This is a genomic window from Arthrobacter echini (genome assembly GCF_008107445.1).
Taxonomy (GTDB): Bacteria; Actinomycetota; Actinomycetes; order Actinomycetales; family Micrococcaceae; genus Arthrobacter_D; species Arthrobacter_D echini_A.
In genome coordinates, this window is sequence record NZ_VSLD01000002.1 from 286958 (window position 1) to 344628 (window position 57671).

At 69.1% G+C, this 57671-nt stretch carries 53 protein-coding genes, 1 pseudogene and 1 riboswitch (1 of these 55 cut by a window edge); of the genes and pseudogenes, 18 read left to right on the plus strand and 36 right to left on the minus strand.

Annotation, left to right across the window (positions count from 1 at the left end; translation table 11 throughout):
• Positions 1-16: 16 nt before the first annotated feature.
• From lepB to ffh, 7 genes are all read right to left on the minus strand, one after another.
• Positions 17-700, minus strand: coding sequence for a signal peptidase I (lepB, locus tag FQ377_RS05985; protein ID WP_262364304.1), 684 nt, complete (start codon positions 698-700; stop codon positions 17-19).
• A gap of 9 nt (positions 701-709) precedes the next feature.
• The gene (gene rplS, locus FQ377_RS05990; RefSeq protein WP_148600326.1) at positions 710-1069 is read right to left on the minus strand and encodes a 50S ribosomal protein L19; all 360 of its coding nucleotides are present in this window, start codon (positions 1067-1069) and stop codon (positions 710-712) included.
• Between the two features lie 211 nt (positions 1070-1280).
• Positions 1281-2066 carry a tRNA (guanosine(37)-N1)-methyltransferase TrmD gene (gene trmD / locus FQ377_RS05995; protein ID WP_148600327.1) on the minus strand — a complete coding sequence of 262 codons (786 nt, stop codon included), beginning with the start codon at positions 2064-2066 and terminating at the stop codon, positions 1281-1283.
• Complete coding sequence (rimM, locus tag FQ377_RS06000; protein ID WP_148600328.1) at positions 2066-2659, minus strand: ribosome maturation factor RimM; 594 nt, start codon at positions 2657-2659, stop codon at positions 2066-2068. Before rimM ends, trmD begins: the two co-directional genes overlap by 1 nt.
• Positions 2660-2757: 98 nt before the next feature.
• Complete coding sequence (locus FQ377_RS06005; protein ID WP_148600329.1) at positions 2758-3003, minus strand: RNA-binding protein; 246 nt, start codon at positions 3001-3003, stop codon at positions 2758-2760.
• A gap of 1 nt (position 3004) precedes the next feature.
• Complete coding sequence (gene rpsP / locus FQ377_RS06010) at positions 3005-3409, minus strand: 30S ribosomal protein S16 (RefSeq protein ID WP_148600330.1); 405 nt, start codon at positions 3407-3409, stop codon at positions 3005-3007.
• A gap of 201 nt (positions 3410-3610) precedes the next feature.
• On the minus strand, positions 3611-5194 hold the full coding sequence (ffh, locus tag FQ377_RS06015; protein WP_148600331.1) for a signal recognition particle protein: 1584 nt from the start codon (positions 5192-5194) through the stop codon (positions 3611-3613).
• 158 nt (positions 5195-5352) lie between these two features.
• Between ffh and FQ377_RS06020 the strand changes: the two genes are divergently transcribed.
• Entirely contained in the window at positions 5353-6789 is a 1437-nt protein-coding gene (locus FQ377_RS06020; protein WP_262364305.1) for a glucose-6-phosphate dehydrogenase, read from the plus strand.
• A 21-nt stretch (positions 6790-6810) separates the two neighbouring features.
• Here the strand turns inward: FQ377_RS06020 and FQ377_RS06025 are convergent, their stop codons facing one another.
• The gene (locus tag FQ377_RS06025) at positions 6811-8148 is read right to left on the minus strand and encodes an ammonium transporter (protein ID WP_148600332.1); all 1338 of its coding nucleotides are present in this window, start codon (positions 8146-8148) and stop codon (positions 6811-6813) included.
• Between the two features lie 166 nt (positions 8149-8314).
• Here FQ377_RS06025 and FQ377_RS06030 point away from each other — a divergent pair, with 166 nt between their 5' ends.
• Complete coding sequence (locus FQ377_RS06030) at positions 8315-8665, plus strand: ArsR/SmtB family transcription factor (RefSeq protein WP_148600333.1); 351 nt, start codon at positions 8315-8317, stop codon at positions 8663-8665.
• A 2-nt stretch (positions 8666-8667) separates the two neighbouring features.
• The gene (locus tag FQ377_RS06035; protein ID WP_148600334.1) at positions 8668-9648 is read left to right on the plus strand and encodes an SRPBCC family protein; all 981 of its coding nucleotides are present in this window, start codon (positions 8668-8670) and stop codon (positions 9646-9648) included.
• Between the two features lie 14 nt (positions 9649-9662).
• On the opposite strand, the gene ftsY is transcribed toward FQ377_RS06035, so the two are convergent.
• Positions 9663-10856, minus strand: coding sequence for a signal recognition particle-docking protein FtsY (gene ftsY / locus FQ377_RS06040; protein WP_148600335.1), 1194 nt, complete (start codon positions 10854-10856; stop codon positions 9663-9665).
• A gap of 88 nt (positions 10857-10944) precedes the next feature.
• Here ftsY and FQ377_RS06045 point away from each other — a divergent pair, with 88 nt between their 5' ends.
• Complete coding sequence (locus FQ377_RS06045) at positions 10945-12267, plus strand: MFS transporter (protein ID WP_148600336.1); 1323 nt, start codon at positions 10945-10947, stop codon at positions 12265-12267.
• A gap of 25 nt (positions 12268-12292) precedes the next feature.
• Here FQ377_RS06045 and smc read toward each other — a convergent pair whose 3' ends face one another.
• On the minus strand, positions 12293-15916 hold the full coding sequence (gene smc, locus FQ377_RS06050; RefSeq protein WP_148600337.1) for a chromosome segregation protein SMC: 3624 nt from the start codon (positions 15914-15916) through the stop codon (positions 12293-12295).
• A 223-nt stretch (positions 15917-16139) separates the two neighbouring features.
• Between smc and FQ377_RS06055 the strand changes: the two genes are divergently transcribed.
• The 3 genes from FQ377_RS06055 to FQ377_RS06065 are packed head-to-tail and all read left to right on the plus strand — an operon-like array spanning position 16140 to position 20754.
• Positions 16140-17165, plus strand: a complete 1026-nt coding sequence (locus FQ377_RS06055) for a 3-oxoacyl-ACP synthase III (protein WP_148600338.1) — start codon at positions 16140-16142, stop codon at positions 17163-17165.
• Positions 17159-19789 carry an alpha/beta fold hydrolase gene (locus FQ377_RS06060; protein WP_148600339.1) on the plus strand — a complete coding sequence of 877 codons (2631 nt, stop codon included), beginning with the start codon at positions 17159-17161 and terminating at the stop codon, positions 19787-19789. The genes FQ377_RS06055 and FQ377_RS06060 overlap by 7 nt, the downstream gene beginning before the upstream one ends.
• Positions 19786-20754, plus strand: coding sequence for an NAD-dependent epimerase/dehydratase family protein (locus FQ377_RS06065; protein ID WP_148600340.1), 969 nt, complete (start codon positions 19786-19788; stop codon positions 20752-20754). Before FQ377_RS06060 ends, FQ377_RS06065 begins: the two co-directional genes overlap by 4 nt.
• A gap of 133 nt (positions 20755-20887) precedes the next feature.
• Here the strand turns inward: FQ377_RS06065 and FQ377_RS06070 are convergent, their stop codons facing one another.
• From FQ377_RS06070 to FQ377_RS06100, 7 genes are all read right to left on the minus strand, one after another.
• Positions 20888-21688: a C40 family peptidase gene (locus FQ377_RS06070; RefSeq protein ID WP_262364306.1), complete on the minus strand. Its 801-nt coding sequence runs from the start codon at positions 21686-21688 to the stop codon at positions 20888-20890.
• Between the two features lie 2 nt (positions 21689-21690).
• A riboswitch (cyclic di-AMP (ydaO/yuaA leader) is annotated at positions 21691-21868 on the minus strand.
• A 163-nt stretch (positions 21869-22031) separates the two neighbouring features.
• Positions 22032-22994: a bifunctional DNA-formamidopyrimidine glycosylase/DNA-(apurinic or apyrimidinic site) lyase gene (gene mutM, locus FQ377_RS06075; protein WP_148600341.1), complete on the minus strand. Its 963-nt coding sequence runs from the start codon at positions 22992-22994 to the stop codon at positions 22032-22034.
• Positions 22995-23711 carry a ribonuclease III gene (gene rnc / locus FQ377_RS06080; RefSeq protein ID WP_148600342.1) on the minus strand — a complete coding sequence of 239 codons (717 nt, stop codon included), beginning with the start codon at positions 23709-23711 and terminating at the stop codon, positions 22995-22997.
• A gap of 66 nt (positions 23712-23777) precedes the next feature.
• Positions 23778-23981, minus strand: coding sequence for a 50S ribosomal protein L32 (gene rpmF / locus FQ377_RS06085; RefSeq protein ID WP_043445822.1), 204 nt, complete (start codon positions 23979-23981; stop codon positions 23778-23780).
• Between the two features lie 2 nt (positions 23982-23983).
• A complete protein-coding gene (locus FQ377_RS06090; RefSeq protein WP_148600343.1) occupies positions 23984-24547 on the minus strand; it encodes a YceD family protein in 564 nt (187 codons plus the stop codon).
• Between the two features lie 239 nt (positions 24548-24786).
• Positions 24787-25227 carry a hypothetical protein gene (locus FQ377_RS06095; protein WP_148600344.1) on the minus strand — a complete coding sequence of 147 codons (441 nt, stop codon included), beginning with the start codon at positions 25225-25227 and terminating at the stop codon, positions 24787-24789.
• Complete coding sequence (locus FQ377_RS06100) at positions 25224-25691, minus strand: cupredoxin domain-containing protein (RefSeq protein ID WP_148600345.1); 468 nt, start codon at positions 25689-25691, stop codon at positions 25224-25226. The genes FQ377_RS06095 and FQ377_RS06100 overlap by 4 nt, the downstream gene beginning before the upstream one ends.
• Positions 25692-25954: 263 nt before the next feature.
• Here FQ377_RS06100 and FQ377_RS06105 point away from each other — a divergent pair, with 263 nt between their 5' ends.
• Positions 25955-26293 carry a hypothetical protein gene (locus FQ377_RS06105; RefSeq protein WP_222861844.1) on the plus strand — a complete coding sequence of 113 codons (339 nt, stop codon included), beginning with the start codon at positions 25955-25957 and terminating at the stop codon, positions 26291-26293.
• Positions 26294-26692: 399 nt separating this feature from the next.
• A pseudogene (locus tag FQ377_RS06110) lies at positions 26693-27253 on the plus strand (alpha/beta fold hydrolase); the annotation flags it as partial.
• Positions 27254-27293: 40 nt separating this feature from the next.
• On the opposite strand, the gene coaD reads toward FQ377_RS06110, so the two are convergent.
• Positions 27294-27761 (minus strand): pantetheine-phosphate adenylyltransferase, encoded by a 468-nt coding sequence (coaD, locus tag FQ377_RS06115; RefSeq protein ID WP_148600347.1) that lies wholly within the window; start codon positions 27759-27761, stop codon positions 27294-27296.
• Positions 27762-27862: 101 nt separating this feature from the next.
• On the opposite strand from coaD, the gene FQ377_RS06120 reads away from it, so the two are divergent.
• From FQ377_RS06120 to FQ377_RS06135, 4 genes are all read left to right on the plus strand, one after another.
• Positions 27863-29092 (plus strand): aminotransferase class I/II-fold pyridoxal phosphate-dependent enzyme, encoded by a 1230-nt coding sequence (locus FQ377_RS06120; protein ID WP_148600348.1) that lies wholly within the window; start codon positions 27863-27865, stop codon positions 29090-29092.
• A complete protein-coding gene (locus FQ377_RS06125) occupies positions 29089-29907 on the plus strand; it encodes a spermidine synthase (protein ID WP_148600349.1) in 819 nt (272 codons plus the stop codon). Before FQ377_RS06120 ends, FQ377_RS06125 begins: the two co-directional genes overlap by 4 nt.
• Before the next feature lie 119 nt (positions 29908-30026).
• A complete protein-coding gene (locus FQ377_RS06130; RefSeq protein WP_148600350.1) occupies positions 30027-30623 on the plus strand; it encodes a hypothetical protein in 597 nt (198 codons plus the stop codon).
• A 116-nt stretch (positions 30624-30739) separates the two neighbouring features.
• Complete coding sequence (locus tag FQ377_RS06135; RefSeq protein ID WP_148600351.1) at positions 30740-31519, plus strand: YcnI family copper-binding membrane protein; 780 nt, start codon at positions 30740-30742, stop codon at positions 31517-31519.
• 132 nt (positions 31520-31651) lie between these two features.
• Here FQ377_RS06135 and rsmD read toward each other — a convergent pair whose 3' ends face one another.
• The 13 genes from rsmD to FQ377_RS14810 all read right to left on the minus strand — a co-directional run bounded on the left by rsmD (position 31652) and on the right by FQ377_RS14810 (position 45191).
• Positions 31652-32224, minus strand: a complete 573-nt coding sequence (rsmD, locus tag FQ377_RS06140; RefSeq protein WP_148600352.1) for a 16S rRNA (guanine(966)-N(2))-methyltransferase RsmD — start codon at positions 32222-32224, stop codon at positions 31652-31654.
• A 9-nt stretch (positions 32225-32233) separates the two neighbouring features.
• Positions 32234-33325 (minus strand): sulfate/molybdate ABC transporter ATP-binding protein, encoded by a 1092-nt coding sequence (locus tag FQ377_RS06145; RefSeq protein ID WP_148600353.1) that lies wholly within the window; start codon positions 33323-33325, stop codon positions 32234-32236.
• Entirely contained in the window at positions 33325-34167 is an 843-nt protein-coding gene (locus tag FQ377_RS06150; RefSeq protein ID WP_187393268.1) for an ABC transporter permease, read from the minus strand. The genes FQ377_RS06145 and FQ377_RS06150 overlap by 1 nt, the downstream gene beginning before the upstream one ends.
• Positions 34168-34200: 33 nt before the next feature.
• Entirely contained in the window at positions 34201-35010 is an 810-nt protein-coding gene (gene modA, locus FQ377_RS06155) for a molybdate ABC transporter substrate-binding protein (RefSeq protein WP_262364307.1), read from the minus strand.
• Between the two features lie 2 nt (positions 35011-35012).
• Positions 35013-35417: a TOBE domain-containing protein gene (locus FQ377_RS06160; RefSeq protein WP_148600354.1), complete on the minus strand. Its 405-nt coding sequence runs from the start codon at positions 35415-35417 to the stop codon at positions 35013-35015.
• A gap of 46 nt (positions 35418-35463) precedes the next feature.
• The gene (locus FQ377_RS06165; protein WP_148600355.1) at positions 35464-37692 is read right to left on the minus strand and encodes an ATP-dependent DNA helicase RecG; all 2229 of its coding nucleotides are present in this window, start codon (positions 37690-37692) and stop codon (positions 35464-35466) included.
• Entirely contained in the window at positions 37682-38623 is a 942-nt protein-coding gene (locus tag FQ377_RS06170) for a DAK2 domain-containing protein (protein WP_148600356.1), read from the minus strand. Before FQ377_RS06170 ends, FQ377_RS06165 begins: the two co-directional genes overlap by 11 nt.
• A 22-nt stretch (positions 38624-38645) precedes the next feature.
• On the minus strand, positions 38646-39671 hold the full coding sequence (thiL, locus tag FQ377_RS06175) for a thiamine-phosphate kinase (protein ID WP_148600554.1): 1026 nt from the start codon (positions 39669-39671) through the stop codon (positions 38646-38648).
• A gap of 74 nt (positions 39672-39745) precedes the next feature.
• Complete coding sequence (locus FQ377_RS06180; RefSeq protein ID WP_148600357.1) at positions 39746-40813, minus strand: LCP family protein; 1068 nt, start codon at positions 40811-40813, stop codon at positions 39746-39748.
• 71 nt (positions 40814-40884) lie between these two features.
• Complete coding sequence (gene rfbA / locus FQ377_RS06185; protein ID WP_148600358.1) at positions 40885-41790, minus strand: glucose-1-phosphate thymidylyltransferase RfbA; 906 nt, start codon at positions 41788-41790, stop codon at positions 40885-40887.
• 70 nt (positions 41791-41860) lie between these two features.
• Positions 41861-43288 carry a sugar nucleotide-binding protein gene (locus tag FQ377_RS06190; protein WP_148600359.1) on the minus strand — a complete coding sequence of 476 codons (1428 nt, stop codon included), beginning with the start codon at positions 43286-43288 and terminating at the stop codon, positions 41861-41863.
• Positions 43289-43291: 3 nt separating this feature from the next.
• Entirely contained in the window at positions 43292-44290 is a 999-nt protein-coding gene (gene rfbB / locus FQ377_RS06195) for a dTDP-glucose 4,6-dehydratase (RefSeq protein WP_148600360.1), read from the minus strand.
• A 109-nt stretch (positions 44291-44399) separates the two neighbouring features.
• Positions 44400-45191: a hypothetical protein gene (locus FQ377_RS14810; protein ID WP_187393269.1), complete on the minus strand. Its 792-nt coding sequence runs from the start codon at positions 45189-45191 to the stop codon at positions 44400-44402.
• A 200-nt stretch (positions 45192-45391) separates the two neighbouring features.
• Here FQ377_RS14810 and FQ377_RS06210 point away from each other — a divergent pair, with 200 nt between their 5' ends.
• The 3 genes from FQ377_RS06210 (at position 45392) to FQ377_RS06220 (ending at position 47078) form a co-directional block, all read left to right on the plus strand.
• Positions 45392-45877, plus strand: a complete 486-nt coding sequence (locus tag FQ377_RS06210) for a DUF3515 family protein (protein ID WP_148600363.1) — start codon at positions 45392-45394, stop codon at positions 45875-45877.
• Between the two features lie 29 nt (positions 45878-45906).
• Positions 45907-46764 (plus strand): SMP-30/gluconolactonase/LRE family protein, encoded by an 858-nt coding sequence (locus tag FQ377_RS06215; protein ID WP_148600364.1) that lies wholly within the window; start codon positions 45907-45909, stop codon positions 46762-46764.
• Positions 46765-46847: 83 nt separating this feature from the next.
• Positions 46848-47078: a DUF3072 domain-containing protein gene (locus FQ377_RS06220; protein ID WP_148600365.1), complete on the plus strand. Its 231-nt coding sequence runs from the start codon at positions 46848-46850 to the stop codon at positions 47076-47078.
• Between the two features lie 797 nt (positions 47079-47875).
• Here the strand turns inward: FQ377_RS06220 and ribA are convergent.
• Positions 47876-49231, minus strand: coding sequence for a GTP cyclohydrolase II (gene ribA / locus FQ377_RS06225; RefSeq protein WP_148600366.1), 1356 nt, complete (start codon positions 49229-49231; stop codon positions 47876-47878).
• 62 nt (positions 49232-49293) lie between these two features.
• A complete protein-coding gene (locus FQ377_RS06230; protein ID WP_148600367.1) occupies positions 49294-50205 on the minus strand; it encodes a LysR family transcriptional regulator in 912 nt (303 codons plus the stop codon).
• A 144-nt stretch (positions 50206-50349) separates the two neighbouring features.
• Between FQ377_RS06230 and FQ377_RS06235 the strand changes: the two genes are divergently transcribed.
• Complete coding sequence (locus FQ377_RS06235) at positions 50350-53874, plus strand: bifunctional proline dehydrogenase/L-glutamate gamma-semialdehyde dehydrogenase (protein ID WP_148600368.1); 3525 nt, start codon at positions 50350-50352, stop codon at positions 53872-53874.
• Between the two features lie 128 nt (positions 53875-54002).
• Entirely contained in the window at positions 54003-55058 is a 1056-nt protein-coding gene (locus tag FQ377_RS06240; protein WP_148600369.1) for a YeiH family protein, read from the plus strand.
• Between the two features lie 43 nt (positions 55059-55101).
• Here FQ377_RS06240 and FQ377_RS06245 read toward each other — a convergent pair whose 3' ends face one another.
• The 3 genes in view from FQ377_RS06245 to FQ377_RS06255 are tightly spaced (each overlapping or abutting the next) and all read right to left on the minus strand, a layout consistent with a single transcriptional unit that may run on beyond the window.
• On the minus strand, positions 55102-56244 hold the full coding sequence (locus FQ377_RS06245) for a D-alanine--D-alanine ligase family protein (RefSeq protein WP_262364308.1): 1143 nt from the start codon (positions 56242-56244) through the stop codon (positions 55102-55104).
• Positions 56241-57287 carry an NAD(P)H-dependent glycerol-3-phosphate dehydrogenase gene (locus FQ377_RS06250; protein WP_148600370.1) on the minus strand — a complete coding sequence of 349 codons (1047 nt, stop codon included), beginning with the start codon at positions 57285-57287 and terminating at the stop codon, positions 56241-56243. Before FQ377_RS06250 ends, FQ377_RS06245 begins: the two co-directional genes overlap by 4 nt.
• Positions 57284-57671: the 3' end of a lysophospholipid acyltransferase family protein gene (locus FQ377_RS06255; RefSeq protein WP_148600371.1), read on the minus strand. The gene runs 401 nt beyond the window's last position; only the last 388 of its 789 coding nucleotides appear in the window; its start codon lies beyond the right edge, outside the window; it ends in the stop codon at positions 57284-57286. The genes FQ377_RS06250 and FQ377_RS06255 overlap by 4 nt, the downstream gene beginning before the upstream one ends.

The window sequence follows — 57671 nt, forward strand, 5'->3', positions numbered from 1 at the left end:
TCCCGGAGCTGAACGGTCAGTCGTCCGGTCGCCCGATCGGCGCGAACCGGTCAAGTGGCCAGACTAGCTGAAAGGCCCGCCCGATGATCCGATCCTCCGCGATGAGCCCACCACCCGGAGCGCCGAGCAACGAGCGCGAATCCTGCGACGCCGAGCGATGGTCCCCGAGGAGCCAGATCCGCCCCTCGGGAACGACGACGTCGAACTCCCCGTCGCTCGCGTTGTCACCCGGGTAGAGGTAGGGCTCGTCCAGGACGTCACCGTTGACCAGCAGGTGCCCGTCCTCGGAGCAGCACTCCACGTGGTCCCCCCCGAGGCCGATCACGCGCTTGATGTAGACCGTGTGGCTACCGCTGACCCCGAGCCACTGACCGGCCCCGGCGAGCAGCTGCTCGGGCAGGGACCGCTGGTCGGTGATGGGGTCGAACGAACCCCTGCCGTCGAAGACGACCACGTCCCCGCGCTGCAGCTGGGCCGCCGTATCCACCAGTTTGTCGACCAGGACGCGGTCCCCCTCGGTGAGGAGGGGCTCCATGGAGCCGGAGGGAATGAAGTAGACGTCCACCAGGAGGGAGCGCACGAGCCCTGTGAGGAGAGCCGCCACAACGACGGCGGAGAGCACGAAACGCCAGCCCACGGATCGGGACCGGCGTTTCGGGTGCTTTCCGGTGGTGGACCGGTCGGCGGGGTTTTCGTGCACCAGCTGAAGCTACTTGAGCGTCTTGGGGTCGCGCTTCTCCTTGATCTTCGCGGCCTTGCCGCGGAGATCACGCATGTAGTACAGCTTGGCGCGCCGCACGTCACCGCGGGAGACGACCTCGATGCGATCGAGGACCGGGCTGTGGACGGGGAAGGTCCGCTCCACGCCGACGCCGAAGCTCACCTTGCGAACCGTGAAGGTCTCGCGGATGCCGTCGCCCTGGCGACCCAGGACGAAGCCCTTGAAGATCTGAACACGGGTGTTCTTGCCTTCGATGATGTTGACGTGCACGTTGACGGTGTCGCCCGCGCGGAAGTCAGGGATGTTGTCGCGGAAGGCTCCGGCATCAACGGAATCGAGAATATGCATATTCGTGCTCCTGATGAACGCCACAGGTCATTCATGTGGGTCACGGCGGGCGCGGGTGGACCCTGGGGTCCGGCGCTGTCGCCGATGAAGGAAGATCCGGGCGACCCGACGATTCGGGACCCGGTGTGGGACTGTCGACCGGGGCCCCCTGTGGCAGGACCCGGCCCAGTGGACACAGCTGTTGATTATTCCACAGCGGTCGGGGCATTCACTAATGCGCCGGACGCGGGCGGTGACCACCGTGTACCGCAGCCGCGTTCTCGCTGATCGCGGTCCGCTCGGCCGATGTCAGGGTCGCGGGATCGAGGAGCGCGAGCAGGTCGGGCCGCCGCTCGGCGGTGCGCCGGAACTGTTCGAGGCGCCGCCATTGCGCGATCCTCGCGTGGTCGCCGCTCAGGAGTACCTCCGGGACGTCCCGGTCGCGCCAGGAGGACGGTTTGGTGTAGACCGGGTACTCGAGGAGGCCGTCGGAGTGGGACTCCTCGACGAGGGATTCCGGATTGCCCACCACACCGGGGATGAGCCGGCCCACGGCCTCGACCATGGCGAGGACAGCGACCTCCCCGCCGTTGAGCACGTAGTCGCCGAGCGAGACCGCCCGGACGTCGAACTGCTCCCGCGCCCAGTCGATGGCGCGCTCGTCGATGCCCTCGTACCTGCCGCAGGCGAAGACGAGATGATCCAGCTCCGCCAGGTCATGAGCCATCGCCTGGGTGAACACGGCGCCGGCCGGCGAGGGCACGATGAGCGTGGGGCGAGGATCAGGAGCAGCAGCGAGCACGGCTCCCAGAGCCTGCGCCCATGGCTCCGGCTTCATGACCATTCCCGCCCCACCGCCGTACGGGGTGTCGTCGACCGTCCGGTGACGGTCGGTCGTCGCCTCGCGCAGGTCGTGGATCCTGATGTCGAGCAGACCCTGCCGCCGCGCCTTGCCGATGAGGGAGAGATCGAGTGCGGCGAGGTACTCCGGGAAAATGGAGACGACGTCGATACGCACTAGCCGCGCGCCTCGCCCGCTTCGGAGCCCGCGGCGTCGACCCCCGCCGCGTCGTCGCCGTCGTCGGGAGCCTGGTTCGAGCCGGGGGTATTGAGCTCGAACAGACCCTCGGGCGGGACGATCTCGATGAACCCCTGTTCCGTGTTCACCTCGGGCACGATGCTGCCGACGAACGGGATGAAGGCCTCGTGTCCATCGGCGAGCTCGACGACGAGGAGGTCCTGTACCGCCATGGTCCGCAGCGCGGTCACCTTCCCGATCGAGGCTCCGTCCACCCGGGCGTCGAGGCCGACGAGTTCGTGCTCGTACCAGGCGTCCTCGTCGTCGTCCTGTACCCCTGCGGTGTCGATGAACAGTTGAGCTCCGCGGAGGGTCTCGGCCTGGTTCCGGTCGGCGATCTGCTCGAAGCCGACGATCAGGATGTCCTTGTTCCAGCGGGCCTTCGCCACGGTCAGCTCCGTCGCGGCGGCTCCTTCGACACGGAAGGTCTCACCGGCGTCGAAGCGGTCCTCGGGTGCGTCGGTGAAGAGTTGGACGGTCACCTCGCCCTTGATGCCGTGCGGCTTTCCGATCCTGGCGACGAGTACGTCCATGGTGGTGCTCCTGCTGGGGTCGAGGGGTTCTGCATGAAAATCGGCCCCACCGCCAGGTCCTGGTGGTGGGGCCGATCAAGGCTTTCGAGCTCCGGGGGTCAGCCTCGGCGGCGGTCCGTGTCGACAACGTCCACGCGGACGGGTTCCCCGTCCGCGAGGGCTGCGATCACGGTGCGGAGCGCACGGGCGGTGCGGCCCTGACGGCCGATCACCCGACCCAGGTCCTCCTGGTGCACCCTTACCTCGAGCGTCTCTCCCCGGCGGTCGTTCTTCGAGGAGACCCGGACATCGTCAGGGTTGTCCACGATGCCGCGGACGAGGTGCCCCAGAGCTTCGGCCAGCAAGTTACTCTGCCTCGGCGGCTTCCGCAGCGGCGTCGTCGCTCTTCTTCGCCTTCGGGGTGATGGCCTCGGGCACGATCACGGATCCCTTGTCGGGGGCGACGAACGATTCCTTGGACGCCTTGGTCCTCAGGGTGCCTTCCTGGCCCTTGAGTCCCTTGAACTTCTGCCAGTCACCGGTGATCTTCAGCAGGACGGACACCTGCTCGGTGGGCTGTGCGCCGACGCCGAGCCAGTACTGGGCCCGGTCCGAGTTGATCTCGATGAACGAGGGCTCCTCGGTGGGGTTGTACTTGCCGATCTCTTCGAGGGCACGGCCATCACGCTTGGAGCGCGCATCCATGACGACGACACGGTAGAACGGTGCACGGATCTTGCCCATGCGCTTGAGGCGAATCTTTACGGCCACTGGTGTGGTCACTCCTTGTAAATGAAAAGGGGCGAACCCGTCATCCTGCTCCCGTGGGGCGGGCCATTCATGAGGGTTCTTCAGGACACGACGCACGTGCAGAGAGAGGGCTGCACGGATCGGGTACGGATTCATTGTGCCAGACGGTGCCGCGTTAGGCGACTCCGCCCAGCACCACGCGCCCGTCAGTGCCCGAGCGACCTACTTCCCGAGGAACTTCTCGAAGCCCTTGGGGAGATTCATCGCCGATGCATCGAGGTCCTGCTGGCCCCCGAACGCGGCTCCGGTGGGCGCGGCACTGCGGGCTGCCTCACGTCGCACCTCGGCCTCCCTGGCCTCCTGCGCAGCCTTGGCGGGATTGCCTGAGCGCGGCTTCTTCTTCCCCTTGGCGGCGACGGCCTTGCTCTTGCGGGCTCCCCCGAACCCACCGGGCCCCGCCATGCCCGGCATCCCCGGGACACCACCTCCGGAGGCCATTTTCTTCATCATCTTCTGTGCCTGCGCGAATCGCTCGAGCAGGCCGTTGACCTCGGAGACGTGGACGCCCGAACCGCGGGCGATCCTCGCACGCCGTGAGCCGTTGAGGATTTTCGGGGCCACACGCTCGTGCGGGGTCATGGAGCGCACGATCGCCTCGACGCGGTCTATCTCGCGCTCGTCGAAGTTCTCGAGAGCCTCCCTCATGTTGGCCGCACCGGGCATCATCATGAGCATCTTCTTCATGGACCCCATGTTGCGGATCTGCTGCATCTGGGCAAGGAAGTCGTCGAGGGTGAAGTCCTCCTGGTCGGCGAACTTCTTCGCCATCCGGGCTGCCTCGTCCTTGTCCCAGGACTTCTCCGCCTGCTCGATCAGGGTGAGGATGTCGCCCATGTCGAGAATACGCGAGGCCATCCGGTCGGGGTGGAAGAGCTCGAAGTCCTTGAGCCCCTCACCCGTGGAGGCGAACATGACGGGCTTGCCGGTCACCGATGCGACCGAGAGGGCCGCGCCGCCACGGGCATCGCCGTCGAGCTTGGTGAGTACGACGCCGGTGAAGTCGACACCCTCGCTGAAGGCGAGAGCGGTGGTGACGGCATCCTGGCCGATCATGGCATCGATGACGAAGAGGACCTCGTCGGGATCGATCGCCGCGCGGATGTCGGCGGCCTGCTGCATCAGCTCGGCGTCCACGCCGAGGCGTCCGGCGGTGTCCACGATGACGACGTCGTGCAGGCGGGTCCGCGCCTCGGCGACACCCTGGCGGGCGACGGCGACGGGATCGCCCGTGGCGGACTCGAATTCCGAGCTCACACCGGGGTGCGGAGCGAAGACCGGCACCCCGGCACGCTCGCCGTTGACCTGGAGCTGGCGGACGGCATTGGGTCGCTGCAGGTCACAGGCCACGAGCAACGGGCTGTGCCCCTGGCCCTTGAGCCAGGTGGCGAGCTTGCCCGCGAGGGTGGTCTTACCCGCTCCCTGCAGGCCGGCCAGCATGATGACGGTGGGCGGATTCTTGGCGAGACGTATGCGCCGCGTCTCGCCGCCGAGGATACCGACGAGCTCCTCGTTGACGATCTTGACGATCTGCTGGCCCGGGTTCAGCGCCTGCGACACCTCAAGACCCAGCGCCCGTTCCTTGACCGAGGCCGTGAAGGCGCGGACCACGGAGACGGCGACGTCGGCGTCGAGCAGGGCGCGACGGATCTCGCGGACCGTGGCGTCGATGTCGGCTTCGCTCAGGCGGCCCTTGCCCCGGAGGTTCTTGAAGGTCGCGGTCAGGCGGTCGGAGAGTGAGTTGAACACGTGCCGTGGACTTCTTTCATCGGGAGAAGATGGGGACTTCAGCTCCCTAGCGTATCAACAGGGCCTGTACCGGACGACGGCGTCTCCGCTGCCGGGATTCCTCCGTCAGCCCTGCGGCAACACGGGACACGCCCGGCTTTCCGTGGCAGGGTGAAGGAGTGGACACTCACTCACTCGCAGAACACGATTCCATCCCGGCCGACGCAGATACCCGCGTGAGAACACTGCTGATCCTGGGGGCCTCCGGTGATCTGACGGGCCGTCTCCTGCTCCCGGGGCTGGCACGGCTGATCCGCCTCGGACGTGCCGACGGCCTCAAGCTGGTAGGCGCCGGATCGGACGACTGGAGCGACGAGCAGTGGCGGACGCGCATTGACGGCTCCTTCGCCACCGCCATGGAGAAAGCGGACGACGCCGGGCGGGCGTCGCTGCAGCAGGTGCGGGACGACAGCTCCTACCACCTGCTCGATGTCACCCACCCGGGTCTGGCCGATCTCGTTGCCACCCTCGACGGCCCGGTGGCCATCTACTTCGCACTTCCCCCGTCGGTCAGCCAGAAGGCTTGCAGCGCGCTCGGGTCCGAGTCGCTGCCTCCCGGAACCAGACTCGTCATGGAGAAGCCCTTCGGCACCGATCAGGCTTCCGCCCACTTGCTCAACGAGAAGCTCGCGAAGGTGGTCCCGGAGCAGAACATCCACCGCGTGGACCACTTCCTCGGGAAGGCCACGGTCTTCAACATTCTGGGGCTGCGCTTCGCCAATCGCATCCTGGAGCCGGTCTGGAGCAATCTGCACGTCGAGAAGGTCGAGGTCTACTTCGACGAGGCGCTAGCGCTCGAAAACAGGGCACGCTACTACGACGGCGCCGGCGCCCTGCGGGACATGATCCAGAGCCACTTGCTGCAGGTGATGGCACTCCTGGCCCTCGAGGCACCGTCGAGCCTGCACGAACGTGACCTGCGTGATCACATCGGCTCCGTCCTGCGTGCGAGCTCCGTGGACCTGGACGCCCCCGGTAGCAGTCGGCGCGCACGCTACACGGCAGGGAGGATAGGCGACCGGCAGGTCACGGACTATACGGCGGAGCCCGGGGTCGACGTCGAGAAGGGCACAGAGACACTCGCCGAGGTCACCGTCTCCATCAACAACGCACGCTGGGCAGGTGTGCCGTTCATCCTCCGCTCGGGCAAGGCGCTCGGGGTCACGCGCAAGGAAGCGGTGATCACCTTCAAGCCCGTCAGTCATCTGCCCACCGGCTTCAAGGGTGAGGATGCCCCGACGAAACTCCGCATCGGCTTCGGGCCCGACACGCTGCAGCTCGAGATCGACGTGAACGGGCCCGGGGACATCTTCTCGCTGGACCGCACCACCCTGAGCACCGACCTCAACGACACGGATCTGCTCCCCTACGGCGAAGTGCTCGAGGGCGTCCTCGCCGGGGATCCGACACTTTCGGTCCGCGGGGACACCGCGGAGGACTGCTGGCGCATCGTGGAGCCGGTCCTCAAGGCGTGGGAGGAGGGCCGGGTGCCGCTCGAGGAGTACACCGCCGGATCGGCCGGACCCGATTCTTGGCCCTCCTCGCACGGAGGCTGAGCAGCACCCCCTGCACCGGGGTCAGGAGCGGACGCCCTCCGTGACGGCTTCGTCGCCCGTAGCCCGTGCGGTCGGCGAGGGCGCCGCCTGCTGGTCGGACGACTCTACGACGGAGGAGTGGAAGGGCCCGTAGACCCGACCGCCGAACTCGTAGGCCGTCTCCGCGTGCTCGGAGAGATCGACGCCGGACACCTCGTCGTCCGGGGTGATGCGGAAGCCGATGGTCCGGTGGATGGACAGGCCGATGATCGCCGTCATGACCGCCGAGAGAGTGATCGCGACGGCTGCGGCAACGAGCTGTGCCACGAACTGACCGGAACCGGCGCCGTAGAGGAGTCCACCGCCGGAGCCCTCGGTGGGCAGCATGATGAAGCCGAGCGAGAGCGTGCCGATGATGCCTGCTACCAGGTGGACGGCGACGACGTCGAGCGAGTCGTCGAATCCGAGCCGGTACTTGAGGCCGACGGCGAGGGCGCAGGCGGCTCCCGCGACGAGGCCGAGGCCCAGGGCTCCGACAGGACTGACGTCGGCACAGGCCGGCGTGATGGCCACGAGCCCGGCCACGATGCCGGACGCGGCGCCGAGCGAGGTGGGGCGCCCGTCCCGGATCCGCTCGGTCACGAGCCAGCCGACCATCGCGGCTGCAGGAGCGGCCATCGTGTTGATCCAGATCAGGCCCGCCTCCTCGGCGCTGCCTGCTGCCCCACCATTGAAACCGAACCACCCGAACCACAGCAGGGCCGCACCCAGCATGACGAACGGCATGTTGTGGGGCCGATGGGCCGGATCCACTCCGAAACCCTGTCGCTTGCCGAGAATCAGGGCGAGGACGAGAGCAGCAACCCCGGCACTGATGTGGACCACAGTTCCTCCGGCGAAGTCGACCGCTTCTCCGAACATACGTCCCACGAGGCCGTCGGCACCGAGAAGGCCCCCTCCCCAGACCATGAACGCCAGCGGGCAGTACACGGCCGTGACCCACAGGGGCACGAAGAGGGACCATGCGCCGAATTTCGCCCTGTCCGCTATTGCCCCGCTGATCAGGGCGACCGCGATGATGGCGAATGTTGCACCGTATCCTGCACCGATGAGGTCCTCGGTGTTGATCAGACCACTCATCCCGAAGGACATGAACGGATTGCCGAAGACCTGGGCCACTCCCTCACCCGCGGTCATCGAGTAGCCCCAGAGCACCCAGACGATCCCGACGAGGCCGACGGCGACGAAGCTCATCATCATCATGTTCAGGGCGGCCTTGGCGCGCGTCATGCCGCCGTAGAAGAAGGCCAGGCCGGGCGTCATCAGCAGTACGAGGGCAGCTGAGGTCATCACCCAGACGTGGCTCGGTGTCAGATCCATCACGGACGATCCTTCCGGAAGAGGCGGGTACTTCCCGCACCTCAAGAATCGGACGCCCGTGTTTCGGTCGCTCGGGCGTCGTATTGCGAGCAGGTTAAGCGGCTCACGAGCGGAAGCCGTGAGAAGGCATTGCACGAGCGTCGAGCCGCGAGTAACGTACAACTTTATGGTTGTAGATGCGCTGACCGACGGGGACGTGAACCGCATCTTCCGCGCGCTGGCCGATGCCACCCGGCGCGACATCGTGCGCAGGACCTTGCTGACCGACATGTCGGTCTCGTCACTGGCCCACGCGTACGACATGTCGTTCGCCGCGGTCCAGAAGCACGTCGCGGTGCTGGAGGAGGCGAGGCTCGTGACCAAGGAACCCCGCGGACGTGAGCGGATGGTGCGGGGAGTGCCAGAGCGCCTCCGCCAGGCCAAGCGCCTCCTCGACGACTTCGACCAGATCTGGCGTGCGCGGATCGACCGCCTCGACGCCCTCCTGAGCGAGCCCCTACCCCCCGAGAAAGGCTGATCATGCCCGTCATCACCACCGAGAAGAACCTCGACCTGCTGACCCTGACGATCGTCGCCGAGTTCGCGGCGCCGCTGCGCCGCCTGTGGGACGCCTATACCGATCCCCGGCAGATCGAACGGTTCTGGGGACCGCCCACGTACCCCGCGGCGTTCCTCCGCCACGACGCCTTCCCGGGCGGCCGCAGCGTCTACCGGATGACCGGCCCCGAGGGCGACGAGCACTACGGGTGCTGGGAATGGCTCTCCGTGGATGCTCCCGACGCCTTCGAGGTGACCGATGCCTTCGCGGACGCGAACGGGGAGCCGAACCAGGAGCTGCCGAGCATGCACATGTCCTTCGCCTTCGAGGCGATCGAGGGAGGATCGCGCCTCGTCTCCACGACGCGCTTCGAAGCCCTCGACCAGCTCGAGCAGCTGATCGGGATGGGAATGCTCGAGGGAACCCGCGAGGCGATGTCGCAGATCGACACCGTACTGGCCGATCTGGCGGCCTTCGCCACGGACCACGTGGCCGAGGCACAGCTCATCGGCGACACCCAGGTGCGCGTGGCCCGCGTCGTCCGAGGTGCCGTGGAGCGCGTCTGGCGCGCCCACACCGATGCCGACCTCGTGAAGCGGTGGCTGCTCGGACCCGACGGCTGGACGATGCCCGTGTGCGAGATCGCGGCGCACGTCGGCGACACCTACCGCTACGAGTGGGAGAACGCTGCCGACGGCGAGCGCTTCGGCTTCACGGGTGAACTGGTGGAGTCCGCGGAGCCGTACCGTTCGGTCACCACCGAGTCGATGATCGGCACGGACCACCCGGCAACGCTGAACGAGCTGACGCTGACGCCGGTCCAGGGCGGCACGCTCCTGTCCCTGGTCATCACCTACGCGGATGCCGAACAGCGCGATGCCGTCCTGGCGTCGGGTATGACGGCCGGTATGGAGATGAGCTATGCGAGGCTCGAGGAACTCCTGGAGTCAACCGACGCCTGACGGGCGGATACTGGTCAGTTCAGCAGTGCGTCGACGAATCCATCGGCGTCGAACGGCGCAAGATCGTCGGCACCCTCGCCGAGTCCGATCAGTTTGACCGGCACGCCGAGGCTGCGCTGGATGGCCACGACGATCCCGCCCTTCGCGGTGCCGTCCAGCTTCGTGAGAACGATGCCGGTGATATTGACCACCTCGGCGAAGACCTTCGCCTGGGTGAGGCCGTTCTGACCGGTCGTCGCGTCCAGCACCAGCAGCACCTCGTCCACGGCGCCGTGCTTCTCGACCACGCGCTTGACCTTGCCGAGCTCGTCCATCAGGCCCACCTTGTTCTGCAGGCGACCGGCGGTGTCGATGAGGACGACGTCGACCTCCTGCTCGATACCCGCTTTCACAGCATCGAAGGCCACCGACGCCGGATCCGCGCCGTCGACGTCGGACCTCACGGTCGGGACACCGACCCGTGCCCCCCACGTGGCGAGCTGCTCGGCGGCCGCGGCACGGAAGGTGTCGGCCGCTCCGAGGAGCACATCCTTGTCGTCCGCCACCAGCACGCGGGCCAGCTTGCCGACGGTGGTGGTCTTGCCCACGCCGTTCACACCCACCACCATGACCACAGCCGGGCGGTCCGCATGGCGCTGGGTCGCGAGCGACCGGTCCATCGTGGGATCGACCAGCTTGACGAGTTCCTCGTGGAGCATGCTCCTGACCTCGGCGGGGTCGCGGCTGCCGGCCACCTTCACGCGCTCACGCAACGCGTCGACCAGCTCCAGGGTGGGCTCGGTGCCCAGATCCGCGAGCAGGAGGGTTTCCTCCACCTCGTCCCACACATCCTCGTCGATCCGGTCCCGGGAGAGCAGGGCGAGCAGGCCCTTGCCTAGGGCGTTGTTGGAGCGGATCAGGCGCGCGCGCAGCCGGGCGAGCCGGCCCTGCACGGGGTCCACGGTATCGAGGCCCGGTGCGGGCGGTGCCTCGTCCAGGCTGCTGAGATCGTCGGGGACGAGGACGTCCGTGGTCGTGCCGTCGGGCCGGTCGAGCACCTCCGTGGAGGTGGCTCCGTGCACACCGGCACCACCCTGATCATCCGCATCCCGCGGGGACGGGTAGATCCCCGGCGGTGTCCGGCGACCACGGACGAGCACCACGATCAGCGAGCCGATCACGGCGATCGCGAGGATGACGAAGACGACGGGCAGCAGTAGTTCATTCACCGATCAACCTTCTCACAACGCCTCCCACGCCCGGCAGCCACAGGGCCTGCGGCCGAGGACCGCCCGGCAGTGGCAGAATGCGAGGACCATGTCCGGTTTCCCTCGCGCGCACAGACACCCCTCCTCCGACGACCCTTCGGGACGGAAGCGGCCTCCGACGGACGACGCCGGGGAGAAGCAGGTCATCCCGCGCGAGATCAAGGTCCTGATCGCCGCGGCGTTCGTGATCGCGATCGGCTTCGGACTCGTCGCACCCATCCTCCCGGCCTTCGCCCAGAGCTTCGACGTCGGGGTGACGGCGGCATCGGTGATCGTGAGCGCCTTCGCCCTGACCCGCCTGCTCTTCGCGCCGGCGGGAGGATGGCTGATAGAGCGGATGGGCGAGCGACCCGTCTACATCATCGGCCTGCTCATCGTGGCGGTCTCGACCGCCGCCTGCGCCTTCGCCGCCAGCTACTGGCAACTGCTGATCTTCCGCGGACTGGGCGGCATCGGGTCGACCATGTTCACGGTGTCGGCCATGGGTCTGATCGTCCGGCTCGCTCCCCCGAGCATCCGCGGACGGGTCTCCGGTGCCTACGCCACGGCATTCCTCCTCGGCAACATCGGAGGTCCCGTTCTCGGAGGCCTGCTCGCCGGCTTCGGGCTCCGCGTGCCCTTCCTGGTCTACGCCGTCGCCCTGCTCATCGCCTCCGCCGTGGTGTTCTTCCAGCTCAAGGACACCTCGCTCGCCGATCGCCGGGCGGCCCGCAAACAGGCACCGCTGGCGGTCAAGGTGGCGCTCCGTGACTCCGCCTACCGGGCGGCCCTCGTCTCCAGTTTCGCCAACGGCTGGTCCTCCTTCGGTATCCGCATAGCCCTGGTCCCCCTGTTCGCCTCGGCCGTGCTGGGTGCCGGCCCGGAGATCGCCGGGCTCTCCCTGGCCTTCTTCGCTGCCGGTACCGCACTGGCGCTGACCTTCTCCGGCCGACTCACCGATACCGCCGGCAGGAAACCCCTCGTGATCACCGGGCTGATCATCAACGGCGCGGCGATGGTGGCGCTCGGATTCTCCGGGAATGTCGTCATCTTCCTCGCCATCTGCGTGGTGGGCGGGATCGGGACCGGACTGCTGAACCCTGCCCAGCAGGCGGCGGTCGCCGATGTCATCGGTCACGAACGAAGCGGTGGCAAGGTGCTGGCCACGTTCCAGATGAGCTCCGATCTCGGTGCCATCTTCGGCCCCATCGTCGCGGGTGTCATCATCGACCGGTTGTTCGTGGGCTCCTACGATCTGGCCTTCGTCGCCACCGGAGCCCTCGCCCTGGTCGCTGCCGCCGTCTGGCTGGGCGCACGGGAAACCCTGGTCCGCAATCGCGGGGCAGGCACCGCGGGCGAGGACACGGAAGGAACGTCGGAGCAGCAGGGCTGAGGTCCTGGATCCCGCGCGGGCCAGCTCAGTCTTCCGGCGACACCGCCAGGCGCTGACTGATGACGGTGGATACGCCGTCGCCGCGCATCGTCACCCCGTACAGGGCATGGGCTATCTCCATGGTCCGCTTCTGGTGGGTGATGACGATGAGCTGGCTGCTCCGGCTGAGGTCCTGGAAGATCGCGAGGAGCCGGGTCAGATTCGTGTCGTCGAGTGCCGCCTCGACCTCGTCCATGACGTAGAAGGGCGAGGGCCGTGCACGGAAGATGGCGACCAGCAGGGCAACCGCCGTCAGCGATCGCTCTCCGCCCGACAGGAGCGAGAGTCGCTTGATCTTCTTGCCCGCGGGCCGCGCCTCCACCTCGATGCCCGAGGACAACAGATCCGTGGGATCGGTGAGCACGAGGCGCCCCGCGCCTCCGGGGAAGAGCCTCGCGAAGACCTGCTCGAACTGCTCGGCCGTGTCCCGGTAGGCCGCGGTGAAGACCTGTTCCACCCGCTCGTCGACCTCCCGGATGATCTCGAGGAGGTCCTTGCGGCTGGCCCTGAGGTCGGCGAGCTGCGTGCTGAGGAACTGGTGGCGCTCCTCAAGGGCCCCGAACTCCTCGAGGGCCAGCGGATTGACCCTGCCGAGCGCGGCGAGGTCCTTCTCCGCACGCCGCAGGCGTTTCTCCTGCTCGGACCGGACGAAGGGCAGCCCCTCCGGCACGGGCTTCCCGTCGTCGTCGACCGCCACCCGCAGCTCCGCCCAGCGATCCTGCGTGCCGGAGTGGTCCGGCACCGGGAGGTGGGGGCCGAACTCGTCGACGAGATGATCCGGGGTCAGGCCGAGGTCGTCGATCGCCCGCTTCTCCAGCGCCTCGATCCGTGCTCCCTGCTCGGCCCGGGCCAGCTCGTCCCGGTGCGCCGCAGCGGTGAGATGTGCCAGCTCCTCGCCGAGCTCCGCGGTCCGTCGCCGAACCTCCTGCCACAGTGCATCCTGCTCGTGCCGCCGCTGCTCGGCGGTGTCCCGCCGGTCGGCTGCCGCCGTGATCGATCGAATGGCGAACTCCTCCGCACGCCGCGCACCGTCCGCCACGGCCGCGGCCGTACGGGCCCTGGCCCTGCGTCCGTGCTCCCTCCGTGCCGCCTGCTCGCGCGCCCGCCGTTCGGCAAGGGCTGCGTGCGCCAGCGACGCCGCCCTGGCGCCCAGGGCCGACAACTGCTCCTCGCTGCTGCGCAGGGCCAGTCGGGCATCGAGCTCACTCTGCCGGGCGTCCACCGCGACACGGCGCAGGTCCGCCTGCCGTGCGGTCGAAGGTTCTGCCTCGACGGGCTGGTCCTCGTGCTCCTCGAGGCCCTGCAGGGCCCCGGCCAATGTCGCCTCCTCGCGGTCGCGGCGTTCGCCTGCTTCGTCCAGGAGACGTTCCAGGCGCACCCTCTCCCCGGAGGCCGAGCGCAGGGTGGCGCTGAGGTGGCCGAGCTGCTCCGTCACGGCGGCCATCCGTGCGTCCGACTCATGGAGGCGGGCGAGAGCGGCATCGACCCGCCGGCGCGCTGCGTGGTCCCTGCTCCGCACGCCGGCCAGTCGCATCCGCAGTCCCTCAGCCGCGGTCTCGGCCTGCGCCAGCCGCTCCTCGGTGCGGGCGGCGGCTGCCCTCAGCTCGAGGTGGCCCGCTGCTCCGCTGGATCCACCACGCGCGGTGTGCCGGGAGAGGAGGTCGCCCTCCCGGGTCACCGCCGCACGCACCCGGTCGTCCTCCACGGCGGCGGCAGCCTGCTCGATCCCCTCCACGATGACGATGCCGTCCAGCATGCTCCCGAGCGCGGCCCGCAACGCCGGCGGCGCGGACACGACACTCAGCAGCGGCACGGCCCGCTCGAGCGCGCCCTCCGCCACCGCCTCCCCTGTCCCGTCCGTGGTCCGTGGATTCTCCTGCCGCAGTGCACCGGTCCCGCCCGGAACGACGACGAGCGAGATCCGGCCCGCGTCGTCGTGCTTGATCAGGCGCAGTGCCTCCAGCGCTGCCTCGACGCTGTCCACGGTCACGGCGTCGGCGAACTCCGCGAGTGCGACGGCGACTGCCCGTTCGAACCCGTGCCTGATCTCCAGCAGGTACGAGAGGGGCTGGAGGACGCCGCGCAGGTCGGCGCCGAGGAGTGTGCCTGCTGCGTCGCGCTGGTGCAGGCCCTCACGCTGCGCGTCGAGCCGGGCCGAGAGGGCTCCGCGTTCCCGATCGGTGCGGCGTTCCTCGTCCGTGAGGGCCTCGAGTTCCGCCGCGACCGACCGGTGTACGGCCGCGGCTTCCTCGTACGCGGCGTCGAGCCCCTCCTCCCCGGACTCGGCGTCCCTGATCTGGTCCTGCAGCGTCGAGAACGCCTGCTCGGCGGTTCGTCGCTCCTCCTCCGCTACTGCGATGGAGACCCGGAGCCGTCCGGTCTCGGCGATCGCCGCATCGGCCCTGGAGCGGGCAGCCCCGACCGCCCCGGAGAGTTTCGCGTGCGCCTCGCGGCGCGCGGAGGCCACCTGGAGGGCATGGACGAGCCGTGTGTCCTCCGCGGTTGCCGCCTCCTCCGCGGCACGGCGCCGCACCAGTGCCCGCTCGAGTTCGCCGCCCCGGGCGGAGACCTCGTCCTGCAGGACGCCGACCTCCTCCCGGACCTGCCCTGCGTCCCGGTCGAGTCGATCGGGGTCGGCGCCCGGTTCCATCGGCGCGCCGTCCTGTTCGAGCAGGTGCGCGCGGTCCTCCGCCCGGGCGGCGAGCGCGGAGAGCTTCTGCCGCGCCTCCGACAGGGCGTACCAGGAGTCCCTCGCCCGATCGAGCGCCGGCACCGCCGCAGTGGCCGCCTGCTCGATGGCGCCCTGGCGTTCCTGCTCCGCGAGGAGCAGTCCCTCCACCTCGGTGCGACGTGCCCTGCCGGCATCGGCCAGGGCGACGGTATGAGCGAGGACATCGCGCAGACCCACCAGGTCGTCGGCGAGGAGGCGTGCACGGGCGTCGCGGAAGGTCGACTGCACCTGCTGGGCACGCCGGGCCACCTCGGCCTGCCTGCCCAGGGGTGTCAGCTGCCGGCGGAGCTCGGTCGTCAGATCCGCGAGTCGCGCAAGATTGGCTTCCATGGCCTCGAGCTTCCGCACGGTCTTCTCCCGACGCCGCCGGTGCTTCAGGACACCCGCAGCTTCCTCGATGAAGCCGCGGCGCTCCTCCGGCGTGGCATGGAGGATCCGGTCGAGCTGGCCCTGCCCCACGATCACGTGCATCTCCCTGCCCAGGCCGGAGTCCGACAGGAGCTCCTGGACGTCGAGCAGGCGGCAGGTCCGGCCGTTGATCGCGTACTCGGAACTGCCCGTACGGAAGAGGGTCCGCGAGATGGTGACCTCGGTGTACTCGATGGGCAGGGCGCCGTCGGTGTTGTCGATGGTGAGCTCCACCTGCGCACGCCCCAGGGGCGCACGGCCGGAGGTGCCCGCGAAGATCACGTCCTCCATGCTGCCCCCGCGGAGGGTCTTGGCACCCTGCTCCCCCATGACCCACGCGAGCGCGTCCACCACGTTCGACTTGCCGGAGCCGTTGGGGCCGACGACGGCGGTGATGCCGGGCTCGAAGTCGAAGCTGGTCGCTGATGCGAATGACTTGAACCCCCGCACGGTTAGACTCTTCAGATGCACGGTGTCAGGATCTCCAGGTGGGGTAGGACCTGCCCAATCTACTGGACCGCATCCACGAAGTGCCGTTCCGGTGCCGCTCGGCAGCGGCCGCGTTCGAGGCCCACGTGACCCGACCCTGACCTACGAAGTAGGCTTACCAAAGTTTCAGCAGTATCCAGAGGCGTCCGGGCCACCCCTTCGCGGGGCTCTCGGCGGGCGTTGATTATTTGACGAGGCAGGAAATTTGACCGGTAACGCGACGTTCCGACATGACAATACGGCGCTGCTCGCCGTGACGAGCGTGGAGGCGCCGGTAGTCGTCAGTTCCAGCGAGTTCGACGAGCGCCTGGCCCCCAGCCTGAAGAGACTCCGCCTCTCGAAGCGCCTCCTCGAGCGGGTGGCCGGCGTGACCGAGCGCCGCTGGTGGTCCCCCGGATCCGATTTCGACGATGCCGCGATCGAAGCCGGCGCGAAGGCGATGGCGGAGGCCGGGATCGAGCCGGGTGATGTCGGTCTCCTGGTCAACACCTCGGTGACCCGGCGGAACCTCGAGCCGTCGGTCGCCGTGAAGATCCACCACTCGCTCGGGTTGCCGTCGTCGGCCATGAACTTCGATCTCGCCAATGCCTGCCTGGGCTTCGTCAACGGTATGACCCTCGCGGCGAACATGATCGACTCCGGGCAGATCAAGTACGCGCTGATCGTGGCCGGAGAGGACGCCCAGCAGACGCAGGAAGCCACGTTCAACCGGCTGAATCGGGAGGAATCGACCAGGGAGGACTTCCTGAGCGAGTTCGCCACACTGACGCTCGGCTCGGGTGCTGCCGCCGCCGTGATCGGCCCGGCGGACCTCCATCCGGGCTCGCACCGGATCCTCGGCGGAGTATCCCGCGCCGGGACCGAACACCATGAGCTGTGTGTCGGCGGGATCGACGGCATGTACACGGACACCAAGGGTCTCCTCGACGGCGGGCTGGACCTCGTGGTCACCGCCTGGCACGAGGCGCAGGCGGACGGCTGGAAGTGGGACGCGATGGACCGCTACGTCACGCACCAGGTCTCCACCTCGTACACCAACGCCATCATCAAGGCCGTGGATCTCGAGCGCGAACGGGTCCCCATCACCTTCCCCCACTGGGGCAACGTGGGCCCGGCGTCGCTGCCCATGACCCTCGCCCAGGAGTCGCAGTCGCTGAGCCCCGGTGATCGGGTGCTCTGCCTCGGCGTGGGGTCCGGGCTCAACACGTCGATGATGGAGATTGCGTGGTAGCACTCCCTGGCGTCGATCCTTCCTGGTCGACGTTCACGGACGTGCCCTCGACCAGCGGCGCAGACACCCCCGGGACCGCCCACCGCTGGCACTACCTCGACAACGGGGCCGGGCGCGACGGCGAACCGGTGCGGGGCACCCTGCTCTGCGTCCACGGCAACCCCACATTCTCCTATCTGTGGCGGGACTACCTGGCCGCTGGACTGGCCGCCGGCTGGCGGGTCGTGGCCGTGGATCAGCTGGACATGGGCTACTCCGCGCGCACCGGCGTGTTCCGTCGGCTTGCGGACCGCATCACCGATCTCGAGGATTTCGTCGCCGCCGTGGGCCTCGAGGGTCCGCTCGTCACCGTGGGGCACGACTGGGGTGGCGTGGTCAGCCTCGGCTACGCGAACCGGAACCGCGAATCGCTGGTGGGCATGATCCTCACCAACACGGCCATCCATCAGGACCCGGCCCGCCCCATCCCCGCGCTGCTCAGGCTCGCCCTGGCCAGGGGCGTCCACGGTCCCGGGACCCGCACCACGAGCACCTTCCTCGACGTGACGCTCGCCCTTGCCCGACCGCGGCTGGAAGCAGAGGTCCGTCGCGCGTACAAGAACCCCTATCATGGCATTGCTGCCCGTCACGGCATCGCCAACTTCGTCTCCGACATCCCCGTCGGGCCCGGACACCCCAGTCACCCGGCGCTCACCGCCGTGGCCGAGGGCATCCGGAGCATCACGGTCCCCGTCCTGATGATGTGGGGACCCCGCGATCCGATCTTCTCCGATCCCTATCTCGAGGATCTCGCCCGGCGTCTCCCGCACGCGGACATCCACCGCTTCGAGGGCGCCGGCCACCTGGTGCAGGAGGACGCGGATACCGCCGCCACCGCCTTCCAATGGCTCGAGGCGCGCTCCGTGGGTCTCGACGCACCCGTCGCCCCGACGCACCGGCGCGCTGAGGGCGGCGGGTACACCCCGCTGGGGCAGCGCATCACCGAGCTCGCGGCCGGACCGGACGGTACCTCCACGGCCGTCGCCGAAATGACTGCCGACGCAGCACCCCGGACGCTGTCCTGGCGCGCCCTCGAGGACGACATCGCCGCCGTCGCCGCCGGACTCACGGCCCGCGGCCTGGGGCCCGGCAGCAGGGTGAGTCTGCTCGTCCCTCCGGGCGTGGATCTCACCGTGCTGATCTACGCGTGCCTGCGCATCGGGGCCGTCATCGTCGTGGCGGACGCAGGCCTCGGGGCCCGCGGGTTGAGCCGCGCTGTGCGGGGAGCAGCCCCCGACGTCGTCATCGGCATCGAACGGGCCCTTTTCGCTGCGCGTGTGTTCGGCTGGCCCGGACGCCGCATCAGCGCCGCGCCGCTGTCCGCCGCCCGACGGTCCGCTCTGAAGGTCGACGCGTCCCTCGACGAGCTCCGGAGGACTCCGACCACCTCCCTCGGCCCTCCTGCCGGGGACGCTCACCCCGACGCAGATGCGGCGATCCTCTTCACCTCCGGCTCCACGGGACCGGCCAAGGGCGTCGTATACACCCACCGGCAGCTCAGCGCCATGCGTGACGCCGTCGAGCGCACCCTCCACCTCGCGCCCGGCACCGCACTCGTGGCGGGCTTCGCTCCGTTCGCCCTGCTCGGACCGGCACTCGGCGCCACCTCCGTCACCCCGGACATGGATGTCACCGCTCCCCGGACCCTCACCGCCCGGGCTCTGGCGGACGCTGCCGCAGCCATCGCTGCGGACGTCGTCTTCGCCTCGCCGGCGGCCCTGCGGAACGTCCTCGGGACGAGCGACGACCTCCCGGCGTCGGGCAGAGCCGCCCTGGGCCGTGTCCGGCTCCTGCTCTCGGCCGGTGCTCCGATTCCCGTCCCTCTCCTCGAAGCCGTCCAGGACCTCCTGCCCGCGGCCACCCTCCACACGCCGTACGGGATGACGGAGTCGCTCCTGGTCGCCGATGTGGATCTCGCGGGCATCCGCGCCGCCGCAGCTGCCACCAGCGCCGGTACGGAGGGCTCCGGCAACGGTGTGTGCGTGGGACGTCCGGTCCATGGAGCGCGCATTGCCATCGCACCGCTCGATGCGACCGGCACTCCCGGTCCGGACGTGTCCACCACGCCCGGGGTGACGGGCGAGATCCTCGTCAGCGCCCCGCACGTCAAGGACCGCTACTTCCGCCTGTGGAAGACGCAGCAGCTGTCCGCCGGCACAGCGCCCTGGCACCGGACCGGCGACGTCGGGCACCTGGACGCCGAGGGGCGCCTCTGGGTGGAGGGCAGACTGGCACACGTCATCTCCTCTCCCGCAGGCGTCATCACACCGGTCGGGCCGGAGCAGGCCCTGGAGCAGCTCGACGGCGTCCGGCTGGCAGCCGTCGTCGGCGTCGGCCCGACCGGCAACCAGGCCGTGGTCGCCGTCCTCGAGGTGGAACGTGCAGGACGTCGTCCGCGTCTGGCGGAGGAGGCCCTGACGCGGGACGCTCGGATCGCCGCCCGCGAGCTGGGAACGGAGCTGGCAGCGGTCATCGTCGTGCCACGGCTCCCCGTGGACATCCGCCACAATGCGAAGATCGACCGCACACGGGTGGCACGGTGGAGTGCCCGCTTCCTCGCGGGCGGGCGGGTGGGCTCGCTGTGACGGTCCTGGTGACCGGCGCGAGCGGCATGCTCGGGCGCGCCGTCGCCCGACAGCTGCTGGCCGACGGCACGCCCGTCCGCACCTTCCAGCGGACACCCTCGGGTGTGCCCGGGGTAGACGACCACCTCGGATCCGTCGACGACGGCGTAGCGGTCCGCGCCGCCGTGCAGGGCTGCTCGGGCGTTATCCATCTCGCCGCGAAGGTCTCGTTCACCGGAGCGGCCGCGGACTTCGACCGCATCAACGTCGAGGGCACCCGACTGGTCCTCGAGTCCGCCCGGGCGGCCGGTGTGCGCGACGTCGTGTACGTCTCCTCGCCGTCGGTCGCCCACAGCGGCGCCTCGCTGATCGGTGTGCCGGCCGGTCCCGCGGATCCTGTGCACGCCCGAGGCAATTACGCCCGCACGAAAGCCGTTGCGGAGCTGCTGGCCCTCGCGGGCTCGGCCCCGGACTTCCGTGTCGCCGCCGTGCGACCCCATATCGTCTGGGGACCCGGGGACACCCAGCTCGTCCAGCGCGTCATCGATCGTGCCCGCGCCCGCCGCCTGCCACTGCTCGACGGCGGCGCCGCCCTCATCGACACCACCTATGTGGACAACGCCGCGACCGCCATCGTCGCGTGCCTCGACCGCATGGACCAGGCCCAGGGGCAGGCACTGGTGGTCACGAACGGTGAACCGCGTCCCATCGCAGAGCTGATCGCCGCAATATGTCGCTCCGGCGGTGTGGCACCACCACGCTGGTCGATTCCGGGATCTCTCGCGCGCAGCGCCGGAGCGGTGATCGAGCGCAGCTGGCAGCGAGCCGGTCGGACCGGGGAACCACCCATGACGCGGTTCCTCGCAGAGCAGCTGTCCACCGCTCACTGGTTCGACCAGCGCCATACCCGGAGCGTGCTCCACTGGACACCCGCGGTCGGCCTCGACGAGGGCTTCGACCGGCTGGCCTCGCACTACCGCCGCTGACGCAGGCCATGGGGGCCAGGCGTCCGGCTGCCGATGGACGACCATCCGGGAATGACGAAGGACGGGATGCTTTGCATCCCGTCCTTCGTCATTCGATCACGTCATCACCGGCGCAATGCCGGCAACTCGGCTCCTAGCGCGTGTAGTAGCCGTCCAGCGCCATGGCGTTGACCGAGTGTACGACCGTGCCCTGGCTCGCGTTGAGGGCACTGATCATCTGGCCGTTGCCGAGGTAGATACCGACGTGGCCGCCACCGTTCTGGCTCACGAGGTCGCCCGGCTGGGGGTTCGAAGTGGGGGTCATCGACGCGATCTGGTCCCAGCTGACGCGGGGCATGTCGATGCCGTTCTGGGCGTAGGCCCACTGGACGAAGCTCGAGCAGTCCCAGGTGCCGAAGCCGCTTCCACCGTAGACGTAACCCTGGCCTTCACCCTGCATGGCCGTTCCGGCGATGCCGGACATCGAGCTCTGGCGGACGACGGGCTTGTTGGACTGCAGGCTGATGCCCGAGCTGGCAGCAGCAGCGGGTGCGGCGACCGGAGCGGCCGCGGCGGGTGCGTACGTTGCGGCGGGTGCATAGGTGGTCGCTGCGGGAGCGTAGGTGGTTGCTGCGGGAGCAGCCCACTGGGCGCCGGCGGCTGCCGGAACGCCCCACTGGTCGGTGGTGTAGGTGCGCGTTCCGCTTGCGTCCCACTCGGTGACGGTGTAGACGCCGCTGGTGGCGGCCTGCGTGGTGACAGGCGCTGCATTGAGCTCACCGGCTGCGCTGGCGGGCAGTGCTGCACCGAGCATGAGGCCTGAGGCTGCAACGACGACGGCGGCGGGCTTACCGGCCACCGAGGCGCTCATGGTCACAGCACGCGATGCGGTGACGAAGGGGTTGATGCGTGCGGGGACGGCGCGGTGGCGCGCTGAAAAAGTGTTCTTGGACAAGTTGATGCCTTTCCCAATGCCTGCGAAGTTAGCTGTCGGGTTCGGATGGGACATCCGGACACTCTGTTCATCACGCAAGCGCCCCAACGCTGGTGATAGGTGTCTTTACCCCTAGGACTCCTGAAGGAATCCACTACTGGTTCCCCCGCCCCTGTCGAATGTGTTGAGCGAACGGTCCGTCCTCATCGACAGGGCTAGGCAGTGTGAGGATGGGCGCTCATCCATCGTGGATCGAACGCGAGATCTACGGTACGGGGTGGGAACGACATTGTCACGTTAAGGTCACGAGCATGTGGATTCCGCTGTTTTGCCTAACGAGCCGGCCTCCCGTGAGCGCAACGGATCAGGTCCTGGCGTTGCGGGGTCTGGGCTGGCACCGGGGGCACACGGAGGATGACCTGCCCATGAACGCTTCCCGCCGGATCAGCGTCGCCCGCCCCTCAGCGGCGCACCTGCTGCACGGCAGACCCGCCCGCCCGTAGGCCCGGAGCTCGCGGGCGAAGTAGCCGGAGGAGCCGTTCACGTTGACGTACAGCGCATCGAAGCTGGTGCCGCCCGCGTCCAGGGCGCGGGTCATGACCGATGTGACGGCGTCGACGATCCGGTGCGTGTCGGGACGCCGCATCGTGTCGGTGGGGCGCGCATAGTGCATCTTCGCGGCCCACAGGGCCTCATCGGCGTAGATGTTCCCGATGCCGGAGATGAGGCCCTGGTCGAGCAGGGCTCGCTTGAGGCCGGTCCTCCGTGCACGGAGACGGTCATGGAACGCCTCCATCGAGAACACGGTGTCCAGGGGGTCACGCGCAATGTGGGCGGCCTGGTGCGGGATCAGCGGCAGGAGTCCGTCTCCGAGGCCCCCGGGCAGATGATCCGGCGTGGGCTCCAACTCCGTGACGAACATGCCGCCGAAGATGCGCTGGTCCACGAAGCGCAGCTCGGTGGGGAGTGCTGCGCCGTCGTCCCCGTGCGCAGCGGAGAGCCCGAGTCGGACCTTGAGGTGCTTCTCAGCGGGTGCTTCGGGATCCTCGATGAGCAGTTGACCACTCATTCCGAGATGGGCCATCAGTGCCACGTGCGGACTGTCCGAGGCGCGGCCGGGCTCCTCGAGGATGAGCCACAGGAACTTGCCACGCCGTACGACGTCCCGGACCCGGGAGCCGGCAACGGTACCGATGAAGTCCTCCGGGCCTGCGACGTGACGGCGCAGCGAACGTGCATCGAGGATCTGGACGTCCTCGATGGTGCGACCTGTCACCCAGCGGGCCAGGCCGCGTCGCACCACCTCCACCTCGGGGAGCTCGGGCACTCAGCGTTCTCTGACCGGGCGGCAGGATGCGGGATCGGCCTCCGCAGCCAGCATCGTCCAGGACTGGGCAGCCGCGGCCTGCTCGGCGTCCTTCTTGGACGGACCGCGGCCGGATCCGTATTCAACCGTGCCGATCTGAAGGCGCGCGGTGAAGGTACGGGCATGGTCCGGACCCGTGCCCTCCACACGGTAGTCGATCAGCCCCAGGCGCCGCGCAGCGGCCGTCTCCTGGATCCGCGTCTTCCAGTCGGTGCCCTCGCCGAGGACGGCCGAATCCTGCAGGAGCGGGCCGATGAGTCGCATGACCATGGCTCGGGCTGTCTCGATCCCATGACTGAGATAGGCGGCTCCGATCACGGCCTCCATGGTGTCGGCGAGGATGGAGGCCTTGTCACGCCCGTTCGTGAGCTTCTCGCCCTGACCGAGCAGCACATGGCTTCCGAGATCCAGGCCGCGCGCGACGCCGGCGAGGGCCTTCGTGCTCACCACTGCACTCCGTCGCTTGGCGAGGTCTCCCTCGGACAGCGTCGGATTGTCGCGATAGAGCGCGTCGGTGACCGCAAGTCCCAGCACCGAGTCCCCCAGGAACTCGAGCCGCTCGTTGGTGGGGATCCCGCCGCGCTCGTAGGCGTAGGACCGGTGCGTCAGGGCAAGACGAAGCGTCCCGGGGTCTATATCGACCCCGAGACGCTTCGTGAGCTCTGCGCTATTCGTCACGATTGCTTCTGTTGATCTGGCATCCGGTGCACGCACCCCGATCGGGCACGATGGCGGCGGTCTGGATCAGACGTCGGCGACCTTGCGGCCCTTGTACTCCAGGAACAGCGGCGTGCCTGCCGAGTCCGTGACGACCTTCGCCTGATGCGCGAGGCTGTAGGTGACACGGCCGTTCTCGAGGGTCTTGACCAGCTTGGGCGCGGTGGCCTTCCACTGGGACCGGCGTGCGCGGGTATTCGCGCGGGACATCTTCCGCTTCGGGACAGCCACGGCTAACTCTCTTCTCTCTCGTCTGACTCTGACTTGGTTGCCGCGTCACTCTCTGCGGCGGTGCCCGTCAACCCTGCGAGGGCTGACCAGCGAGGATCCAAAACTTCGTGGTGATGGTCGGGATCGTCGTTGAGGCGGGCCCCACATTCGGAGCACAACCCCTTGCAATCCTCCCGGCACACCGGCTGGAACGGCAGCGATGTGACCACTGCATCCCGTAGGACGGGTTCCAGGGCGACTGCATCGCCCTCCACCCGGTACTGCTCTTCATCCTCGCCCAACAGTGACTCGGAGTCGCTGTAGAAGAAGAGTTCCTGAATGTCCACATCGCGCTCGAACCGCAGGGGCTCCAGGCAGCGCCCACACTCGCCGGTCACTTCCACACTCGCGGTCCCCGACACCAGGATGCCTTCGTGGACCGACTCGAAGCGCAGGTCGAGGTCCATGATGGAACCCTCCTGCACGCCGACCAGGGCTACGCCGAAGTCCTTGGGTGCCGGTACATGTTCTTCAATTGTCCGCATGCTTCCCGGACTGCGTCCGAGGTCCTTGACACTGAATGTCAAAGGCGAACTGAGATCGCTTTTAATGGTGACTCCTGTAGAACATATGACCGACGAATCATTCTAGCCTGCCCGGACCGGCAGCCCCAAAACACCGCGCGTGGCCTACGCCCGGCCGGCCTGCGCCCGGGCCGTGTGAGGTCCACGTAGGGCGGAGCCCCGCACCTTGAGCATCACCAGAGCCGACACGCGTCCGAATCTCCGCCGCCTCTGGACATGCCCCTCATCTCGCGCCTCGGCGGTCAGACTGATCGGTGCCGCAGCCTATGGCCGACGACGGCAAGGACGAGTGCGAGTCCCTCGGCGACAGCGGTGATGGTCTTCGTGGTGTACCAGATGGGCTCATACATGGACGGGATGGGCCCGATCGTGGGGACCTGCACGTACCGGTAGAGCAGGACCGCCGCGAGGGAGGCCAGCGCCACCAGTGCCGCCAGAAGAAAGGCTCTGCCGGTCCCTCTGAGGAGGACATAGAGTCCGGACAGGACGGCGACCGCGGCCTGGATACGGAAGACATTTCCACCGCCGATGCCATCCGGTGCTGCCTGCTGGAACCCCGAGGCGAGCTGCAGGTGGATGACGGCGCTGACGATCAGAGCCGACGCCACGAGAATCCTCAGAACCAGCAGGGCGATCCGACTCGTTCCCCTGCTGGTGTCCGAGGGCCCGTTGGTCGAGCTCACCCGATGACCAGCGTCCCGGACATCTGGGGGTGGTAGGTGCACTTGACGGCGTAGTCGCCGGGTTCCTCGGGCGCGGTGAAGGTCACTGTCTCACCTGCGCCCACCTCGACGTCGAAATCTCCATCGCCGTCAGCCGTGACGGTGTGAGGGGCGTCGTCCTCGTTGGTGACGGTCACCTCGGCGCCAGGGGCGATGGTTTCAGGCATCTGGTACTCGAAATCGACTATCGTGATGACCGCTTCCTCGGCCGGGGCGGCTTCAGCCGTCGAGGACGCTCCGCCTCCGGCTGACGCTTCGGATGTAGGCATGGCCGCGTCCGACGTCATGGGCGCCGCCGGGGCCGAACTCGTCGTCACTCCGTCGGGCGGATCGGTGGTGTTCGTCTCCTCCGGCGTGCAGGCTACGGATCCCATCACAACAGCAGCAAGGACCACCGCGGACAAGGCATTCTTTGCAAGATTCATGGTGCTCTCCAGACATAGGTTCTGCGCCGATCTGTGGATGCCGGGCCACCCCGCTCTCCGACGGAGGCAGCTGAGTCGCCTCTGCAGAATGCCGACACATGTTGTTCGTCACACGTAGGGTGCCAGACGTGTACAACGGCGCACTATTTTCGAGACCAGGACCGACCGGGAGGCAGCAGCCGTGAAGAAGTTCTCCGTTGCATCGAGCGCCAGGAACATCGTCGACGTTCGCTACGTCGCTGACCTTGGAGGGCAAGGGCTACGTGAACACGTACGACTGGACCGACGATGCGGTGTCAATCGATATGAACTCAAGCACCCTCGACGATCTGTGCCGCATCGGCCAGCGTGAGAGAGATGCGGTGATGGGTGCCGACGTCGTCGTCGTCCTGCTTCCAGCCGGGAAGAGCACCCATGTGGAGCTCGGTCTGGCAATCGCTCGGCATAAAAGGACGATTCTGTACTCTCCGGCCGAGACCATCAACAATCCTGCTGTCACCAGCATGTTCTACTACCTGCCTGAACTGGAGACATGCTGGGGAACCCTGGACGACGTCGTGGACCAGGTCGTCGGTCGAGAAGCCGCCGATACCCTGGTCTGATGCGACCCGTCGTCCTGGCTGACAGAAGCAGTCGATCCATCTGCGGCTAAAGAGTCGGGGCGAAAGGACTCCTGTCGGCGGCGAGATGTTTGACGTAGGTTCGGGCTCATGGACGCTCAGCAGCTCACGGTCACAAGCTCGGACAAGACTCAGCTTGCCCTGACCCGGTGGTCGGCGCCCGGACCTGCAATCGTCTTCCTGCACGCCGGCGTGGCCGATCGGCGGTCCTGGACCGTGGTCGCGCAGGAGATGTGGTCGCGCAGGAGATGCAGGGCGACGGCCTCGATCGTGTCGCGTACGACAGACGAGGCTACGGGGACTCCCCGGCCGCTGCGCCGTCGTCATCCTTCACGCACGTCGACGACCTGATTCGCCTTCTCGACGAGCTCGCTCGAGCAGGTTCTCCTCGTCGGTAACTCGATGGGCGGGACGCTCGCGATCGATGCAGCGCTGCTGCATCCCGATCGGGTCAGCGGACTGGTACTCATCGGTGCTGCAGTCTCCGGGATGACCGACGAGGACACGCCGTTCGATTGGGAAGCTGACGACGCCTCTGCTCCGCTGATGGCCCGTGCAGATGACCGTGACCTGACAGCTGATGACAGGATCCGAGGGCTCGCCCACCTGTGGCTCGATGGGCCGGTAGCCCGGGAAGGCCGCGTCGCGGGTGATGCCCGTGACCTCTTCGTCGAGATGAACCGGACGATCCTCGCAGTCGACGCTCCCGGCTCTGCGGGGGATGCCGGCACTGACGCTTGGACCCGGCTCAACGAGCTGAGGTTGCCCGTGGTGTGTACCTGGGGTGAGCTGGATCTGCCCTGCGACATTTCGTTCTACGAGGAGACCGCGCGCCGGATCGGCCAAGAAGGGGGACAGGTCCTCCCCGCGGTGGCACACCTGCCCGGCCTCGAGCAGCCGGCGCTCGTCGCCGACCTCGTTCGGGACGCCGCACGCCGTTGAAACCAGAACCGATCACGACGGCGATGACCGCGTGTTTGCCCTACTGGAGCAACCGCTCGCGGACGACGTCGGGAACGAACGGTCGGATGTCGCCACCCAACGAGGCGACCTCCTTGAGCAGGCTCGAGGACAGGTGCGCGAACTCGGTAGCGGTGGGGAGGAAGACGGTGTCGACGTCGGCCAGGTGGCGGTTCATGGTGGACATGGGCAGCTCGTAGTCGAAGTCGAGCCCCGATCTCAGACCCTTGACCAGCGCGTTCGCTCCGTGCTCGGCGCAGAAATCGGCGAGGAGTCCGCCTCCGAGGGGAAGCATCCTGACGTTCGGTAGATGAGCGAGACCCTGCGCACAGAACTCCATGCGCTCCTCGACGTCGAACCGGTACTTCTTCGCGTAGTTGGTCGAGACCGCGACGATCACGTCGTCGAACAAGCGGGAGGCCCGGCTGATGATCTCGATGTGACCGTTGTGGATGGGGTCGAAGGATCCGGGGCAGACGGCGCGGCTCATGCACCTACGGTACCGAGTCGCAGTGGCACCTCGGGCCGCAGCCGCTCGCGACGAGTGCGCTCTGTCAGCGCACCTGCCGCAGCAGCGGCAATACTGGTGGCATGACCACTGATGCGCACCCCACGAGCTCGAGTACCAGGCCACCCTGGGCGAGGACGGCACTCGGCGCGAACCTGTTGGGCGACGACGGCCGCCTGGGGCTCACCATCTTCGAAGAGGTCACCGCGCTCGCGCAGCAGCACTCGGCGATCAACCTCGGCCAGGGCTTCCCCGACGAGGACGGGCCGCAGGAGATCCTCGACGCCGCCCGCTCTGCCATCGCGTCCGGCGCCAATCAGTACGCCCCCGGTCAGGGTCTCGCCGTACTGCGGAACGCCGTCGCCGCCCACCAGTCACGCTTCCACGGCCTCGAGGTGGATCCGCAGACCGAGGTGATCGTCACCACCGGAGCCACCGAGGGGATCGCCGCGTCCGTTCTCGCCTTCGCCGGACCCGGGGACGAGGTACTCACGTTCGAGCCGTTCTACGACTCCTACGGCGCCGTGATCGGCCTCTCGGGCGCCACGCACACCACCGCGCCCCTGCTCGCACCGGACTTCCAACCGGACCCCGCAACCCTCGAGGCGGCGTTCTCCGAGCGGACGCGCATCATCGTGGTCAACAATCCGCACAATCCCACGGGCAGTGTCTTTTCCCGGGAGTCCCTGGAGCTGATCGTCCGTCTCGCGGAGCGGTACGACGCCCTGATCGTCACGGACGAGGTGTACGAGCATCTGGTCTTCGAGGCGAAGCACCTCCCGATCGCCACGCTCCCTGGCGCGAGAGCGCGGACCCTGAGCATCTCGTCGGCCGGCAAGACGTTCTCGATCACGGGCTGGAAGGTGGGCTGGCTCAGCGGCCCGGCGGACCTCGTGGCGCAGGTCCGCACCGTCAAGACCTTCCTCACCTACACCTCCGGCACACCGTTCCAGGGCGCCGTCGCGCTCGGCCTGGGCCTGCCGGACGACTTCTTCACCACCGCCGCCGCGACCCTGCAGAAGAAGCGCGATCTGCTCGGTGAAGGCTTGCGCGCCGCCGGCTTCGAGGTGTTCACCCCGAAGGGCACGTTCTTCGCCCTGGCCGATGCGGCGCCCCTGGGGCTCGACGACGCCACCGACCTCGCGCGGCGGCTCCCGGCCCTGATCGGCATCGCGGCCATCCCGGTCGCGGCGTTCTGCCACGACGACGGCGCCCGACGCACCCGCTCGATGCTCCGGTTCGCGTTCTGCAAGAAGTTCGACGTGATCGAGGAGGCAGCGCACCGCCTCGCCGGCCTGCGCGCCCACCTGTGAGTGCGGTCCCCCGGCCCGGGACCGAGGGACCGTTCGAGGTCCCTACCCGGTGGCTCCCCGCGACGGGTGCGTATGCGGAGCTCGACGAGGACGCGTTCATCGACGGCGCCCTGATCCTCAGCATCGGCGGCGCACAGCAGTCCCACGTCGATGTGACGCACCCGGAACGGGTCTTCTACGAGTACCTGCAGCGGATCGCCCACGTGATCGACCTGATCGAACCCGTCGGAGCTCCCCTGCGGGTGTTGCATCTGGGTGCGGGGGCACTGACCCTCGTGCGCTACGTCCAGGCAACACGCCCCGGATCCCTGCAGACGGCGGTCGACGTCGACGCCGAGCTACTCGACTTCGTCCTCGATGCCATGCCGCTGGCCGAGGGGACGGCGTGCGAGGTCATGATCGGCGACGCGGCCGACGTCGTCCTCGAGCAGGCGGACGGAGCGTTCGACGTCGTCGTGCTCGACATCTTCGCCGGAGCCGACGCGCCGGCCCATCTCACGTCCCCCGACTTCGCCGCCCATCTCCTGCGGATCTGCACGGAGGACGGTGTGGTCCTGGTGAATGTGGGCGACGACCCGCCCCTGGACTTCGCCCGCGCCCAGAGCAGGCAGCTCTCGTCCCTCACGCCGACCACTGTCGTTCTGACCGAGGCGGCGATGGTGGACGGCGGGCAGGCCGGGAATGTGGTCATCGCGGCGCGCCAGAGCGCGTGGCCGGCGGCCTGGACGACGGCGCTGCTCGCCGCGGGTCCGCACCCGGCCGCGGTGCTGGTGGGCCCGGAGCGTGCGGCCTTCGAGGGCACTGCCACACGGTAGTCCTCTGCTCGGCGCCACGGTCCCGGCGGGCGAACTACATGACGCGATGGCCCTAGGCTTGAGGGTGGGTGCGGTAAGTATCGGTCACCCCGGGTGACGACAGAGAACAGGAGCAGGCCGTGGCAGGTGAGCGTTATCTTCGCTCTCTCCTTCTCGTTGCCGTGATCCTCTCCGTCTCCTCCGCCTCCCATGTTCTCGCGTCCGGCCACCTGCCTGCGCCCGCGGTGCTCCTGCTGTTCGGTGTGCTCCTCCTGCTGCCGATCATGCTGCTGACCCGCCGCACGGTCTCGTTCCGCTCCGCCCTCCTCACCATGGGCGCCGGCCAGTTCCTGCTGCACCACCTGTTCTCGATGACGGCCCTTCCGTCCGCCTGTCAGAGCTCGGTCGCCGCACCTGGCCATCATGCGGCGTTCGAGCTCGCCTGCGCCCCGGCCGCTGCCAACCCGCTCGGCGGCGCGGAGTGCAGCCCCGTGATGCTCCTGCTGCACGGAGTCGCCACCGTGATCCTGGCCCTCGCGATGGCGCGGAGCGAGGAGGCACTGGCACTGCTCGCCGCGTGGATCCGACCGCTCCTGACACTTCCCGTCCACGTGCCGTTCGCCCCGGTCCGGCGCGAACCGCTCCTCCGGAACGCGGCGCCACCCGTCACCCCGCTGTCCGTGCACGCGTCCGTGCCGACCCTGCGCGGCCCGCCGCGCCACCAGCACCTGGCCTGACCTGATCCCGGAGAGCGGGGCAGGCGGGCTCCCACCGCAGCATGACCCACCCCATTCCCCCGGCGCTCCACGCCATGCCTCGATGCAGACGTGAGCGCACCCTGAAAGGCATTCTCATGACACCCTCCACACCCCAGCGCGCCCGGACCACCGGCGCCGTCATCCTCACCACTGCGACCCTGATGGCCTTCGGTCTCGGGGCGGCGAACGCCCACGTGAGCGTTGCACCGACCTCCACCACCGAGAACGGCTACGCGCAGCTCACGTTCAGTGTCCCCAACGAGTCCGATACCGCCAGCACCACCACCCTGGAGGTGCAGCTTCCCACCGAGCAGCCCTTCACCTCGGTCCGCGTGAAGCCGATCGAGGGCTGGGACGCCGAGGTGGTCACCGGCGCGCTGCCGGAACCGGTCACGACGGCGGACGGCGCAACCCTCACCGAAGCTCCCCTGTCCGTCCGCTGGACGGCCGAGGAGGGCTCGGAGATCGCCCCGCAGCAGTACCAGACGTTCTCCATCTCCGTGGGCAAGCTGCCCGACGCAGGTACTACCGTGATGGTGCCGGCCACGCAGTCCTACACGGACGGCGAGGTGGTCGAGTGGGACGACGAGACCGTCGAGGGCGAGGCGGAGCCCGACAAGCCGGCGCCGTCGTTCATCACCACCGCCGCGGTCGAGGGCGAGGACGCCCACGGCGGAGCAGCTCCCGAGGCGACGAAGGAGGCGGCTGAGACCGCCGAGGCCACGGAAACGGAAGAAGCTGCTGACACGGAGCAGGCCGCGTCGACCAGCGACGACGACTCCGCGTCGGCCGTGGGCTGGATCGGCCTGGTGGCCGGTCTGCTCGGACTCGCCGCGGGCGTCGTCGCCCTGATCCGCACGCGCCGCACCGCGTAACCCGGGTCCACAGCACACGAGAACGGAGGGAGCGGTGCCGGTCAGCCGGCACCGCTCCCTCCGTGTGATCAGCGACGGACAGCACTGGGTGACCTACGGCGACGCCGAACCGGCACCACAGCATGGGGAGCGTCAGCGCCCCGAGGGCTCCAGGAACCAGAGCCGGGTCTCCCCGTACTTCCTGTCGGAGAAGCGCTCCAGCCCGTCCGGCCACTGCGGCTCCGGCGAGCGCGTGGAGCGCTCCACGACGACGACGGCTCCGTCCGCGAGTCTGCCCTGGAGCGCGGAGAGGACGGTCGTCACCTCGTGCCCGTCCACGGTGTACGGCGGGTCCATGAGGACGAGGTCCCAGGAAAGCTCCGGCGCAACCCGCGCCAGGTAGGTCTCCACCTTCGAGCGGTGCACGCGGGCCGCCGTCCAGCCCAGCACCCGGTTCACCAGGTCCGCGTTGCGCTGCGCCACGGCCGCCGCGCGGTCCGCGGATTCCACGAGGTCCACCGTGGCAGCCCCGCGGCTCACGCTCTCGATCCCGAGCGCGCCCGATCCGGCATAGAGATCGAGCACATGGGCGCCGTGCAGGATCCCGTAGGACTCGAGACGGGAGAACAGTGCTTCCTTGACGCGATCCGTCGTGGGGCGCGTAGCGGTCCCCTCCACGCCGGCGAGGGTGGAGCCTCCCGCGGCTCCGGCGATGATGCGCGTCATGCTTCGACTCTAGCGTCCACTCCCCGCGGTGCTCCGACCGGAGTCCTGCTGCTCCCGACGGGTCGGGTAGACGGTCGCGTCGCCGTGCCGGATGCGGAGGTCGACGGCGATTCCGGGAACCAGTCCGAGGGCCACGGCGTCGGCCGGGGCGACGTCCGCGGCCAGGCCTGCCGCGTGGATCCGTACCAGGTCCCCACGGTGCTCGACGTCGTCGATCTCCGCGCGCACGACTGCCGCATCGGCGCCGGGATGGCTCGAGAGCGAGACACTGATCGCCGCCGGCCGCACGGCGAGGACCAGGGCGGTTCCCTCCGGAAGGCGATCAGCGAGTGGTACCTCGATCCCGTTCCCTCCGGCGAACCCCGTGCGCGTCCGCCGACCCTGGACCAGATTGAGACCCGCCAGCCGCGCTCCGAAGGCGGTCACGGGCCGGGTGAGCACCTCGGCCGTCGCGCCGGATTCCACGATCCTGCCGCCCTCCAGCACCAGGACCCGATCCGCGAGGAGGAAGGCGTCGAGCGGGTCGTGCGTGACGATCACGGCGGTGCGCCCCTGCAGCACCTCCCGCAGGAGCAACCGCATGGTCGGGGTAATGCTCACATCGAGAGCCGCGAGGGGTTCGTCGAGCAGGAGCAGCGACGGCTCCACCGCGAGCGCGCGTGCCAGGGCGACGCGCTGCGCCTGCCCGCCGGAGAGCTGGTGCGGACGGCGGTGGACGAGTTCCGCGACCCCCACGCGCTCGAGCCAGCCGAGGGCCGTCGCCCGCGCCGCCGTCCGAGGCACTCCCCGGCTCCTGGGCCCGAAGGCCACGTTCTCGAGCGCCGACAGGTGCGGGAACAGCAGGGCCTCCTGCGCCAGGAGGGAGATGCCCCGCTCCCGCGGCTCGGTCAGCGTGCGGCGGCTGGCGCCGACGTCGAACAGGACGGAGCCCTCGAGGTCCGCGCGGCCCGACGTCGGTGCGAGCAGACCCGCGAGCAGGGACAACACGGTCGACTTGCCCGCACCGTTCGGCCCGAGCACCGCGAGGGTCTCCCCCGTGGCCACCTCGAAACGCACGTCCACGTCCCGTTCCGCGAGCTGCGCGGCGAAGGTCAGACCCATCAGTGGGTGTCCACGGCTCGTCGGAGCGCTGGTGCTACCGGGCGCGCCGGGGCGAGGCTCCCGAGCGGCCGGACGCGGTGGGCTGCGCCGACCACGGCGATGGCGACCACCACGAGGATGAGGGACAGGGCGACGGCGGCGTCGGGGTCCGTCTCGCGCTGCAGGTAGATCTCGAGCGGGAGGGTCCGGGTGGTCCCCTGGAGGCTCCCGGCGAAGGTCAGCGTGGCGCCGAACTCCCCGAGCGCCCGGGCGAAGGAGAGGACGGCTCCGGAGATCAGCGCCGGCAGGACGAGCGGCAGGGTGATGCGGCGCAGCACCGTCCAGCGGGTTGCCCCGAGGGTTGCCCCGACGGCCTCGTACCGCGTACCGACCGTCCGCAGTGCACCCTCGAGGCTGAGCACGAGGAAGGGCAGGGCCACGAACGCCTGGGACAGCACCACGGCCGTGGTGGAGAATGCGATATCGACCCCGAGCGCCTCCAGCGTGCCGCCGAGCAGCCCGCGCCGCCCGAAGGTGTAGAGGAGGGCGATGCCGCCCACCACCGGCGGCAGGACCAGGGGCAGGAGCACCAGGGAACGGAGGATGCGCTGGCCCCGGAAGCTCGTGCGGGCGAGGACCAGGGCCATCGGGACGCCGAAGACAACGCACAGCATCGTTGCCGAGATCGAGGTACGCAGGCTGAGCAGCAGGGCTGCCCGGGCGCTCTCGGAGGTCACGAGGGGGACGAAGTGCACCCAGTCGACCCGCAGGGCCATGGCAACGAGCGGAAGCACCACGAACAGACCCCCCACCGCGGCCAGCACGAGGATCCAGCGGGGCAGCCGCGCCGGGGTCAGCTCCACCGCGTAGACCCGCTCAGGAGGCCCGGGCAGGGCTCAGGGCGCACCGAAGCCTGCTGCCTCCAGCACCGCACGGCCGTCATCGCCAACCACGAAGTCGACGAAGTCGCGAGCGGTCCCCGGGTCCTGTGAGCCGGCCAGCGCTGCGACGGGATACGTGTTCACGACGTCGGCCGCCTCCGGCACCGCGATCCCCAGCACTGTTTCCCCGGCGGCCCGCACATCGGTGACGTAGACGAGCCCCGCGTCGGCCTCGCCCGAGGAGATCTTCCCCAGGACGTCCGTCACGGAGGACTCCTCGCTCACCGGTGCCAGGTCGACGTCGGCGGCCTCCTGGAGGCGCGCCGCCGCGGCCCCGCAGGGCACCTGCGCGGCGCACACCACCGTCTTGACGCCGGGCCGTGCGGCGTCGGCGAGCGATGCGATGCCGGCCGTGTTGTCCGGCGGGACGGCGAGCTGCAGGATGTTCGTCGCGAAGGTGACCGGCTCGCCGTCGAGCAGGTCCGCGCCACGCACGCGCTCCATGGTGGACTCGTCGGCGGAGGCCAAGACATCGGCGGGGGCGCCCTCGACGAGCTGTGTGGCGAGGTCCGAGGAGCCGGCGAAGTTCAGGGTGAGGTCCGTACCCGGGTGGGCGTCCTCGAACTGATCTGCCAGCGCCGTGAAGGGTTCCTTGAGCGACGCGGCGGCGAAGACCGTGATGCTTCCTCCACCCGAGTGGGCGGTCGTGTCGGCGGAGCCTGCGGTCTCGTCCGCGCCGCAGGCGGAGATTCCCAGGGCGGCGATCAGCGCGGCGGGCAGGAGCAGGAGCCGCTGCCCCCGCGTACGGAAACGCATCCGGCCCATGGTCAGTTCTTCCACTCGGGAGTCTCGATGATGACGGTGGTCGCCTTCACCACGGCGATCGCGATGGACCCCGGGACCAGACCGAGCTCACGCACCGCTTCGCTGCTCATCAGCGACACCACGCGGTGCGGGCCGGACTGCAGTTCGACCTGCGCCATGACGGTGTCGGTCACGATGTCGGTGACGATCCCGACGAACCGGTTGCGGGCGGAACGGCCGATGTGCGAGGGGTCGCCGGGCAGGACGGCGTTCTTCCGGGCGAGACCGGCGAGCTCGAGGGCGTCCACGGTGGCCTTGCCGGAGGTGTCCTTGGTGCTGGCGAGCACTCCGGCGTCGATCCAGCGGCGCACGGTGTCATCACTGACGCTCAGGTAACGCGCCGCGTCGGAAATCCGTATTTGCGTCATAGAAAACACGATACAACCTCATCCGCGGAACACAGTGTGTATCGAACTATCCGCGTTCCAGGAACGCTTCCTTCTCCGGATTGAGATAGAGCTCGATCGCCAGGGCCAGCCCGGGATAGTCGTGCAGTTCCGGATCGGCGAGGACGATCTCCTGGGCATCGGCTCGGGCCTTCTCGATGACGGCGCCGTGCTGGGTGATTTTCAGGAAGCGCAGCGCCGAGCGACCGCCGGACTGCGAGGCTCCCAGGATGTCTCCCTCGCGGCGGAGCTCCAGGTCCTTCTGGGACAGTTCGAAGCCGTCGGTCGTCGCGGCGACGGCGGCCAGGCGCTCCCGGCTCGGATGCCCGGGCTCGAGCTTCGTCACCAGGAGGCAGGTCCCGGCGTGCCCGCCCCGGCCGATCCTGCCCCGCAGCTGATGGAGCTGGGAGATCCCGAACCGATCAGCATCCATGATGACCATGAGCGTGGCGTTCGGCACATCGACGCCCACCTCGATCACCGTCGTCGCCACCAGGAGCTGCACGCTGCCCTCGGCGAACCGCGTCATGACGTCCGCCTTCTCCTGCGGGTCCAGCCGTCCGTGCAACATCGCGCTCGTCACGCCCTGGAGCTGCGGCACTCCGGCGAGGGACCCGAGGAGCCCCACCACTCCGGTGAGTTCCTGCCGTGCCTCGGCCTTCGCATCCGGCGGCGGCTCACCGTACAGCACTCCCGGGGCGTCGTCGTCGTTCTTCGCGTCGTCGCCGATCTTCGGGCACACCACGTAGACCTGGCGTCCGGCGTCGATCTCCTCGCGGGCACGGGACCAGATGCGGTCGATCCACGCGGGGTGCTCGGTCAGGCCCACCTCGTGGGTGGTGATGGGCGCGCGGCCCGCGGGCAGTTCGGAGAGCGTGGAGGTCTCGAGGTCCCCGAAGACGGTCATGGCCACGGTGCGCGGGATCGGCGTCGCCGTCATGACCAGCACGTGGGGCGACGTGCGCGCCTTGGTCCGCAGCGAGTCCCGCTGCTCCACGCCGAAGCGGTGCTGCTCGTCCACCACGATCAGTCCGAGGTCGAAGAACTGCACGTTGTCGGAGAGCAGGGCATGCGTGCCGATCACGATCCCCGCCTCGCCCGACGCCGCGTCGAGGAGCGATTTCTTCCGCTGCGCGGTGGTCATGGACCCGGTGAGCAGGACCACCCGCGTGCCGTCCATGGACCCACCGAGCATGCCGGCCTCGGCGAGGGGTCCGAGGGTGGTGGTGATGGACCGCAGGTGCTGGGCGGCGAGCACCTCGGTGGGGGCGAGCAGTGCCGCCTGGCCGCCGGCGTCGATCACCTGCAGCATGGCGCGCAGGGCCACGAGGGTCTTGCCCGAGCCCACCTCGCCCTGCAGCAACCGGTTCATCGGGTGATCCTGTGCCAGGTCCTCGCCGAGTTGCTTCCCTACCTCGCGCTGCCCCTGCGTGAGAGTGAAGGGCAGGCGGGCATCGAACTGGTCCAGCAGGCCCCCCGGGCGCGGGGTGCGTGCCGTGGCCTCCTCGCGCGCGGTGAGTGCCCGACGTCTGGCCAGAGCCGACTGCAGCACGAGGGCCTCCTGGTAGCGGAAGCGGTGCTGGGCGCGGTAGGCGTCCTCGACCTCGTGGGGGCGGTGGATGAGCTCATAGGCGTTTGCGAGGCTCATCAGCTTGTCGCGGCGTGCCACCTGGGCCGGCACGGGATCGTCGAGCCCGGAGAGTCGCAGGGTGTCCAGGATGGTACCGACGGCGACGGCGATGCGCTCCGTGCCCAGTTTGTCCACCGCGGGGTAGACGGGGATGGGGCGGTTCACGCGCTCCGGATCGTCGTCGTCGTCGAGCAGGGCGTACCGGGGGTTGGTGAGCGAGAGCTTGCCGCGATAGACGCTCACCTTGCCGGAGAACATGGCCCGCACGCCGGGGCGCAACTCGCGCTCGGCGCCGTAGCCGTTGAAGAAGGTGAGATTCATGCCACCGAGCCCCCCGTCAGCGTCGTCGGTGATGACCACTTCCAGCAGCATGCCCTTGCGCGTGTGCATCCTGCGGGAGTTGGAGGACTGGACGCGCGCGATCAGGGTGACGTCCTCGTCGACCGGGACCTCGTCGATCGGGGTGAGCTCGCCGCGCCGCAGGTAGGTGCGGGGGAAGTGGTTCAGCAACTGGCCCACGGTGTGGATCTCGAAGTGCTTGGCGAACAGCTTGGCCACCGGACCGAGATGGCGGTCGAGCGGCGCATCGAGGTCCGAGACGGCGGGCCGCGTGGTGTCAGGTGTCACCGGCCCCGGCTCCTGCTGCCGTGGCGAGCTGGGTCACGCTGATGTTCACCGGCGTGCCGGCCTCGTGGATGAGGGCGAGTGCGGGTCCGGGATCCGGCACGTGGGCGTGGACCCGCCAGCGGTAACCCTCCTCGGTCTCGGAGACGGCGCTCATGATGACCGAGTCCCCGAGCTCGTCGAGGTGCAGACGCAGCGTCGCCGCATCCAGCGGACTGAGTTCGATGGTGCACATGACCTCGACGCCGTCGGTGTCGTTGCCCGCATGGATGTGCGGGGACTGGATGCCGTAGCCGTGGAGGCCGTCGATGAGCTCGCTGTCCAGCTCCTCGCCCAGCGCGGCTGCGCGGAGCGCGTCGAGGACCAGCAGGAAGCCCACTCCCCCGGCGTCGACCACCTGTGCGTCCGTGAGGGCTCCGAGCTGGCTCTCCGTCTGCACCACGGCCTGCAGGGCGTGCTGCACCGCCACTGTCAGGGTCTCTGCGAGCACCTGGTTGCTGTTGTCCCCCGCATGGCCCGAGGCGGCTTCACCTGCGCCGCCGGCGCAGGCCTCGAGGACCGAGAGCATGGTGCCCGGCACCGGATCGCTCAGGGCCGACCAGCTCCGGATCTGCGCGCGATGCAGCGCCGCGGCGAGGAGTCCACCGGTCAGGCGTGAGGCTCCGCCGAGTGGTTCTGCGAATGCGGTGAGGAAGACGGCGAAGAGGGTGCCGGAATTGCCGCGGGCGTCCTCGAGTGCTGCACGCCCGGCGATGGTGAGCAGCACTCCGAGGTCCGAGGTCCCGGCGTCGTTGGCTGCTGCGGCGGCCGCGCGGACCGTCAGATAGAGGTTCGTGCCGGTGTCGCCGTCGGCCACGGGGAAGATGTTGATGGCGTTCAGGCGGTCGCTGTGGTTGCCGAGGGACTCCTCGGCCCTGGTGAGCCAGCGCCTCATCGCCACAGCGTTGGCCGTGACTTTAGTCTGCAAAATGATCCCATCCCCGGAGAGCTGTCGCCCGTGACGCCAGTGTCACCAGCGGTCGGCCGGGCTTCACCGAGCCTACCGCAGTGAACTCGGGCGGCAGCGGACGATCCGGTGGAAATGTGGCCAGGAGCCCGTGGTCCTCTCCTCCTGCGAGCACCCAGTCCAGGGCATCGACGCCGAGGAGTGCGGCAGCCCCCTCCAGCGGGTCGGCGTACTGCTGGAGCGCGCCCGGATCCAGATCGAGCCCCACACCGCTCGCCGTCGCGATCCGCCCGGCGTCGCGGAGGAGACCGTCGGAGATGTCGAGCATCGCGCTCGCCCCGGCCAGTGCGGCCACCGGTCCGGCGGCGAGGGGTGGCTGTGGGCGGAGCTGGGCCGCGATGAACTGCTCCCCGTCCGGTCCGAAGTCCGTCAGGGGGCGGCCGTCCTCGAGGATTGCCAGGCCGGCGGCGGCTCGGCCGAGTGTGCCCGCGACGGCGACCGTGTGGCCGGCTCTCGCGCCGGAGCGCAGCACGGGCGCGCGCCCGTCGAGGGTTCCCGTGACCGCTGCGGTGACGACGAGCTGCGCTCCGGCACCGAGATCGCCGCCGACCACGCCGCAGCCGATGGCACCCAGTCCTTCGATGGCGGCGGCCAGTCCCCGGGCGCAGTCCTCCACCCAGGCGACCGGTGTCCGCGGCGGGAGGGTCAGACTGACGACCAGCGACGTCGCGGTGCCCCCCATGGCGTTGATGTCGCTCAGATTCTGTGCGGCCGAATTCCAGCCGACGTCGTATCCCGTGGTGCGGTGGCCGTTGGGGCGGAGCAGGCGGAAGTCGTGGTCCTCCACTAGGGTGTCCATGCTGATCACCGTCCGGCCGTCGGGGGCCGTGATGATGGCGGCGTCGTCGCCAGGGCCGAGGAGGGTGGCATCCGGTAGGGGAAGGAGGGGGAAGATCCGCGCCAGGAGCTCACCCTCATTCAGCTCTCCCACGTAACGCTCCTGGCCGGAGGCGGACTCAGTGGCATCAATGGATATCCGGGACACATGGCTACGCTACAGCGCGACCGGGTCGACGCGACGATCTTCACCCGCAGCGGGGGGCGTGGTGCTCAGCTCGCCGTTCCGGAGGAGGCAAGGTAGTCCCCGAGATCGTCCGTCTGCAGTGCATCGGCGACCTCCGCGATCGCGTCGTCGTCCTTGACGACGATCGACTGGCCGTCGGCCGAGGTACCCGTTCCGAGATTGGGCAGGGTGAAGAAGTCGATGTCACCGCCTCGTACCTGGCGCAGCGAAAGCGCGAGGGAACCGACTGCCCCTGCGTCCAGGCCCGAGTCGACGGCGATGAACGGGGACATCTGGTCGACGACGCGGTAGACCTTCCTCGGGTCGGTCAGGGTGTCGGCGTTCAGCACCTCGCTGATCACCGATTTGACGAACAGCTGCTGGTTCCTGACGCGCTGATAGTCCCCGTCGCTGAAGGCGTAGCGTTCGCGGACGAACTTCAGGGCGGAGTCCCCCTGCAGCGTGATGGGTCCGGCGGCAAAGAATTCGCCGTTGACGCCGCTGGACTGGAAGGCCGCCGGATTGTTCACCACGACGCCTCCCAGCGCATCGGTCAGACCTTTGAAGCCTTCGAAGTCGACGCTCGCCACATGATCCACCCGCGTGCCGAACAGACCTTCGACGGTCTGGACCACGAGGGGAACCCCGCCGAGCGCCATCGCCGCATTGATCTTGTGCTCACCCTGGCCCGGGATCTCCGTCCAGGTATCGCGCATGATCGACATGACCTGGATGTCCTGCCGGTCCGCCGGGATGTGCATGAGCATCATCGTGTCCGAGCGGCTGTCCGACGGCCCTGCCGATTCGACGTCGTCCAGCTCCGCCTCAGCAGCGCGGGAGTCACTGCCGAGCAGCAGGATGTTCACCGCGTCCTGGCCCTCGGCTTCGGCTTTGGCTTTGGCTTCCGGCGCCAGGGTGGGCCGTGATTCCTCGGCTGGGAAGGCGGTCTCGATCGTGTCCGACTGGCCGTCGAACGAGCGCGCGAGCGAGAAGAGGTAGCCGCCGGCCACCAGGGCGGCGACGACGACGAGGGCGCCGACGATCAGGAGGGTGGTGCGGACGGGATGACGCTGACGCTCCCGGGGCGGACGTGCGTCGGTGTCGTATTCGGTCATGGGGCTCCCCAGCTCGGTTCACGGTCAGCCAAGTATAGGTTGCGGCGCTTCTCGGGACGCCGGCGATCCGCCTAGTGGCGGGCGGTCAGTTCGGGATGGTCGAGCGCGTGCTCGCCGCTCTCGAGCAGCGAGAGCAGGTAGGTCCCGTACCCGCTCTTGATCAGCGGGGTCGCGACTGCTTCGAGCTCCGCATCGGTCAGGAAGCCCTGCCGCCAGGCGACCTCCTCGGGGGCGCCGATCTTGAGCCCCTGCCGGTGTTCGACCGTCCGGACGAAGTTCGAGGCATCGTTCAGTGAATCGAAGGTCCCGGTATCGAGCCATGCCGTACCCCTGGGCAGGATCTCCACGTGGAGCGTGCCCCTGTCCAGGTATTCGCGATTGACATCGGTGATCTCCAATTCGCCCCGGGCGGATGGTGTCAGGTTCCGCGCAATGGAGACCACGTCATTGTCATAGAAGTAGAGACCCGGAACGGCATATCTGCTCCTGGGAATCACCGGTTTCTCCTCGAGCGACATCACCGTGCCCGACTCGTCGAACTCGACGACGCCGTACGCCGAAGGATCCGATACCTGATACCCGAAGATGGCGCCACCGTCGACATCCTCGAAGCGTCGCAGCTGGCTTCCCATACCGTGCCCGTAGAAGATGTTGTCGCCGAGGATCAGCGCCACGGGATCAGAGCCGATATGGTCCGCACCGAGGACGAACGCTTGGGCAAGGCCCTCCGGTGCCGGCTGGACGACATAGGAAAGATTCACACCGAACTTCCCGCCGTCGCCGAGGAGTCGGTGGAACTGCTCGGCGTCGTGCGGCGTCGTGATGATGAGAATGTCGCGGATTCCCGCGAGGATGAGCGTGGACAGCGGATAGTAGATCATCGGCTTGTCGTAGACCGGAACCAGCTGCTTACTGATGCCCTGGGTGATGGGGTGCAGTCGTGAGCCGGTCCCCCCGGCGAGAATGATTCCGCGCATGATGGAGATTATCGCGCTGTGCGTCGGTCGGCCGAATCATCCCGGTGAGCCACGGTCCCCTTCACGACAGTCACCCTGCCTGAGCGGTCAGAGCCTGCACATAGTCGGCCAGCCGCTGCGCCGCGAGCGGAGGCGCGAACCCGGTCGCGCTCAGCTTCCCGAGATCGAGGGTGCTCCGGCGCGGGCGCGGCGCGGCATCCTTGCCCGCAAAGTACTCCTCGGTACTGACACCCCTGACGTCGTCACAATCACGCCCGCACAATGCATACACCTCCGCTGCGATCCCGGCCCAGCTCTGGGGGTCTCCGTCGTTGGACATGTTGTACGTCCCGAAGGGAGCCCCGGTGGCCACCAGGTGTCGGATGGCCTCCGCGAGGTCCTCGGTGAAGGTGAGGCGACCGATCTGGTCGTCCACCACGGCCGGGGAGATCCCCCTTCGCGCGAGCTCTACCATCGTCCGCACGAAGTTGTCGCCGTCGCCGATCACCCAGCTGGTGCGCAGGATGTAGTGGCGGGGCAGCATAGCGACGACGGCGTCGCCCGCCGCCTTCGTCTGCCCGTACACGCCCAGCGGGGTGAGCCCCTCCCCCTCGTCGTGCAGCTCCTGTGTACCGTCGAACACGTAATCGCTGGAGACGTGGACCAGCGTCAGCCGATGCGCCGTCGCCACCCGGGCGAGGGCTGCGACGCCCGTGACGTTGACGGCCCAGGCGGCGGAGCGTCCCTCCGGGGTCTCCGCTGCGTCCACTGCCGTGTAGGCGGCGGCGTTGATGATGGTGCTGTAATTGCCCCACGCCCGGGCGTGCTCAAGGTCCTCAGCGAGCAGGTCGAGCTCGGAGCGGCCGGCAAACTCGACCGACGGCTGGTCCGCGAGCGCAGTGCGCAGGGCTCTCCCGAGCTGCCCGTCAGCGCCGACGACGAGCGTCTTCCGCGCGGACAGAGGTGTGACCTCCGCCAGCCGCGGGTGCAAGCGGTCCTTGTCGGAGAGTTCCGCGTCCGCGAGCGGGATGGGCCACTCGATCCCGGCCGTCTCGTCGGCGAGATTGAGGAACACGTACTGATCCTGTACGACAGCGGACCAGTGGTCGTTCACGAGATAGGTGTAGGCCGTCCCGTCCTCGAGCGTCTGGAACGCATTGCCGACGCCTCTCGGCACGAAGATCGCCGTCGAAGGATCGAGTTCGGCGGTGAAGACAGCGCCGAAGGACGGGCCGTCCCGCAGGTCCACCCACGCGCCGAAGACGCGCCCGGTGGCCACCGAGATGAACTTGTCCCACGGCTCGGCGTGGATGCCGCGCGTGGTGCCCATGGATTCGTTGAAGGAGATGTTGTTCTGCACCGGACCGAAATCGGCAAGACCGGCGGCGGTCATCTTCTCCCGCTGCCAGTTCTCCTTGAACCACCCCCGATTGTCGCCGTGCACGGGCAGGTCCAGCAGCACGACGCCGGGGATCGGGGTCTGGCGTGTCGAGAGGGGCTTCGAGAACTCGGGGGCCATGAGCTACTGCCCCAGCTCGACGTACCTGGACTCGGTCGCTGCCTTCTGCGGCCGCCACCACGCTTCGTTGTCGTGATACCAGGCGATCGTGGTGCGCAGCCCCTGCTCGAATCGCTCGAACTCGGGGGCCCAGCCGAGCTCGGTGCGGAGCCGGCTCGAATCGATCGCGTAGCGCAGGTCGTGGCCGGCGCGGTCCACCACGTGGTCGTAGGCGTCGGCGGCCTGGCCCATCTCGGTGAGGATCAGCTCGACGACGTCCCTGTTGTTCCGCTCGCCGTCGGCCCCGATCAGATACGTCTGGCCGAGCTCGCCCCTGTTCAGAATGGTCCAGACGGCCGAGGAATGATCGTCGGCGTGGATCCAGTCACGCACGTTGAGTCCCTCGCCGTAGAGCTTCGGGCGGACGCCGTCGAGCACGTTGGTGATCTGGCGCGGGATGAACTTCTCCACGTGCTGGTACGGGCCGTAGTTGTTGGAGCAGTTGCTGATGGTGGCCCGGACCCCGAAGGAGCGGACCCAGGCGCGGACGAGGAGATCGGACGCGGCCTTGGTCGACGAGTAGGGGCTCGACGGCTTGTAGGGCGTGCTCTCGGTGAAGCGCTCGGGGGTGCCGAGTTCGAGGTCGCCGTAGACCTCGTCGGTGCTGATGTGGTGGAAACGGGTGCCGTACCGGCGGGCCGCTTCGAGCAGCGTGTAGGTGCCGGTGATGTTCGTGTCGAGGAACGGCCGCGGGTCGTGCAGGGAGTTGTCGTTGTGCGACTCCGCCGCGTAGTGGACGATCGCGTCCGCGCGCTCGACCAAGGGGTCGACAACCGCTGCGTCGGCGATGTCCCCGACGATCAACTGCACGCGCTCCGGCGCCAGGCCCTCGAGGGACGCCCGGTTGCCGGCATAGGTCAGCTTGTCGAGCACCGTGACGGAGACATCGGTACGCTCCATCAGGTAGTGCACGAAGTTGGAGCCGATGAACCCGGCGCCGCCGGTCACCAGGAGATTCTTCACGTGCTGCACTCTACCGTCGGATCGACCGGACCGCCGTGAGCCGGTGGTGTGGCCGAAGCCCGACGGGACGCCGCCGCCCGTCCAACCCCTGAAGCCGTCCGGCGATTTGTCAGGCCTGGTGCTGTCCGCGCCGGCGCACGGCGAGGACGACGACGACCGCGACGCCCAGCGCTACGACACCGGCGCCGATCCACGCCACGGGGGCAAGGGACGAGGCACGCACGCCGGCCATCGCCACCGGATCACTGGTCCGGGCGGACGAGTTGGGCGTGGAGTTCTGCGGGGGCGCGGAAGCCGCTGTCGCGGGAACGGAGGCCGGCGGGGTGCTCGCGGACTCCGTGGCAGGCGTTGTGGGCTCGATCGTGACCGAGGTTTCGACGGCACTCGATGGCTCGGTCGGCTCCGCCGCAGCGGTAGCGCTCGGAGCAGGCTCGCTCGGCGCAGCGGGCGTCGGCGTGCGCTCCGCCTCCGGACGCGGTGGCGCATTCTCACCCGGAATCTGTACGACCTCCCCCGTCTTCGCGTCGTACCGGAGATTGGTGTAGACGAGCGTGTCCGCGTAGACCAAGTTGCCGGTATCCGGCTCGATCAGATAGCCGGTGGGCGGATGCACGAGGAAACCGGTGCGCGCGTTGATGGCGAAGCCGGTCACCGGATCGATGCCCGCCGTCGCCGTCGGATCGGTGATCTGGGGCGCGGGTTCGACGAACGTCCCACCGGGCTGCGGTTGCTCGATCACCTGGGGCCGGGGCTGGGTGGTCAGCGCGGGCGAGAGCTGGCCGGGAACGGCCTGCACGGGTACGGCGAACGCCGGGGTCGCGACCGCTGATCCGGCGAGGAGTCCTGTCGCAAGGGCCACGTGGACAGCGAGGCGGGTACGGCGTGAGTGGGGGGTGGGCATGGATCCTCGTTCGGACTCGGGCTCGGCGACGGCCACGGACTTGGTGGTGCGCCCACGACCGCGGGGACGGGGCGGTGCCGGAGGCCTCCGGTTCACTGCTCGGTACGATCGGTCGCTGCTGCGGATCCGTTAGCCCCGGAACGGCGCGCGTGCAGCGTAGGCGGGGACGACGGCGACGCCGACTCCTCTAGGGTTGAGCCATGCCTGTCCCGTCCCGAGCACTCCGCCGCTGCCTTCCCGCCGTCGTGCTGGTGCTGGCCCTATCCGGATGCGCCGGGGCCGTGAGCGTCGACCCGGCCGCCGATGCCTCCAATCCGCGCTGCGCCGATGTCATGATCTCCCTGCCCCCGGTCGTCGCGGAGCACGAGCAGAGGAACACCGACAGCCAGGCGACATCCGCGTGGGGCGCTCCCTCGCAGGTGGTGCTGCGCTGCGGTGTCGGCGTGCCGGGACCCACCACCGATCCGTGCGTCACCGTGAACGACGTCGACTGGGTGGTGCGGGAGGGCGATCCGGCCTGGACCGCGACCACCTACGGGCGGGACCCCGCCGTCGAGGTGCTCTTCGATCCCGAGCAGGTCGCCTCCAGCACGGTGCTCGTGGAGCTCGGAGCCGCCGTCTCCCGCGTGGAGCAGACCCGCGCCTGCGTGGGTCTCTCCGAGGCCATCCCGCCGCCCTCCGACTGATCTACCCGAACCGATACCCAGGAGGCACCATGAGAGCCCAGCAGATCTCCGACGTCATCACCTTCCACGGAGAAGGCCCCTACTGGGACCCGCGCCGTGGCGAGCTCCTGCTGGTGGACATGACCGAGGGCGACGTCCTGGTCAGGCACGAGGACGGGAGCATCGACCGCCACGACGTGCACCCGCGGCTCGCAGGCGTGGTGCGCGGTCGGGCGTCGGGCGGCTACGTGATCGGCGTGGAGCGCGGCTTCGTGTTCGCCGACCACACCCTGACGGTCCTCGAGCAGGGTCCGGAGGCCTTCACCGACAGCGCGGTGCGGATGAACGACGGCGGCTGTGACATCGCCGGACGCTTCCTCTGCGGCTCGATGGGCTGGGAGGGCGGCTTCGGCGCCGGCGCGCTCTACAGCCTCGGCACCGACCACACGATCTCCACGGTCCTGACGGGCGTCACGGTCTCCAACGGGCTGCACTTCTCGCCCTCCGGTGACACAGCCTTCTACAGCGATACCCCCACGGGGCGGATCGATGCACTCACGTACGACGTCGGCAGCGGCCGCTTCACGGACCGCCGCACCTTCGCCGTCGTCGAGCAGGCACTCGGCATGCCCGACGGCATGGCCATCGACGCCGAAGGGGGCATCTGGACGGCCCTGTACGGCGGGGGCGCCATCGCGCGGTACGACGCCGCCGGCCGACTCTCGGAGCACATCCCGCTCCCGACCACCAATGTCACGGCCTGCGCGTTCGGCGGCGAGGATCTGTCCACGCTGTACGTCACGACCACGCAGGAGAACATCCCGCAGGGCTCCGAGCCCAGCGCCGGTGCCCTGTTCGCCGTCGAGCCCGGGGTGAGCGGGGCTCCCCTACCCCTGTTCGGGGGCTGATCCCGGCCGAAACCGCCCGACATTTCCGGGGGTGGCAGTCACTACACTGAGGGCTCAGGCTGGCTACGACAGAAGGAACCGACATGGCAGACACACTGGGAAGTCCGAACTCCGAGCCCGAGGGCGGTTTCGAGCGGGATCCCTCGGACTGGGTCACCGGTGACGAGCCCATGACCGCCGCGCAGCGGAGCTACCTCGACACCCTGGCGCGGGAGGCCGGCGAGGAGATCCCCGCGGACATCAACAAGGCCGAGGCATCGGAGCACATCGATCGGTTGCAGGGCAAGAGCAAGCGGGTCGGCGGGGACTCCTGATCCGTCCCTGAGGGCCTACTCCCGTCCCACTCTTCCTGCCGGCTGAGTGGGAGCGACCAATCGCTCCTATCGACGCCGCGGGAAGAGTGGGATTCTGCGTTCGGCGGTCGCGGGCAGCTCTCGATCCCACTGCTCACCCCCGGACGCTGGGAATTACCGCTCATTCCCATCGGCGGCACCCCGGCAATGGGATTTAGCCCCGACGCCGAGCACCCCCTCGTTCCCAGGGCTGGAACCCGATGGGTGGGATCCAGAGTTCGATGCCGGCGGAGCACCCCTCCATCCCACTCCTCACCCCCGGACGCTGGGGATGACTGCTGATTCCCACCGGCGGCACCCCGGCAATGGGATCCAGCCCCGACGCTGATGGAGCAGCCCTCGATCTCCGCGCTGGAGCCCGATGAATGGGGTCCAAAGTTCGACGCCGGCGGAGCACTCTTTCATCCCACTGCTCACCCCCCAGACACTGGGAATGACAGCTCATTCCCAGTGTCGGAACGCGAACAGTGGGATCCAAGCTCCGACGCCCGACGGACCAGCCCTCAATCGCAGTGGCGGAAGGCGAACAGTGGGATCCAGCACTCCGACGTCTGCAGAGCCACCTTTCATCCCACTCATCACCCCTACACGCTGGGAATGACCGGTCGTTCCCAGCGGCGGCACCCGAACAGTGGGAAACGGCGCCCTGAAGCCGACAAGTCACCTCTCGATCCCAGCGGCAGCACCTGAACAGTGGGACCAAACGCCCGCACCCGACCAGGCGGAACCGAGTACCCGCCCGGAAGTTACCTCGGCAACTACTGCGATACGGTGAAATCGAACTCCGAACACGTGTCGTGCCCCAGCACGAACCGCCGGACGGGCGCCGTCCGTATCTGCACGGGCGCGTGGGCGCCGGAGAACCGCAGGCCCGGGATGCCATCCCCGATCAGGACCGGCACGGTGGTGCAGTAGAGCCGGTGCAGCAATCCGGCCTCGAGGAAGCCCGACACGGTGGCGCCGCCTCCCTCCACGAGCACCCTGTCCAGGTCTCGTTGCCGCAGGAGATCGAGCACATTCGTCGGGTCCAGTGCGCCGGCGGGGAGTCTGACCACCTCCACCGAGGCGGCCAGGGTAGAGGGGACGTCCACGTCCTGCGCCACGAGCCACAGCGTGGGAGCGGCGTCGTCGGTCAGCACGCGGCTGTCCGGGGGGAGCATCCCGGTGGCGTCGAGCACCACCCGTACGGGTGTGTCTCCGGGTACCTCGTCGACGAGCAGGGGGTCGTCCTCGGCGAGCACGGTAGAGACACCGACCAGCACCGCGTCCACAAGGGCGCGCAGGCGCTGCACGTGTCCTTCGTCGCTGGGTTCCTGCGGGAGCGCCGGTGAGTGCGATCGCGGCGCGACGAAGCCGTCGAGGCTCTGGCGGGCATGGCCGACCACGATCGGCCCCGATGCTGCCGCAAGATACCCGTAGCGGCGCACGAGGTCGTCCTCCGGTAACTCAGGGACGACGCCGTCGAGCAGGCTCGTCCAGACGTCGGGCCCGCCCGGATCGTGGCGCATGCGAGCCCGCTTGGTCCGGAGGTAGCGCGCGTTCTCCGTGCGCTCGGAGACCCCCAGACCCCGCCGCTCGACGACGGCGATGCCGAGCGCTTCCAGCGCCTCCTCCTTGGCCGGGTTCCCGGACAGCAGGCGGATGGCCCCGATACCCAGATCGCGGAGGATCCCCGCCGCTTGGTCGTACCTCCGGGCATCCACGGGCAGGCCGAGTTCGGTGTTGGCGTCCACGGTGTCCACACCCTGGTCCTGCAGCGCGTAGGCCTTCAGCTTCGCGAGCAGACCGATACCCCGCCCCTCGTGTCCGCGCACGTAGACCACCACGCCGCGCTCCTCCACCGAGATCGCGGCTAGGGCGGCGTCCAGCTGTTCCCCGCAGTCGCACCGCCACGAACCGAAGGCATCACCGGTGAGGCATTCGCTGTGCACCCGGACCAGGGGCGCTCCGCCGCCGTCGTCACCGCGCACGAGCGCCACGTGCTCGGTCCCCCCGCTGTCCCGGTATCCGAGCATGCGGAAGACCCCGTACTTGGTGGGCAGCACGGTCTCCGCGACCCGCTCGACGCCGACGGGCGCGGAGGGAGGTTCGGTCTGCGTGGGGTGGACGGACATACCTCAACCTTAGGAGCGGGCCGGATCGGGGAGAAACCGGATGACAGGGTGCGAGGTCCGGGTCAGCCCACCGGGCGCTGGACACCCGCGGCGACCGCCCCCAGCACCTCGCGGACGGACCGGATGGCGGGACGTGCGGCGCCTGCCCGCCGCGCGGAGGTGAAGACGGTGCGCTGAGGTGATCCGTCGAGATCCACGAGCCGGACCGGGATGTCGCGTGCCGCCCAGACGAGATCCGGCATGAGGGCCACGGCGTTGCCCGAGGCGATGAGCCTGATCTGTGCCTGCAGGTCCGCGGTCTCGTAGCGTACGTCGGGCTCGAAGCCTGCGCGACGGCAGGCCTGCTCGGCCCAGTGGCGTGACGCCGCTCCCCGGGGTTCCATGACCCAGGCCGCCCCCGCGGCACCGGCGACCGAGGAGATCCCGGCGTACTGTGCGCCGCCAGCTGGAACCGCGAGCCGGATGGCGTCCTCCGTGAGCGGTACATGGTCGAGCTCGGGATGGCGGGGGGCCGCGTGCCCCGGATACTGCTCGGCGACCACGAGGTCGAAGTCGCGGGCGAAGGTCGCATGCAGCGCAGTCTCCGGCTCGCGCTGCACCATCTCCACCCGCACCTCGGGATACTCTCGGCTGATCGCGGTCAGGGCGTCGGGCATGAGCGCGAGGGCGGCAGACTGGAAGACCGCCATCCGCACCGTACCCGTGACCGTGGTCGAGGACGCGGCGAGGGTCGCTTCCGCGCGCTCGAGCGTCTCGAGCAGCTCCTCCGTGTGCGTCACGAGCACCTCGGCCTGGGGCGTGAGGACCACGCGACGGCCACTCCTGCGCAGAAGTTCCACCCCGACCTCCTTCTCCAGCAGGGCGAGTTGCTGGGACACCGACGACGGACTGTAGTTCAGGGCCGCGGCGACATCGGCGAGCGTGCCGCGCAGCTTCAGTTCCCGCAGCAGCCGAAGGCGACGCAGGTCCAGCATGGCCACCCCCATCCGTCAGGTTCACCGACCAATACCGTTCGGTATTCGTCGCTTTTCCCCATGGTACGACTCGGCCCACAATAGGAGGGAAGTAGCTGCTTCATTCTGTGCGCGGCGAAAGCCGTCCGACCGAAGGCCGTTGCCATGACAACTCAGCTCCCCGCCCGTCAGGGCTCTGCCCCCGCCTGGGCATCCTCCGCAGACCACACCCCCGGCAGCGGCGCCGATGCCCGGTTCACCCCCGGCCCCGGGGGCACCACCGAGATCCCGGCGACGCTGCCTGAGGACTCCATCGCCCTCGTCCGGCGCTGGCTCACCGAGGCCTCGAAGATCCCCGTGGACACGTCCGCGAAGCAGCTCGCCGGCGTCCTGAAGGACCCGGACGGGCTCGCCTTCACGGTCGGCTTCGTCGACGGCGTCATCCGGCCCGAGGATCTGTCGGTCGCTGCCCGCAATCTCGGCGCCATCGCCCCGAAGGTCCCCGGATTCCTCCCCTGGTACATGCGCTCCGCCGTGAAGGTGGGCGCCGTCGTCGCCCCGGTTCTGCCACGGATCGTCATTCCCATCGCCCGGCGGGTGCTGCGGGAGATGGTGGGGCACCTGATCATCGATGCCTCCGACGCCACCCTCGGCCGCTCCATCGGCAGGATCAAGCGCGACGACGTCCGCCTGAACATCAACCTCCTCGGCGAGGCCGTCCTGGGCGAGCACGAGGCCGACCGGCGGCTCGAGGGCACCCTGCGCCTGCTCGAGCGGCCCGACGTCGACTACGTCTCCATCAAGGTCTCCTCCACCGTGGCCCCCCACCCGGCCTGGGCCTTCGACGAGGCCGTGAGCCACGTGGCCGAGAAGCTCGCCCCGCTCTACGCGCTTGCCGCACGGTCGGAGAAGGCCAAGTTCATCAACCTGGACATGGAGGAGTACAAGGATCTCGATCTCACGGTCGCGGTCTTCATGGCAATCCTCGACCGGCCCGAGTTCCTGCACCTCGAAGCCGGCATCGTCCTCCAGGCCTACCTGCCCGATTCCCTCTCCGCCCTGATCCACCTTCAGGAGTGGGCCGCTGCCCGGCGAGCGGCGGGCGGGGCAAGTATCAAGGTCCGCGTGGTCAAGGGCGCCAATCTGCCGATGGAGCAGGTGGAGGCATCCCTCCATGACTGGCCACTGGCCACCTGGGGATCGAAGCAGGACTCGGACACCCACTACAAGCGCGTCCTCAACTACGCGCTGCAGCCCGCCCACATCGAGAATGTGCGCGTCGGCGTGGCCGGCCACAATCTGTTCGATCTCGCCTTCGCCTGGCTCCTGGCCGGCGAGCGCGGGGTGCGCCACCGGATCGAGTTCGAGATGCTCCTGGGCATGGCGCAGGGCCAGGCGGAGGCGGTCAGGCGCGACGTCGGCTCCCTCCTGCTGTACACCCCGGTGGTCCACCCGAGCGAGTTCGACGTCGCCATCGCCTATCTGATCCGGCGTCTCGAGGAGGGCGCGAGCCAGGACAACTTCATGTCGGCGGTCTTCGAACTCTCTGACAACGAGAGCCTCTTCGAGCGCGAGAAGGAGCGTTTCCTGGCCTCGCTCGCGGAGCTCGACACGACGATCCCGCCGCGGAACCGCCAGCAGGACCGCTCGGGCGCCGCGCCGTCCCGCCCGGCCGACGACTTCGAGAACACTCCCGACACGGATCCGTCCCTCCCGGCGAACCGGTCCTGGGGCAGGGCCATCCTCGATCGACTCCCCACCTCCGGGCTGGGAGAGGACCTCGTGGCGGCCGCGACCCTGCGCAGTGCGGACGAGCTCGAGGAGACCATCGCCGGGGCGGTCGCCGCTGCCGGCTCCTGGGGGTCGATGACCGGAGCCGAGCGTGCCGCCGTCCTGCATCGCGCCGGCGAGGCGCTCGAGGCGCACCGGGCCGATCTCATGGAGATCATGGGCGCCGAGACGGGCAAGACCCTGGACCAGGCTGATCCCGAGATCTCCGAGGCCGTGGATTTCGCCCACTACTATGCCGAACGCGCCCGCGAGCTCGACGACGTCGACGGCGCCTCGTACACCCCGGTGAAACTGACCGTGGTCACGCCGCCGTGGAACTTCCCGGTCGCCATCCCGGCCGGGTCAACCCTCTCCGCTCTGGCTGCCGGATCCGCCGTCATCATCAAGCCCGCCGGCCAGGCGCGCCGCTGCGGGTCCGTCATGGTGAATGCCCTCTGGGAGGCCGGGGTTCCGCGGGAGGTGCTGCGCCTCGTCCATCTGGAGGAGCGCGACCTGGGCCGCCGCCTCATCTCCGATCCACGCGTGGATCGCGTGATCCTCACCGGCGGTTACGAGACCGCCGAACTGTTCCGTTCGTTCCGCACCGACCTGCCGCTGCTCGCGGAGACCTCCGGCAAGAATGCCGTGATCGTCACTCCGAGCGCAGATCTGGACCTGGCGGCGAAGGACGTGGCGCAGTCCGCCTTCGGGCACGCGGGGCAGAAGTGCTCCGCGGCGTCACTGGTGATCCTCGTGGGCAGTGTCTCCACGTCGCAGCGCTTCCGCAATCAGCTCGTCGATGCGGTGTCCTCCTTGAAGGTCGGTTACCCCGAGGATCCGACCACGCAGATGGGTCCCGTGGTGGAGCCGGCCGCGGGGAAGCTCCTCGACGGGCTCACCACGCTCGGCGAGGGTGAGTCCTGGGTGCTCGAGCCGCAGCGGCTCGATGACACGGGCCGGCTGTGGAGCCCGGGCGTCCGCCACGGCGTGAAGCGTGGCTCCACCTATCACCTCACCGAGTACTTCGGGCCGATCCTGGGCGTCATGACCGCGCAGACCCTGGAGGAGGCCATCGCCCTGCAGAACGACATCGCCTACGGCCTCACCTCCGGCATCCACTCGCTCGACAGCACTGAGATCGCAACCTGGCTCGACGGCGTGCAGGCGGGCAATCTGTATGTCAACCGGGGCATCACGGGGGCGATCGTCCAGCGGCAGCCGTTCGGGGGCTGGAAGAAGTCCGCCGTCGGCGCCGGGACGAAGGCCGGCGGCCCCAACTACCTCGTGGGTCTCGGAACCTGGTCGTCGAAGGAGTCGACGGCGCAGGAGGCTCCCCTCCCCGCCGTCGCGCCCCTGCTGGAAGCCGCCCGCTCCGCAGGTCTGTCCGCCGCCGACGTCGCGCGCCTGGAGCGCTCCGCCGCGTCCGACGCCGCCGCCTGGAAGGGTGAATTCGGGCAGGTGAAGGATGCCTCGGCACTCTCGGCCGAGCGGAATCTCTTCCGCTACCTGCCGCACCCGGTGACCGTCCGGCTCACGGCCGGTGCATCCGTCACCGATCTGGTGCGCGTGCTGCTCGCCGCCGGAGCGACCGGCGCTGCAGTCGCCGTCTCGAGCGGGATGGACATCCCGGACGGTCTCGTACCGGCCATCGCAGCGCAGGCCGAGCACGTGACCATCGAGGACGACGAGGCCTGGCTGGCGCGCGCCGCGACCCTGGACATGCGCCGCATCAGGCTGATCGGGCAGCGCACCGGGCCGCTGACCGAGGCGACCGGTGGCCGCCCCGATCTCGCGATCTACGCCCAGCCGGTCACCGAGTCGGGGCGGGTGGAGCTGCTGCCGTTCCTGCAGGAGCAGGCCATCAGCATCACCGCGCACCGCTTCGGGACGCCGAACCACCTGACGGACGGCATCATCTAGCCCTCGAGCGGGCAGAAATGACCGCGCAGGGCGCGCTGCGGCGGTCATTTCTGCCCACTCGGCACGCATAGGGCACGATGGAGGCTGGCCCGCCCGCCCCACGGCGGCCGGAAGGATCGACAGCACGCATGAGCAGCAGCACCGCCCCGACAACCCACGGCCCCCGACTCCTGCCCTGGATCCCGGGTCTTCTCGTCATGGCCCTCGGAGTTGCCCTCGCCATGGTCCTCTCCACCGTGCAGACCCTCCTCGGGGCGCTGGTCCTGGCGCTGATCCTGGGTATCGTCCTCGGCAACTCCGGGCTGTACACGGCGGCGCTCCGACCCGGCATCAGCGGGGGCACCAAGCGTCTGCTGCGGGCCGGCGTGGTGCTGCTGGGACTGCAGCTCGCCCTGCCGGACATCCTGGCGCTCGGCGCGCAGGTGATCCTCCTGATCGTCGCCAGCGTGGCCGTCAGCTTCACCGCGACGCTGTGGATCGGTCGGCGGTTCGGGCTGAGCCGCGCCGGCGCGCTGCTGATGGCGGCCGGCTTCTCCATCTGCGGCGCCTCGGCCATCGCCGGGATGCAGGGCATCGTCGACGCGGACGACGACGAGGTGGCCTCCGCCGTCGCCATGGTCACGCTCTACGGCTCGCTGATGATCCTTGCGCTGCCGCTGCTGAATCTGCTCGTGGGCCTCGGCGCCGAGGACTTCGGGATCTGGTCCGGGCTCGCCGTCCACGAGGTGGCCCAGGTGGTCGCCGTCGCCAGCACGGCCGGGACGACGGCGCTGGCCGCAGCGACCGTGGTGAAGCTCGGCCGTGTGCTCATGCTGGCGCCGGTCGCGGCCGTGGCGAGTATCGGCGAGCGCCGGCATGCAGCACGGTCCCTGCGCGACGCCCCGCCGCACGCCGCCCAGCACGGGGCCCAGGACGTGCGGCGGACCACTCCCCTCGTCCCGCTGTTCGTGCTCGGGTTCCTCGCCGCCGTGATCCTGCGGTCCTCCGGCGTCCTCCCGGAGGTGGTCCTCGACGTCGGCAGGACCCTGACCACCATCCTCCTGGCGGCGGGTATGTTCGGGCTCGGCGCCGGCATCGACATCCGGCGCCTCCTGCACACAGGGGGCCGCTTCGCGGCCGTGGGCGCCGCCTCCACGGCCCTCCTGGCAGGTATCTCACTACTCGGCGTGCTGGCGCTCGCGTAGCCGGAGCTCCCCGATCGGAGGAGGATCCCGCCGTCGGCGGTCCTCAGCGCAGGCCGGTGCCGCGTTCCAGCGCGAGCTCGATCAGTTCGTCGATCAGGGCCGTGTACCCCAGACCGGACTTCGACCACATCTGCGGGTACATGCTGATGGGCGTGAACCCCGGCATCGTGTTGATCTCGTTGATGACCAGGCGCCCGCCGGGTGTGTAGAAGAAATCGACGCGCGCCAGTCCCTCGCCGCCGACGGCCTCGAAGGCCTCCCCTGCCAGGCGTCGCACGAGCTCGATGACCGGGGCCGGCAGATCCGCCGGGCAGCTGAGCTCGGCCGCGGCGCCGTCCACGTACTTGGCCTCGAAGTCGTACCACGCGGCGCCACCGGGCTGCACGGCGATCTCTCCCGGCAGGGAGGTCCGCGGCCCGTCCAGACCGCGGCCCTGCAGCACGGCCACCTCGATCTCTCGGCCGTCGATCCCCGCCTCGACCACCACCTTCGGATCGAAGACGCGTGCGGCGTCGACGGCGTCCCACAGCCCGGCCGGGTCCTGGACGCGGGTGATCCCCAGCGAGGAGCCCGCCCGGGCCGGCTTCACGAAGAGCGGAAAGACCAGCGCCGCTGCACGCTCGAGGCACGCCTCGGCGTCCGTGCGCCACTGCCGATCGGTGATCACCTCGTACGGGCCCACCTCGAGCCCGGCGGCCGCGAAGACCACCTTCATGTAGTGCTTGTCCATGCCGACGGCCGACGCCAGGACACCGGAGCCGACATAGCGCATGTCCGCCAGCTCGAGCATCCCCTGCAGCGTGCCGTCCTCACCGAACGGGCCGTGCAGGAGCGGCAGCACCACGTCCACCCCGCCGATGCTCTGGGGCACGGACCCGGGGCTGGCGACGAGCAGCTCCTGGCCCTCGCTGCCGTCCGCGGGAGCACCCATGACCACCGTCTGCCCGTTCGCCGTCACTTCCGGCAGCACGTCGGAGCGCAGGGACCAGGCGGAGGGGTCCCCGGAGACCAGGGACCACTGGCCCGAGCGCGTGATCCCCACGGGCACGACGTCGTACCGGGTGCGGTCGATGGCCTCCAGGACACCGGCCGCAGTGACGCAGCTGACGGAATGCTCGCTCGAGCGCCCGCCGAAGAGGACGAGCACGCGGGGCTTGCGGGAGCGTGCGGGGACTGCGGTGGTCACGGTGCGGGGTCGCCTTCCGGCTTGAGATGACGGGCCAGGAGGCGGGCGCCGAGGTCGTCGACCGCCAGCCGCCCCTGGAGCACGGCCACGACGGCCGCAGTGATGGGCATGTCCACATCGAGTTTCGTGGCCGAGTCGAGGACGGCCTGTGCCGACTTGATGCCCTCGGCGGTCTGGTTCATCCGCACCGTCACCTGGTCGAGGGTGAGTCCCTGGCCCAGCAGGCGCCCGGCGGTGTGGTTGCGGGAGAGCGCCGACGAGCACGTTGCGATCAGGTCTCCCATACCTGCGAGGCCGGCCATCGTCTCCGGTCTGCCTCCGAGGGCCACCGCCAAACGCGTCGTCTCCGCCAGCCCCCGGGTGATCACCGAGGCCTTCGTGTTGTCGCCCATGCTCCGGCCCTCGCAGATACCGACGGCGAGGGCGATCACGTTCTTCACGATCCCGCCGATCTCCACCCCGATCACGTCGGTGGAGGTGTAGGGACGGAAGTAGGACGCCGTGCAGGCGGCGGCGATCCACGTGGCCGTCGCGTGGTCCGGGCAGGCCACGACGGATGCGGTCGGCTCCTCGCGGGCAATCTCCGGAGCCAGATTGGGGCCGGAGAGGACGGCGATGCGGTGGGGTGGAATCGCCAGTTCCTCGGCGATGACCTCGCTCATGCGGGCGTCGGTGCCCACCTCGAGGCCCTTCATGAGGGAGACGACGACGGCGTGGTCCGGGATGAGCGCGCGCCACGCCGGCAGCTGGGCGCGCAGGGTCTGGGCGGGCACGGCGAGGACCACGAGCTCACTGCCCGCGAGGACGGCACCGACGTCGTCGGAGGCCGTGACATTGGCCGGCAAACGGGTGTTGCCGAGATAGCGCGAGTTCCGGTGCTGCTCGGTGATCTCCGCGGCCACCTCGGCGCGCCGCGACCAGAGGGCCACCCGCGTGGTGGGCGAGGCGTCGGCCAGGACCTTGGCGAAGGTGGTGCCCCAGCTCCCCGAGCCGAGGACGGCGATCCTGCCCGGTATTGCCCGCTCGGACGACTGCTCGGTCACAGCTGGTCCCCGGTCACCGGGCCGGGCGGGGTCTCGGCGTCGCCGTGCTCCTCGAAGTGCCGTCCGGTGGACTTCTGCTGCTTCGCGGTCGGGTCCCAGCGCTCTTCCGGCGCCTCCTCACCCCGGAGTTCGGCGAGCAGCGCGGTGACGGCGTCCAGGATGCGGTTCGTCGCCGTGTCGAGCGTTGCCCTCGTGAGGGGTGCATCCTGCAGATCGCTCAGGTCCACGGGCTCACCGACGAGCAGGCGCACATGTTTGCGGGGCACGGGATGGAACCGGGTGGCATAGCGGGGAAAGAGGTCCTGTGCGCCCCACTGCGCGAGCGGTACCACGGGCGCGCCGGTCTGCAGCGCCAGGCGGGCCGCCCCCGACCGTCCCTTCATG

What these genes read in the sequence shown, in the direction of transcription:
- FQ377_RS06240 (WP_148600369.1), top strand. Translation starts at nt 54,003, where the DNA reads ATGAGCAGCAGCACCGCCCCGACAACCCACGGCCCCCGACTCCTGCCC.
- ribA (WP_148600366.1), bottom strand. Translation starts at nt 49,231, where the DNA reads ATGTCCGTCCACCCCACGCAGACCGAACCTCCCTCCGCGCCCGTCGGC.
- FQ377_RS06170 (WP_148600356.1), bottom strand. Translation starts at nt 38,623, where the DNA reads ATGAGGCGCTGGCTCACCAGGGCCGAGGAGTCCCTCGGCAACCACAGC.
- FQ377_RS06120 (WP_148600348.1), top strand. Translation starts at nt 27,863, where the DNA reads ATGACCACTGATGCGCACCCCACGAGCTCGAGTACCAGGCCACCCTGG.
- FQ377_RS06100 (WP_148600345.1), bottom strand. Translation starts at nt 25,691, where the DNA reads ATGAATCTTGCAAAGAATGCCTTGTCCGCGGTGGTCCTTGCTGCTGTT.
- FQ377_RS06235 (WP_148600368.1), top strand. Translation starts at nt 50,350, where the DNA reads ATGACAACTCAGCTCCCCGCCCGTCAGGGCTCTGCCCCCGCCTGGGCA.
- FQ377_RS06215 (WP_148600364.1), top strand. Translation starts at nt 45,907, where the DNA reads ATGAGAGCCCAGCAGATCTCCGACGTCATCACCTTCCACGGAGAAGGC.
- coaD (WP_148600347.1), bottom strand. Translation starts at nt 27,761, where the DNA reads ATGAGCCGCGCCGTCTGCCCCGGATCCTTCGACCCCATCCACAACGGT.
- FQ377_RS06190 (WP_148600359.1), bottom strand. Translation starts at nt 43,288, where the DNA reads ATGGCCCCCGAGTTCTCGAAGCCCCTCTCGACACGCCAGACCCCGATC.
- FQ377_RS06025 (WP_148600332.1), bottom strand. Translation starts at nt 8,148, where the DNA reads ATGGATCTGACACCGAGCCACGTCTGGGTGATGACCTCAGCTGCCCTC.
- rimM (WP_148600328.1), bottom strand. Translation starts at nt 2,659, where the DNA reads ATGGACGTACTCGTCGCCAGGATCGGAAAGCCGCACGGCATCAAGGGC.
- FQ377_RS06210 (WP_148600363.1), top strand. Translation starts at nt 45,392, where the DNA reads ATGCCTGTCCCGTCCCGAGCACTCCGCCGCTGCCTTCCCGCCGTCGTG.
- FQ377_RS06145 (WP_148600353.1), bottom strand. Translation starts at nt 33,325, where the DNA reads ATGGGTCTGACCTTCGCCGCGCAGCTCGCGGAACGGGACGTGGACGTG.
- rfbA (WP_148600358.1), bottom strand. Translation starts at nt 41,790, where the DNA reads ATGCGCGGAATCATTCTCGCCGGGGGGACCGGCTCACGACTGCACCCC.
- FQ377_RS06230 (WP_148600367.1), bottom strand. Translation starts at nt 50,205, where the DNA reads ATGCTGGACCTGCGTCGCCTTCGGCTGCTGCGGGAACTGAAGCTGCGC.
- FQ377_RS06030 (WP_148600333.1), top strand. Translation starts at nt 8,315, where the DNA reads ATGGTTGTAGATGCGCTGACCGACGGGGACGTGAACCGCATCTTCCGC.
- FQ377_RS06160 (WP_148600354.1), bottom strand. Translation starts at nt 35,417, where the DNA reads ATGACGCAAATACGGATTTCCGACGCGGCGCGTTACCTGAGCGTCAGT.
- FQ377_RS06220 (WP_148600365.1), top strand. Translation starts at nt 46,848, where the DNA reads ATGGCAGACACACTGGGAAGTCCGAACTCCGAGCCCGAGGGCGGTTTC.
- rsmD (WP_148600352.1), bottom strand. Translation starts at nt 32,224, where the DNA reads ATGACGCGCATCATCGCCGGAGCCGCGGGAGGCTCCACCCTCGCCGGC.
- rplS (WP_148600326.1), bottom strand. Translation starts at nt 1,069, where the DNA reads ATGCATATTCTCGATTCCGTTGATGCCGGAGCCTTCCGCGACAACATC.
- FQ377_RS06180 (WP_148600357.1), bottom strand. Translation starts at nt 40,813, where the DNA reads ATGACCGAATACGACACCGACGCACGTCCGCCCCGGGAGCGTCAGCGT.
- FQ377_RS14810 (WP_187393269.1), bottom strand. Translation starts at nt 45,191, where the DNA reads ATGCCCACCCCCCACTCACGCCGTACCCGCCTCGCTGTCCACGTGGCC.
- FQ377_RS06035 (WP_148600334.1), top strand. Translation starts at nt 8,668, where the DNA reads ATGCCCGTCATCACCACCGAGAAGAACCTCGACCTGCTGACCCTGACG.
- FQ377_RS06045 (WP_148600336.1), top strand. Translation starts at nt 10,945, where the DNA reads ATGTCCGGTTTCCCTCGCGCGCACAGACACCCCTCCTCCGACGACCCT.
- modA (WP_262364307.1), bottom strand. Translation starts at nt 35,010, where the DNA reads ATGGGCCGGATGCGTTTCCGTACGCGGGGGCAGCGGCTCCTGCTCCTG.
- FQ377_RS06135 (WP_148600351.1), top strand. Translation starts at nt 30,740, where the DNA reads ATGACACCCTCCACACCCCAGCGCGCCCGGACCACCGGCGCCGTCATC.